This window comes from Actinomyces sp. S4-C9, assembly GCF_000758775.1.
Classification (GTDB): Bacteria; Actinomycetota; Actinomycetes; order Actinomycetales; family Actinomycetaceae; genus Gleimia; species Gleimia europaea.
Map to the genome: position 1 here is coordinate 1 of NZ_JRMU01000006.1, position 57,671 is coordinate 57,671.

Genomic DNA, 57,671 nt, shown 5'->3' on the forward strand with positions numbered 1-57,671 from the left:
TATCTACCGGGCACCCGATTCTTAATTGCAAAACCGCTGTTTGCACTGGTCTCCTGCAACAGTTAGGAGAGCCTACTCATGCTAGAAAACCAGATTTTCGTATATGACAATGTGGCTATGCGTTCTGTTTTTAAGTTCTTCAAGTCGTACCCGCAAGTTGGCGCAACACTGTTTGTTGGCGTAACGGCCGGCCTCCTTGAGCTTGGCAATGTGGGCTGGGTGTGCTGGTATGTATCCGCGTTCGCTCTTGTAATGGCCCTGATCCTCGCGTGGGACATGGTGAAGGAAATTGTGGGAGGCGCGTGGGGCGTGGACCTGTTGGCCATAACCGCGATAGTCTCCACCGTCCTGGTGGGCGAGTATTGGGCTGCCCTAATCGTTTGCCTCATGCTCTCGGGCGGCGAAGCGTTGGAAGACTTCGCTGGTAACAGAGCGAGGTCACAGCTAACGGGTCTCTTGGAGGGGGCGCCCACCGTCGCTCATGTCTTGGATGATGCTGGGGTGCCGAAGGACGCGGCGATCGAAGAGGTTGAACTTGGCGCTCGCCTGCTTGTGCGTCCAGGCGAAGTGGTGCCAGTGGACGGCGTATTGGAGTCCGATTTTGCTCTGACTGAGGAATCCTCGCTGACTGGAGAGCCGCTTCCTGTGGAACACCGCAAGGGAGATGAGCTACTTTCTGGCGGCGTTAATGGTGCGGACGCGATTATCATGACCGCTACAGCGGTTGCAGCGCAGTCGCAGTATCAAAAGATCATTGAGCTTGTTCGACAGGCGCAGGATTCTCAGGCGCCGGCGGTGCGCCTGGCGGATAAGGTCGCGGTTCCGTTCACTGTGTTTGCATTCATCATTGCGGGCATTGCCTACTGGATTTCGGGCGATGTGATTCGCATCGCCGAGGTGCTCGTTGTGGCAACGCCGTGCCCGCTGCTCATTGCGGCGCCGGTTGCATTCCTAGGCGGCATGAACCGTTCGGCGAAGGAAGGCATTATCATCAAAGATTCGGGTACGCTCGAGCGCCTTTCAAAAATCAACACGGTTGCGATGGATAAAACGGGTACGCTCACTTACGGTGATCCGCAGCTATCACATATTTACGTGGCTGAGGGTGTTGATGGCGCCGAGCTATTCGCCATGGTTGCTGCCGTTGAAAGCCACTCTGCGCACATCCTTGCCTCCGCGATTGTTGCGGCTGCAAACCAGCTGGACATTCAGGTGCCTTTGGCGCAAAACGTTACCGAGATAACCGGTAAGGGGGTTACCGGAGAGGTCCTTGATCACAGGGTAGAGGTTGGCTCTGGTTCATGGCTAAGTGATGGCGACAAACACGTGAAGCTCCATTCTGGGCAGATTCTGGTTCACGTGCGCCTTGACGGTAAGTGGGCGGGCGCGTTCAGCTTGGAAGATAAAGTGCGTCCGGACGCCGCCGCCACAGTTGCTGCTTTTAAAGACTTTGGTGTGGAGCACGTCATGATGATTACCGGTGACGGCGAGGAAACTGCCAAATCCATTGCCGGCATGGTTGGTATTGACGAGGTCCGGTATTCACTACTTCCCAACGAGAAAGTTGACGCCGTGAAATCAGCTAAACATCCGGTTGCGGCAGTAGGTGATGGCGTTAACGATGCTCCCGTCCTGGCAGTTGCAGATGTTGGCATCGCGATGGGGGCGCGAGGCTCGTCCGCAGCTTCTGAATCTGCCGATGTGGTTGTGATGCTCGATGACATCTACCGTGCCGCGAGGTCTGTCACCATCGGTAAACGGACGATGAGGATTGCAATGCAAGCTATTGGTATTGGCGTGGGCCTTTCAGTAATCCTCATGTTGATCGGTGCAACCGGCATAATGCCGGCTGTAATTGGTGCGTTCATGCAAGAAATCATCGACTTGGCATGCATTTTGTGGGCACTACTCGCAGCCCGCCCTGGTAAGGACGAGACACCAATCGATGAAGTGCTGAACAAGTTTGATGAAGAAGAAAGCAGCACAAAGCTGAATTCTCTGCAGGCATTGATCGTCGAGGCCTAGGCTTGTTGCGCGGATTTGTTCTACTGAAATAAATCGCGTAAAGTATCGCATGCACCAAACAGCAACGTGCTAAATGGTGCGTCCAGTACGCGGATGTGGCTCAGTTGGTAGAGCATCACCTTGCCAAGGTGAGGGTCGCGGGTTCGAGTCCCGTCATCCGCTCTGTTGGGGCCAGGTCGCTGGTAATCCAACTTTGGTGGGTTGGCCGAGTGGTTAGGCAGCGGCCTGCAAAGCCGTATACACCGGTTCGAATCCGGTACCCACCTCGGGCGATTGGCGCAGTGGTAGCGCGCTTCCTTCACACGGAAGAGGTCACTGGTTCGAACCCAGTATCGCCCACCAATACTTTTTCATCCTCGCCCTATTGCGACGGGCTATTCCAAACCGGTTTAACATGTAGCATTGTTAAAGCATTTGTAGACGGGGAGTTCCATGACTTTTGAGTTGATTCGCATCTCGGCTGAAGAAATGAGAGTTAAGGCAGCTGGCGTGAAGCCTCTTCCAGTCGAGCAATCTGGTGCATGGGACGATTTTGAAACGCGGGTTGGCCGCAGGGTTTTTGGTCGTTATGAGTTTGTAAAGTCCGGGCGCACTATCGCACTGATCGCCCTAACTGAACATGATATTCGCGGCGTGAAGTTCTTGTGGGCAAAGAAGGGGCCCGTCTGGTTGCGTTCGCAGTCGCCTGACAACGAGGCTGCGTTCCGCGAGGCACTTGTTTCTGAGGTGAGGAAACGCGACCCAAAGGTTGCGTTCGTGCGCCTGCACGCGAGGTATTCGGCTCCGGATCTGAAAGAGCTGATTAATACGATGTCCTATGACAGGACGGTCCTCATCGACACGTGCGGTGGCGATATGGACAAAATGCTTGCCGCAATGCCTAAGGAAGGGCGTCGCTCCATGCGTCGCTCGTTTAAGCGGGCGCAAGAGGGCGGGGCACAGGCAGTTGACCTTACCGACATTGATCGTGAAGCTTTTAACGAGATTTATGCGGTTATCGCGGAGACGGCGAATCGAAATGGTTTCTCGATTCACCCGATCAGCGTGTACTGGAACATGCTGGACGCGCTTCGCCCGAATCACGCGCGTCTGTACGGGGTTCGCTACGAGGGTGCCATAGTCGCTTGGGTAATGGTTGTTATGAATGACGGCGGGGCCGCAGCCTACTATGGCGCGCACACTAGCGCGGGTAGGGAAGTGCTGGCGAGCGAGTACCTGGATTGCTGGACAACTTTGGAGCTGGGCAAGCAGGGCATCGCAAGCCTTGATCTGATGGGCGTGGATTCAACACGGTTCCCTGAACTGTATGAGCTCGGCATATACAAGCGTCGCTTCGCCGCGGCTGCCACCGAGGTCGATGGCGCATGGGACCTTCCCGTGCACACTGTCCTCTACGATGGTTTGCGCATCGCGAAGCAGGGTAAACACGCCTACACGGGTGCGCGAGCCCTGGGTGAAAAGCTCCTCAACAAGGTTCGATAGCCGGCTACCTTTTACACTGGACGGTGCGAGCGCGGTACGATAACAACTAGTAATTTGTTTGGAAGATTATTAGGAGTTCTCGTGGCCGAAATCAGGGCGCAAATTGATGGTGAAGAAGTCACTTTTGAGGCGGGTACCACCGGTACGGAGTTCTTCAAGGATCAGCGCACGATTATCGCGATGCGAGTAAACGGCGAGGCTAAGGATCTGTACCTGGAGATCCCTGAGGGTGCTACCGTCGAAGGCATTGATATCAGCTCTGATGAAGGTTTGGCCATTTTGCGTCACTCGTGTACGCACGTAATGGCGCAGGCGGTGCAGGACATTAACCCGCAGGTGAACCTGGGCATCGGTCCACCGGTCAAGGATGGTTTCTACTACGATTTCGGCAACGTAGACCCATTTACCCCCGAGGATCTCAAAGAGATCGAGAAGCGCATGAAGCGCATCGTGAAGGAGGGCCAGGTTTTCCGCCGCCGCGTCGTGTCTGCCAAAGAGGCCGAGGCCGAGCTAGCCGATCAGCCGTATAAGCTTCACCTCATTTCTTCAAAGGGAAATACGGACACCGAGGGCGCTTCTGTTGAGGTCGGGGGCAGTGAGCTCACGATGTACGACAACCGCAATCGTAAAGATGAGACGGTTTGGACCGACCTTTGCCGCGGCCCGCACATTCCGAATACGAAGCTGATCGGAAACGGCTTTAAGCTTATGAAGACTTCCGCCGCGTACTGGCTGGGCAACCAAACCAACGACCAGTTGCAGCGTATTTACGGCACTGCATGGCCATCGAAGGATGAGCTGACGGCTTACATCACCCGTCTTGAGGAAGCTGAGAGGCGCGATCACCGCAAGCTGGGTAATGAACTTGACCTATTTTCGTTCCCGGACGAGGTCGGGTCCGGTTTGGCCGTATTCCACCCAAAGGGCGGCATTGTCCGCATGGAGATGGAGGAGTACTCGCGCAGGCGTCATATTGAGGCCGGCTATGACTTCGTGTACACGCCGCACATCACCAAGGGTGCGCTTTTTGAGAAGTCGGGCCACCTGAGCTGGTACAAGGACGGCATGTACCCGGCGATGCACCTGGATGAAGTTGTTGATGAAGAGACCGGAAAGGTTGTGAAGGAGGGGCAGGACTACTACCTGAAGCCGATGAACTGCCCCATGCACAATCTGATTTTCGCGTCAAAGGGGCGTTCTTACCGCGACCTTCCACTACGTCTGTTTGAGTTCGGCACGGTTTACCGATATGAGAAGTCGGGCGTGGTCCATGGCCTCGCGCGCGGGCGCGGGTTTACCCAGGATGATGCGCACATCTACTGCACGCGTGAACAGATGAAGGATGAGCTAACCGGTCTCCTTGAGTTCGTACTGGACTTGCTTCGCGATTACGGCCTCGATGATTTTTATCTGGAGCTGTCCACGAAGGATCCGAACAAGTTTGTAGGTGACGATGCGACGTGGGAGGAGGCAACTCGCACGCTCGAAGAGGTAGCGACGGCTTCGGGTTTGGATCTTGTTCCAGATCCGGGCGGTGCAGCATTCTATGGCCCGAAAATCTCGGTGCAGGCTAAGGACGCTATCGGTCGCACTTGGCAAATGTCGACGATCCAGTTGGACTTCAATTTGCCCGAGCGTTTTGAGCTGGAGTACACGGCGGCTGACGGTACGCGCAAACGTCCGGTGATGATTCACCGCGCTCTGTTTGGCTCCATCGAGCGCTTCTTTGCTGTCCTCACTGAACACTACGCGGGTGCTTTCCCGGCGTGGCTCGCTCCCGTACAGGTTCGGGCGATTCCGGTTGCCGACGTCTTCACGGACTACTTGGAGGAAGTCGCGGGCAAGCTCCGTGCGCAAGGCATTCGTGTAGAGGTGGACAAGTCGGATGACCGTTTTGGTAAGAAGATCCGCAACGCGTCGAAGGATAAGATTCCGTTCACTTTGATTGCGGGTGGCGAGGACGCAGAGGCCGGCGCGGTTTCATTCCGCTTCAGGGATGGTTCGCAAGACAACAACGTACCCGTTGACGAGGCAGTGGCACGGATCGTCACAGCGGTGAAGGAACGGCGAAATAACTGATGGAGGTAGAAAGCTCACTTCAGTTTGCGGGGGTCCCGGACGCATTCCAGCGTCTGTGGACGCCGCACCGCATGGCGTATGTTGAGGGCGAAGAAAAGCCGGCAACGACCAGTAGCTGCGACTGCCCCTTTTGTCGCGCGCCTTCGCTAAGCGATGAAGAGGGCCTGATTGTTCATCGAGGTGAGCACGCGTTCGTCCTCATGAATCTATTCCCATATAACTCCGGCCACCTACTGGTATGCCCCTATAGGCATATTTCGCTGTATCCGGACATAAGCGTGGAAGAGCGCAATGAGATTGCGGAGCTAACCGTGCGCGCGATGGAGGTACTCACCACGGCAGTGGGGGCGCAGGGCTTCAATCTGGGGATGAATCAGGGCGAGGTAGCGGGCGCAGGTATTGCGCCGCACCTGCATCAGCACGTTGTGCCCCGATATAAGGGGGATGCGAACTTCTTGCCCGTGATTGGGCAGACCAAGGCTGTGCCGCAGCTGATTGAGGATGCGAGGCAGATTCTGGTTGCAAACTGGGAGCGTGTGTAATGCTCGGAAATCACGGTAGGGGACTGGTAAAGCAGGTTTTCACCGGGCCAGCCAAGGTGCTCGCTCGCCTTGGCGTCACGCCGAACCAAGTGACGGTTGTGGGTACGGTCCTCTCTATCGCGGCCGCTGTAGGCCTTCTAGGAACTGGACAATGGATAATCGGGCCAATCGTGCTGGCAGTTATCCTATTAGCAGATTCGCTTGATGGAACTCTCGCGCGGCTGACCGGTAGCTCATCTACCTTTGGGGCCTTCCTCGATTCTACTCTTGACCGGCTCAGTGATGGTGCCGTGTTCGGCTCCCTCACTTTTGCGATCGCTATGCAGCATGCTCCTTCCTTGGAGAGAACTTGGGCGTTCATAGCTGGCCTCATTTCAATGATTGGTGCGGTGACGGTTTCATATGCTCGAGCCCGAGCTGAGGCTGTGGGCGCGCAGGCGAAGGTGGGTATTGCCGAGCGTACGGACAGGTTGATCGTTGGGCTTGTGGGAGCGTTCCTGGTTGGCTTGGGACTGCCACTTTGGGTCATGGCGATCGCCCTCACCTGGGTTGCTTTTGCTTCACTCTTTACGGTGGCCCAGCGCATTTTCGCTGTGAAGCGGGAGCTGAGCGGTAAGTGAGCCACGGCCTCGTTACAACTTTTAAGGCGCTCGGACACGTACCCCCACGGGTAGCGGCGGGCCTTGGTCGAGGTAGCGGCGTTGTAGCCTCGTTATTTGACTCCAAGTCCAAACGGCAACTGATTGCAAACCATCAGCGCCTTAGCGATAAACCGTTGGATAGTGCGCATATTCGCGAAGCGTTTGCATCCTATTTTGAAATGTTCGCCCAGTCTCCCTCGCTGCCCGGGTGGAGCAAAGCGCGGATTACACGAAACGTGTTCGTTGACGACGATCTCACTCAAGCGGTTGCTCAAGAGGACGGCCCCATCGTTATCGCGATGACCCACGGAGGAAATTGGGATTTAGCTGCGGCGTTCGCCTCGTTTCATCTTGCCCCGGTCGTTACGGTTGCAGAGGTCCTTGAGCCACCGGAGTTATTTAACTACTTTGTGGAAAGCCGCGCAGCGTTTGGCATGAAGGTGTTTCCCGCAAAAAAGGGTGTGTTCGCGCAGCTCCGCGAATACGTACGGGGCAAGCGTGTGATGGTTCCTCTGCTTGCAGATAGAGACATTTCTGGTAGCGGCATTGAAGTGGACTTTGGCGGCCACAGGGCGCTGGTTGCGGCTGGGCCGGCTGCCCTTGCGAGCCAGTTGGACGCTCCGCTATTTGCCCTGCACATGAGCCGCCTACCGGGTCGGGAAGCAACCTATCATCTGCATGCCAGACAGGTGCAGGTCACCGGCGACGTGTCGGCCGACACACAGCGTTGGGTGGACGCTATTGTGCCGCTCATTCGATCGAACCTTGCGGATTGGCACATGATGCAACCGCTGTTTGTAGAGGATTTGGATCCCGCGCGGCTCGCTCGCGCCAGGGAGCGTGCCAAGAGGGAGGACACGCAGTGAAGATCGGGATTGTTTGCCCGTACTCGTTTGATTCGCCTGGTGGCGTGCAATATCACGTGAATGATCTTGCAACCGAGCTTATTCGTCGCGGGCACGAGGTAAGTGTGCTCGCCCCGGTTGAAAAAGCTGAAGTTCCCGATTTTGTTTGTAAGGTGTCTGGGTCTTACTCGGTGCCTTACAACGGTTCGGTTGCCCAGTTGTCCCTTAGCCCCAAGGCGGTGAGTGAAACAAAAGCGTGGCTTGAAGAAGGCAAATTCGATGTTGTGCATATTCACGAGCCTCTGGCCCCCTCAATCTCGCTGATTGCCTTGGCGAACTCGAAAAGCCCTATCGTTGCCACGTTCCACACCTCAATGGTGAAATCGAGGTCGTTGAAGCTGGCCGTTCCCATTCTGCGGCCTCTACTCGATCGCATTAGCGGGCGGATCGCGGTGTCCAACGAGGCGCGTAGAACCCTCATTGAACACCAGGGCGGTGACGCGGTCATCATTCCCAACGGGGTTTACCGCGAGCCGTTTGCGAATGCTCCCGATATTGAAAAGTGGAAGGGCACGCGGGAGCGTCCGACCCTGTTTTGGATTGGACGCATCGATGAGCCGCGCAAGGGATTGCACGTGCTTGCCGGCGCAATAGACGAGGTTGTGGCCCGGCATCCGAATGTCCGCTTCATAATTGCCGGGCGCGGCGATGATGCGCCGGTGCGCGAGCTGATGGAGAGGTACCCGGACAACGTCGAGTTTGCAGGGGACGTGGATCCGCAGACTCGCAACTCGCTCTATCACGGGGCAACTGCTTATATAGCACCGCAAACTGGAGGAGAGTCGTTTGGGATCGTCCTGGTTGAAGCAATGTCGGCCGGGACGCTGGTGATTGCTTCTGATATTGAGGCTTTTCGCCTCGTGCTCAATGGGGGAGCTCTGGGGCGCCTATTCACTTCGGCTGACTCGGCCGATTTAGCGCGGGTTATTAACGACGTCCTCGCCCGCCCTGAAGAGGCTGCCCGGTTGGCCGAAACGGGGCACGAGGCGTCGAAGATGTACGACTGGGGTGTAGTGACGGACAAGATCCTCGCGGTATACGCCACCGTGGTTGGAACTGCCAGTGTGGAGGTGGAGAACACGGATACGCTGATAGATTCGTTGCGCCAGTATTTTGCTAACAGAAGGGATTAGCCGTGGGAGTAAAGGTTTTGGCTGTAACCCTGGTATTGCTTGTGCTGGTGGGACTGTGGCTGGTTTCGCGAGCGCGGCGAGTAGACCGCTTGCATAGGCAGGTGGAGCAGGCTCGAGTGGTCATGTTCAACCATTTGAAGACCCGCCGGCAAATCCTCAAAACCGCGTTGAACGATGGTTCTTTTGGGGCGGATTTCCCATCCGACGAGTTAGCACAGTTACTTGCAACTGCGCCGGCGGGGCAAAGCGGCCACACGGGAGCAAGCGAATCTGATATTTCAGCCTGGCTCGTGCGGGTTTGGGACCAGGTTGAGCGCGAGAATCCGCAGATTGCCCAAAAACTGCGCACCAATGGCTTCGAACTACGCGCGGCAAGACGTTTTTATAATCAGCAGGTAGCGCAGGTGGTAAGGCTGCGTTCGCAGCCGGACGTGCGGATGTTCCACCTTGCTGGGCGCGCGCCAATGCCTGAACCGTTTGACTTCGACGATGAGGCTCCGGGTGCTTGAAAAAGAGTACGAATGGCCTATTGGTGAAGATGGATTACCAACTCGCCATGCGGCTCGAGTCATTTTGATTGACGAGGCGGGCCGCGTGCTACTTGTGCGCGGCCATGACGCAAATGATTTGGATCACTCTTGGTGGTTCACGGTGGGCGGCGGCTTAGAAACGGGGGAGAGCCATCGCGAAGCGGCGGTGCGCGAGTGTTTTGAGGAAACGGGCATCAAGTTGGATGCGCGTGATCTGGAAGGCCCGGTCATCTGCAGGGATGCGAAAATGTTCTTCGCTGACCGCACGCGTAGGCAAATGGAACAGTTCTTTATAGCGCGCGTGGCCGCGGTGGAGTTGGACTTTTCGCATTGGAGTAACGATGAGCGCAACCTACTAGATGAAATGCGCTGGTTCCATGTGGACGAGGTAATGGAGCTGTGTGGGAAAGAGAATGTTTTCCCCAGCCAGTTGCCGCGCTTGCTGGTGAAATGGCGAGATAACGAAGGCGTGCGTTCTTGCGTTAAAATCGATGAGTACAATAAAACGTAACTAAGCGGTTAAAACAGTTTTGGGAGGTTCTTCATGTCAGGGCATTCAAAGTGGGCAACTACCAAGCACAAGAAGGCTGCAATTGACGCGAAGCGCGGCAAGCTTTTTGCTCGTCTTGTAAAGAACATTGAGGTAGCGGCTCGCACGGGTGGTGGCGATCCGGATGCTAACCCAACCCTTTACGATGCTATTCAAAAGGCAAAGAAGAACTCGGTTCCCAACGACAACATTGAACGCGCGCGCAAGCGCGGTTCGGGTGAAGAAAGCGGTGGCGCTGACTGGGAAACCATCATGTATGAAGGTTATGGTCCCAATGGCGTTGCAGTTCTAGTTGAGTGCTTGACCGATAACCGCAACCGCGCCGCGTCGGATGTGCGCGTTGCTTTCACGCGTTCGGGTGGCTCGCTTGCCGATCCGGGTTCGGTTTCGTACCTGTTTGCTCGTAAGGGCATTATTGAGGTGCCTAACCAGGGCGATACGGATGAAGACTCGATCCTCATGGCCGTGCTTGATGCAGGCGCTGAAGAGGTAGAGGTCCAGGGCGATGAATTCCGCATCTTGTGCCAGCCAAATGATTTGGTGGCCGTCCGCACCGCTTTGCAGGCCGAGGGCATCGACTACAACTCGGCTGAGGTTGGTTTTGTACCTTCCACCAAGGTGGAGCTGGAAGCTGAAGGCGTGCGCAAGATCATGAACATGATTGATGCTTTGGAAGAGTCTGACGACGTGCAGGATATCTACACCAACTTCACGGCTTCCGACGAAGTACTAAAGGAATTCCAAGAGGAAGAGTAGTGCGCGTACTCGGTATTGATCCGGGTTTGACCCGTTGCGGCATCGGCGTTGTTGACGTCGATGCCGCGCGTCGTACCAGCCTCGTTCACGTTGGGGTGGCCCGTAGCTCGCAGTCTCTGGCCACACATTTTCGGCTTGCAAAAATTGGGGATGAAATAGACCTCGCAATAAAAACCTACGAGCCCGAGGTAATGGCTATTGAACGCGTTTTCGCTCAGGATAACCTCCAGTCGGTAACTACAACGATGCAGGTTATGGGTGTGGCGATGCTGTGCGCGGGTAGGGCAGGGTTGCCACTCGCGATTCACACACCCTCGGAGGTGAAGGCGGCGGTCACAGGTTCGGGCACTGCCGGTAAGGCGCAGGTACAGCATATGGTTGCGCGCGTGCTTGGGTTGCAAAAGGTGCCTAAGCCGGCCGATGCGGCGGACGCACTCGCAATCGCTATCTGTCACGCGTGGCGCGGTACGGGGCTTCAGGGCGCCGGCCAGGATGGTGATATTAATGTGTCACTGTCTGGTGGTGTCTCCGCTCGAGGGAAGATGACTGCGGCTCAGCAGCAGTGGGCAAACGCGATCGCGACAACGCGTCGTAAGGGTGCGGTTGATCCCCGTGTCCAGGGTAAGCGTTAGGGTTGTTGCAGGACTAAAGGAGCACAATGATCTCTTCGCTAAGTGGGCAGGTGGCGTCGATCGACCCGGATTTTGCCGTGATTAAGGCAGGGGCGTTCGGTATGCGGGTGTACATGCCCGGCCGCTCGTTGCTTGAAATTCGCCGTGGCGAAGACGTGGATGTCTATACGAATCTGGTGGTCCGAGAGGATTCGCTTACCCTGTTTGGGTTCCTCCTTGAGGACGAGTCTGAGGCGTTCGATATTTTGCAAGGGGTTTCCGGTATTGGCCCGAAGACTGCGCTTGCTGCACTGAACGTGTATACGCCAGATGAGTTACGAGGCGCGTTGGCCGCGGCTGATGAGAAGATGCTGCAGAAGATTCCGGGCATCGGCAAGAAGTCGGCGCAACGCATGATTTTGGAGATTGGTGACAAGCTCGGGCCGGCGAAGGGTCTTAGTTTGGAGCCGCAACCAGTGGCTGATGAGGTTGCTGATGAAGTCATTGCCGCGCTACAGAGTTTGGGGTGGCAAAAACAGCAGGCTCAGGCTGCGGTTGATCAGTTTGCGGGCAGCGGTTTGAATGCCTCCGACATGTTACGCGCCGCGCTGGTAAACCTGGGAGGTAACCGTGGATGAGACTACTGATCGTATAGTGGGCGCGGACGCGGGCGATATCGAGCGCGCAGCAGAAGCGGCTCTGCGGCCAAAGCAGCTTGAAGACTTTATTGGCCAGCAAACGGTTCGCGCGCAGCTTGACCTGGTTCTTTCTGCTGCGCATCACCGCAACACGACGCCCGATCACATTTTGTTGGCGGGCCCTCCCGGGCTTGGTAAAACAACGCTCGCAATGATTGTGGCCAACGAGATGAACTCTTCGCTGCGGCTCACCTCTGGACCTGCGATTCAGCATGCTGGAGACTTAGCCTCGATCCTGTCCGGATTGCAGGAGGGCGATATCTTGTTCATCGACGAGATTCACCGGCTAGCCCGTACCGCAGAAGAGATGCTTTATCTGGCAATGGAAGATTTTCGCGTGGACATTATCGTGGGCAAGGGTCCTGGAGCCACGTCAATTCCGCTTACCCTCCCACCATTTACAGTTGTGGGAGCAACCACCAGGTCCGGATTGCTTCCCGCGCCACTGCGTGATCGGTTTGGTTTCACTGCGCACCTGGAGTACTACGAGGCAGATGAACTCGAACTTGTGGTAAAACGTTCGGCAAACCTGCTTGGTGCACGTTTGGATCAGCGAGCGGGCGCAGAGATCGCGCGTAGATCCAGGGGAACACCGCGTATTGCGAATAGGCTGCTCCGCCGCGTCCTCGATTATTCGCAGGTGCATGGCGACGGGCATATTGATCTTGAGTCGACGAGGGCGGCCCTGGAACTGTTCGAGGTGGATCCGCAGGGATTGGACAGGTTGGACCGCGCCGTGTTGGAGGCGTTAGTGCGCCGTTTTGGGGGCGGTCCGGTGGGGCTTGCGACGCTAGCTGTTACGGTTGGGGAAGAGCCGGAAACTGTTGAGACTGTGGCGGAACCTTACTTGGTGCGAGAAGGTTTCATGATTCGCACCCCGCGCGGCAGAGCGGCAACCGCTCAGGCATGGAATCATATGGGACTTACCCCGCCAGAGCCGGGAACGCTATTCGACGGTTAAAAATGCGAATGTGACCAAACGCGAACTTCTTATGGGTACTAGAAGGGTGCATTTGGGCGGCAATAACAATAGAATCACCTAGGATACAAACGATATTTAGGAGTCGACCCTTGGAATTCATGATCATCCTTCTCATCATGCTCGCTGTGATGATGTTTATGTCTTCGCGTGGAAGAAAGAAGCAGCAGGAGCAGCTTGAGAAGATGCACGACGAGATTGGCATTGGCTCTTGGGTTCGTACCGCTTCTGGGTACTACGGCATCGTGTCGGATATTGATGGTGACGTTTACATTCTGCAGTCGCCGAGCGGTGACGAAACATATTGGGACCGTCGCGCTATCGCGATGGCAGCTGAGCCTCCGTTTGAGTCCACTCTTGCCGGTGATGACGAGAACGTAGACGAGGTGGGCGAGATCACCGCACAGTCCGAAGAAGAGGCCGCTGTGGAGCCTGTGCAAGAGGATTTGCCAGAAGCGTCGGTGCAGGAGACGGACGGCGGCGAAGAGGACGCCGAGGACATTTGGGATGACTCCTTCACTAAGTCGGATAAGCCTCGCGAAGAGAACTAGGTGCCAGTTTTAGGCGCAAGAAAATAACAAGGAACCAAAGTGGCTAAGAAAGCGAGTAGACCCGGGCGTAAGTTGATGAGCCTTGGGATCCTCATAATAATTGCATTAATAACGCTCGGAATTGGGTCTGCACGCGGTAGTGCGAGCATGGTGCCCGGCCTTGCCCTCGATTTGCAAGGTGGTACGCAGCTGATCTTGACGCCTACTCCGCAAGAGGGTGAGGACGTTAAGGATGTCACCGTCGCTCAGGAGGACCTGGATCAGGCTATCGAGATCATCCGCAAACGTATTGACGCATCCGGCGTGGCTGAGGCTGAGATCACGAGCCAGGCGGGGCGCAACATTGTTGTGGCGCTGCCGGGTGAGCCTAGCGAGGAAACTTTGAACCTCGTGCGCTCGTCTGCAGTTATGAGGTTCCGCCCGGTACTTGCTGCGGGTGATCCCGCGGTTGTTGACCCGGAAAAGTACAAGAACGCTACATCGGGGGAGGGTGCGGATCAGAACGTGACCTATCCCAGCGCGCAGCCCTTAGAAACTGAGCCCGCGGAAGAACAGCCTGAGCCCACCGCTACTGAAGGCCCGGATTTGTCGCAGCTGACACCGGAGGAGCTTGCTAATACCCTTGCCGATACCAACAAAGACGGCGAGATTTCCGATAAGCCGGTAGCTGAACCGAAGGATAATTCGGATCCGAACTGGGTTACCGAACAGGTTCTGCATACTTTCTTTACCACGGACTGTAAGGCGCCCGAACAGCGCGCGAAGGGATCGGTTGACGATCCGGCGCTGCCACTGGTCGCCTGCGACACAGAGGGCAACGAGAAGTACATTCTAGGCCCGGTTGATCTTGAAGGTATTCACCTAACTTCTGCAACGGCGGGCATGAACCGAAATGAGCAGGGCCAATCTACAGGTAAGTGGATTGTTTCGCTTCAGTTCGACAAGGAAGGTACTGACATCTTCGCCGATGTCTCCAAGCGCCTGGTAGATCTACAGTCGGTTGATCCTACGCGTAACCGCTTTGCAGTGGTTTTGGACGGTAACGTAATTTCCGCTCCGCGCATGAACAGTGTTATTCCGAATGGTTCGGCCCTCATTGAAGGTAACTTCACTGCCGATTCGGCGCGCGCTTTGGCCAATCAGCTCCAGTTCGGTTCGCTCCCGCTTAACTTCACGGTTGAGTCCGAGCAGCGCATCTCCGCAACACTTGGCGCGGATCACCTGCGCACCGGCCTCCTAACCGGCATTATCGGCCTGGTTCTTGTGTTGCTGTACCTGATCTGGCAGTACCGCGGATTGTCGATACTTGCAGGCGGCTCGCTCATTGCAGCGGGTGTGATCGTCTATACGCTCATCACGCTCCTTTCATGGCTGATGGGATACAGACTCTCCCTGGCTGGCGTGGCCGGTCTGATCGTGTCGGTTGGTATTACCGCAGACTCATTCATCGTCTACTTTGAGCGTATTCGCGATGAGGTGCGGAGCGGACGCCCGCTGGTTTCGGCAGTGAGCGAAGGCTGGGATCGTGCAAGGCGCACGATTATCGTCTCTGACCTTGTAAACCTCCTGGCTGCTGCAGTCCTATACTTCTTGGCAGTTGGCGGCGTGCAGGGCTTTGCGTTCACCCTGGGCCTAACCACCCTCGTCGACCTTGCAATCATCCTGTGGTTCACCCACCCGCTTATGGAACTCCTGGTTCGCACCGAGTTCTTTGGTGGTGGCCATAAACTCTCCGGTCTTGATCCGGAGCACCTGGGCGCTAAGTCTGCCGCGATTTACGCTGGGCGAGGCCGCTTCCGTGAGCCGAAGCGCAATGAAAATCATGTAAAGGCCGCGGATCAGCCGGGGCGTAAGTCGATTGCACAGCAGCGTCGTGAGGCTGAAGAAGCGGCAAAAATGGAAGCCGAGGCGGCAGCGGTTGACACCGCCCAGGATGCCTCCAGTGAAGAGGAGGGGAAGTAACAATGAGTATGGCTTCATGGGGCAATGCCCTATATGCGGGAGAGAAATCCTACCCGTTCATTAAGAACCGTAAGGTTTGGTTCACCACGGGTGCAGTGGTGATCTTGATATCGATCCTTTTGATCACGGTTCGCGGGCTCAACCCGTCAATCGAGTTCCGCGGCGGATCTCAGTTTGCCCTCGCGCACGTACAAACCACCGAGCAGCAGCTCGCGTACGACGTGATGAAGGCCAACGGCGTAGGCGAAGGGGTTAAGGTCTCTCAGCTTGGCACCGACGGCCTGCGCGTGCAAAGCCAGGACATCGGTGCGGATAAGACCGCTACTGTTCGAGCAGCGTTGGCGCAGGCTTACGGCATTTCTGAAAGTGACGTTGATGCAACCAACATCGGCCCATCTTGGGGTGCAGATGTAACCAAGAAGGCATTGCAGTCGCTCGTGATCTTCCTGGTTCTCGTGGGGGCCATGATGGCGTTCTACTTCCGTTCTTGGACGATGTCGCTGTCCGCTCTGTGGGCGCTACTTCACGACGTTTTCCTAACGGTTGGATTCTTCAGCTTGATCCAGGTGGAAGTATCGCCGGCTACGGTAATTGGCTTCCTTACGATTCTTGCGTACTCCCTGTACGACACCGTGGTTGTGTTTGACCGCGTGCGTGAACTCACCCGCAACGTTACAAAGCAAACCCGCTACACGTTTGGTGAGCTCGTAAACCTGGCGGTTAACCAAACGCTCGTGCGTTCTATTAACACGTCTATCATCGCGCTCCTGCCAGTTGGGTCCATCCTGTTCCTCGGATCCTTCCTGCTTGGTGCGGGCACACTGACCGATATTTCACTCGCTCTGTTTGTGGGCATGACGGTTGGAACTTTTAGCTCCGTGTTCATCGCGCCGGCCGTGCTGGTAATGCTTGAAGGCAAGCGCGAACGCATCGGAGGTCACACCAAGAGCGTTCTAGAGGCGCGCGGGGATAAGCTAATGAAGGTCGGCGCGGATGCATCAGATAATGACTCGACGTTCGAGACCGTACATACGTCGAATCTCAAGCCCGGTCATCACCTGGGCCAAGCCGCACAGCCAAAGCGTAAGAAGAGGAAGTAAGGGCAATGAGTAAAGACCTACTGCGTAGTCGGATTGAACCGCTTATCAAAGACAATCTGCGTGAGATTCCTGACTTCCCGGATCCGGGTGTTCTCTTCCGCGACATTACGCCACTGCTCGCTAACGGTGAGGCTTTCAAGGCCCTTATCGATGCGCTTGCAGACCACTACCGTGGCCGCGTTGATGCGATTGCCGGTTTGGAATCGCGAGGCTTCATTCTGGCCGCTCCGCTTGCAACTGCGCTTGGCGTGGGCATGATTACGGTACGCAAGGCAGGGAAGCTTCCCGGACCTGTGATTGGCGTAAATTACACGCTCGAGTATGGCGAGGCTCGCATGGAGCTCCGTCCTGATTCCGTTAAGGAGGGCAGTCGCGTTCTCATCATCGATGACGTGCTCGCAACTGGCGGAACCTCCGCTGCAGCAGTTGAACTGATCAAGCAATGTGGGGCCGAGGTCGTTGAGGTGAACGTTCTACTGGAGCTTTCAGAGCTTGGAGGGCGCGCGAAGCTCGAGGGAATTCCCGTTGAAGCTGGCGTGATTTTCTAACTCTTCGCTAACCTAAAGCCAATACTGTATGCCCGTCCCGCATGGGACGGGCATACAGTAATTTCAAATATCATTTTGTGTTTGAGATAACATGAGGGAATGACGTCGAATACTGGTAACACAGACAGCGCTAATCCGGTAAGTGGTTCGCGCGTGCGCTCCAGCCTGCTGTGGTTCGGGTCGCGCAGACGCTCAACTGCACCCGAGATTGAGCCCCTTATCCGTGCTGTAAAGGCCTATCACCCGAGGGCTGAAACCGATGTCATTGAACGCGCGTACGTAACTGCAAAGAAGTATCACGAAGGACAGATGCGCAAGTCCGGCGAGCCGTATATTACGCACCCCGTCGCCGTTGCAACTATCCTCGCCGAGATCGGCATGACCCCTCCAACTCTCGTCGCCGCTTTGCTCCACGACACGGTTGAGGACACCGAGTACACACTTGAACAGCTCAGCGCTGATTTTGGTCAGGGCATAGCACTCCTCGTTGATGGCGTGACAAAGCTAGACAAAGTGAAGTACGGGGCGGCGGCGCAATCTGAGACGCTTCGCAAAATGATTGTGGCTATGTCTAAAGACATCCGTACGCTCTTGATTAAGCTGGGGGACCGCCTTCATAACGCCCGCACGTGGCAGTACGTGCCGCGCGAATCAGCGCAGAGGAAGGCGCGCGAGACGCTCGAGATTTATTCGCCGCTTGCACACCGGCTGGGCATGAACACGATCAAGTGGGAACTTGAAGAGCTTTCCTTCAAAACGCTTTATCCGGAGATTTATCAAGAGATTGACCGGTTGGTCACCGAGCGTGCACCAGAGCGTGACAAATTCCTGCGTGAAGTGGTTTTAACTATCGAGGACGATCTTCGGGAGAACGGCGTGCGCGGCACGGTTTCGGGGCGGCCGAAGAACCACTATTCGATCTATCAAAAGATGATTGTGCGCGGTAAAGCGTTTGACGATATTTACGACCTCGTGGGCGTGCGAGTGCTCGTCGAGTCGGTGCGCGACTGTTACGCGGTTATCGGCGCTATTCACGCGCGCTGGCAGCCAATGCCAGGACGTTTCAAAGACTACATTGCAACGCCGAAGTTTAATCTGTACCAGTCGCTCCACACCACGGTGATGGGGCCGGGTGGGCGGCCAGTTGAGATCCAGGTGCGTACCTATGAGATGCATGACCGCGCCGAGTACGGTGTGGCTGCGCACTGGCGGTACAAGCAGGATCCCAACGCGTCCCAGACCTTGAGCGCCGACTCGGACCGGATGAAGCCGGAAGAGCAGATGAACTGGTTGCGAGGCCTTATTCAAATGGAACGCGAAACCGGTGATCCGGAAGAGTTCCTGGATTCGCTCCGTTACGAAATTGCCGGCGACGAGGTGTACGTGTTCACTCCGAAGGGAGAGGTGCAGGTTCTACCTGCGGGCGCAACTCCCGTAGACTTCGCCTACGCTGTGCACACCGAGGTGGGACACACAACTGTAGGCGCACGCGTGAACGGCAAGCTTTCTAGCCTCGAATCGAAACTGGAGAGCGGCGATATCGTTGAGGTTTTCACTTCGAAGGCTCCGAACGCAGGCCCAAGCAGGGATTGGCTGAACTTCGTGGCGTCCTCGCGGGCGCGTTCAAAGATCAAAGCGTGGTTCTCGAAGGAGCGCAGAGAAGAGGCCATCGAGGCCGGCAAGGAAAAACTTGCCCGCACCATGCGCAAGCAACACCTGCCGCTACAACGCCTCATGAATCACGACACCATCGTAGGAATCACTGCATCCATGGGCTACCCCGATATCGGTTCGCTTTATGCTGCGATCGGGGAGGGCGGGATTTCTGCCCAGAGCGTGATGCAAAAGATCATGCAATCCCTCGGTGGGGATTTCGGAACCGAAGAAACTCTCTCCGAGGGAGTCACACCGGGCGCGCATCAAAACAGATGGGATCCCACCACAGCCGGCTCGGACGTCCTCGTTGAAGGCATGGGCGGCGGTGACGTGTGGGTCAAGATCGCGAAGTGTTGCACGCCGGTGCCGGGCGACCCGATCATTGGGTTCATTACCCGCGGGCAGGGGGTTTCCGTACACTCACCGGATTGTTCTAACGCTGTAGCGCTACAGCGCAACCATCCGGAGCGTTTCGTGAACGTCGAGTGGAGCACAAACGCATCCTCAAACTATCTGGTGAAGATTCAAATTAAGGCGCTGGATCGCGCTCGGCTGCTGGGGGATCTAACCCAGGTGCTCTCGGACTATCAGGTGAACATTCTCTCGGGCAATATGTCCACTTCGCCGGATCGAGTAGCAACAGTGCGCTTCACTGTTGAAATGGCTGAGCCTTCGCACATTAACGCCACGTTGAACGGTTTGCGCCGCGTGGACGGAGTGTTTGAGGCTGCGCGCGTTCATGGCGGACACTCTACGAAGGCGAAGAACAAGAAAAAGCAGAAGCAACCCCGCCCATAGCTGGGTAGCCATGTAGACATAAAAAGGAGGGGAGAGCGGTTGCTCTCCCCTCCAAAAGTGTGGTTAGCCGGGCTAGTCCACAGAACCTTGGATCTGCTCTTGCCAAGCGCGCTTAGTCGCAAGCGCGTCTCTGATCGAAGCCGCCTTCTTCTCGTTGCCATCAGCTTCAGCCTTCGCGAGGTCACCCTCGAGCTCAGCAATCGAGTCAGCAAGCTGGCCGAGCATGCCTTCCGCGCGAGCCTTCGTTTCTGGATCGGTGCGGCGCCACTGCTCTTCCTCTGCGTCACGAACTGCTTTTTCAACGGCGCGCATGCGGTTTTCAACGCGGTTCATGTCCGCGCGCGGAACGTGACCGGCCTCCTCCCAACGATCCTGGATGCCGCGTAGCTTCTCGATAGTGGCTTCAAGATCTTCAATGGGAAGGAGCGCCTCAGCCTCTTCGAGGAGTGCTTCCTTTACCTTTAGGTTCTCGCGGTAGGCCGAATCTACGGCCTCGGAGTTTGCGCGGCGAGCATCGAAGAATACCTGCTGTGCTTCGCGGAAACGCTTCCACAGTGCGTCATCTTCCTTGCGGGAGGCGCGGCCGGCTTGCTTCCAACGATCCATCAAATCGCGGTAAGCCGCGGAAGTGCGGCCCCATTCGGTGGAGTTCTGTAGCGCGGTGGCCTCCTCAATTAGAGCCTCCTTGACGCGCTTAACTTCGGCCTGACGCGCGTCCAGTGCCGAGAAGAACTGGCGGCGATGACGATCAAAACGTGTGCGGGCAGAAGAGAACCGCTTCCACAGGGCGTCCTCATCAGCGCGGTCAAGGCGCGGTCCTTTACGCTGCAGAGCCTTCCACTCGTCCAAGAGATCGCGCAGCCGCTGCCCGGAATTCTTCCACTGGGTGCGTTCGGGATCCTGTGCGGCAATAGACTCGGCCTCTGCAACGACGGCCTCGCGATCGGTCAGCGCCTGGGCCTTAGCAGCAGCCCGCTCAGCTAGGGCTTCTTCCTTACGTTCCTTCGCAGCCTCGTGGAGTTTCGCAACGCGCTCACGCAATGCGTCCAGATTACCTACGGCGGCGGGTTCCTTGATTTCCTCGTCCAGTGACTTCAGTGTCTGCTCAATCTCCCTTGCCGCGAGGGTAGGAAGACGCATCTCGAATAGGTTTACTTTTGCTTCAAGGTCTTCAAATCGGCGGGTGTACAAAGCGAGGGGCTCGTCCGGAACACCATCGGGGTACGAACCAACTTGGCGTTCGCCTCCATTTTCCTTGACCCAGACGTTGCCTTCATCATCCACCCGGCCAAAAGCGGTGGGGTCTTCGCTTGAAGAAGCAGGCACAACCACCATGGGAACTTTGGTTTCTTCGGTTGCTGAAATCTCTGGATCGCCAGCCTTAGCGCTAATAGATTCTTTTTGATCGCTCACGATATTCCTAACGAGGACGGGGTTGGCATTCGCCTGACCGTTCGACAATGTGCACAGCGGATGGTTCCGCAATGCTCATCCTACGTCGATTTAGTGTCATTTCACACTTTTGCCCAACATTCATCTGCTTGGTGAGCCAAAGCAGTTGCGGTGAGCCTACGCGGTTTCCGCTAAAGTTAGAGCTATGAGGATTGAACGGATCGAATCTGTAGCTCTGGGGGAGAACTGCTACGTAGTGGTGCCAGATGAAGCCGCTAACGCGCTAGTGGTGGATCCCGGCGTAGGAACAAGCGAACCCGTGAAAGCATTTTTAGAAAGCGCAGGCTTATCTGCCGGTGCTGTTTTGCTAACGCACGGGCATTTCGACCACGTTTGGGAATGCGCGCAGTTTGACACCACCGTGTACGTGCCGGGCCCGGACATGTACCGAATGGAAGATCCGCTGTCACACTCGATTGGTTTTGGAAATTTCGGAACGTGGAACAAGCCCGCACACTTGCAGGAGGTTCCAAGCCAGGTGTTCCAGCCGATCGATGGCCTTAATATGCTGATGTTGCCCGCGCCCGGACATACGGAAGGCTCGGCTCTTTTCCTAATGGAGATTTCTGCCGGCGAGACCTTTGAGACCAATGCTGCTCTACCGTCTATCCGCACTGGGTTGGGGCCGTTGCAGATGTCGCAACCGGTTGCGTTTGTGGGCGACGTGATTTTCGCCGGATCGGTTGGACGTACCGACTTGCCCGGCGGCGATGAGACACAAATGCGTCACTCGCTACGCACCCTGGCTAATGCTTTGGATCCGGATACGTGGATGCTTCCCGGCCACGGTCCCGCAACGAACTGGCGCAATGAACAGGCCACGAATCCTTACGTTAAACGAGCAAAAGAACTCGGCTAATAATCAGTTACTACTAGGAAGAAAATAATGCCAGCACGTACCTCACTGTCCGGTTTCCCCGAATGGCTTCCCGCGGAGCGGATTGTGGAACAGCACATCCTTGACCAACTGCGTGAGACGTTTGAACTCCATGGCTTTGCCTCCATTGAAACTCGCGTTGTCGAGACCTTGGATGACCTGCTGCGCAAGGGGGAAACTTCCAAGGAGGTTTACCTACTAGAACGTTTGCAAGACAAGTTGCAAGAGCGTTCTGATTCCAAGAAAGACCGCACACTCGGCCTGCATTTCGACCTCACGGTGCCGTTTGCGCGTTACGTCCTGGACAATGCTGGTGAACTTCAGTTCCCGTTCCGCCGCTACCAGATCCAGAAGGTGTGGCGTGGTGAACGCCCGCAAGATGGCCGTTTCCGCGAGTTCACACAGGCTGATATCGACATCGTGGGTAACGGCATGCTCGCGTTCCACCACGAGGTGGAGATTCCCCTGGTGATTTTAGAGGCGTTTTCTATGCTCCCAATCCCTCCCGTAACTGTTTTGGTCAATAACCGTAAGATCGTGCAGGGTTTTTGCGAGGGAATCGGTGTTGAAAACGTGGAACAGGCGCTGCGTTCTATCGACAAGCTCGACAAGATCGGGCCTGAGGGAGTGTGCGCGGAAATGGAAGAGTTTGACTTCCAATCCGAGCAGATTGATCAGCTTTTGAAGCTTGCCCAAATCTCTGGCGATGATCAAAAGGTGCTGGATGAGGTTCGCGCGCTTGGCGTGTCCAATGAGATTCTGGATGAAGGTTTAGAGGAACTTGGTGCGCTGTTGGCCGCCGGAGAGAAGCGGGCGCCGCACCGTTTGCGCGCTGAGCTTAAGATTACGCGCGGCTTGGACTATTACACGGGCACGGTTTACGAAACCGAACTCGAGGGGCACAAGGATCTTGGTTCTATCTGCTCCGGTGGCCGCTACGATTCACTCGCATCGGATGGCAAGCGTTCCTATCCGGGCGTGGGCATCTCTATCGGTGTATCTCGCCTTGTTTCGCGTATCTTGGCCGAGGGGCTTGCAACTGCCTCGCGCTCGGTTCCAACCGCTGTTTTCGTCGCCGTAATGAACGAAGAGTCGCGGGAGACCTCGGAAGATGTCGCTGCAGCGCTACGCGCACGCGGGATCGCAACTGAGGTTTCGCCGAACTCACAGAAGTTTGGAAAGCAGATCCGTTACGCGGATAGGCGTGGCATTCCGTTCGTGTGGTTCATTGGCGAGGATGGTGCGCACGAGGTAAAGGACATTCGCTCGGGCGAGCAGCAAAGTGCTGATCCGCAGACGTGGACGCCACCGGCTGAAGATTTGAAGCCCGCAGTCATACTGGGGGAGTAGCAGATGGAAGAGTATGAATCTCTAAGCGCGCTTGAGGGTGTGCTTACCGACGTTGCGCTACCGCTGGATCTACCTGAAGCAGCTAATGCGCGGGAAGTGGCGAAGCGGTCCGCGCGGCGCCTGGGGGATCATATCTTGCCGCGGTTGCAAAGTCTGGATGCGCCGTTGGTATGCGTGGTGGGCGGCTCCACGGGAGCGGGTAAATCAACGATCGTGAACTCGCTAGTGGGCCAGCACGTGTCTGCCTCGTCCGCTAAACGGCCAACTACCAGGAGCCCGCTTTTGCTTCATCGCGCAGAAGACGCGCGCTGGTTTGAAAATGAGAGGATACTTCCCACCCTGCCTCGTCGCCGGGTAACTACGGATGCGCCGCCCTCTGCTCCGAGTGCGGACGTGGGGAATGAGCTGGAGCTTCGCGCAAATGAGCAGGTCCCAAGCGGCCTTGCAATCATTGACGCTCCCGACCTGGATTCGGTGGTTGCGGATAATCGGGCGCTTGCACGGCAGTTGCTGGACGCGGCTGACCTATGGGTTTTTGTGACCACAGCAGCCCGATATGCAGATGCGGTTCCATGGCGAATGCTCCAGGATGCGGCGGCGAGGAACATCGCGATAGCAGTGGTTTTGAATCGGGTGCCGCATGGAGCTGTGGAAGAGGTCCGCGCAGATCTTTCGAGCATGCTGGCACAGGCGGGGCTGGCAAGCGCACCCCTAATCGCGATCGAGGAATCTGCCCTCACAGATGGAATGATTTCGCAGGAGAATCTGCGTCCTCTATTGAACTGGTTGACCTCCCTAACCGATACGGCAGCAGCTCGCGCTGAGACCGCGAGGAGGACGCTGCGCGGATCTGTTGCAGAACTACTTGACGGCCTCTCACTGGTTGAATCTGCTTTGGTGGAGCAGGCGGTTGTGGCGACGGATGGTCTTGCCGTGCTCGATGCCCGAGTTGACGGTGCGGTGCGCAGGGTAGCTACCCAAACTGGAGATGGAACTCTGCTGCGGGGCGAGGTGCTCGCCAGGTGGCAAGAGGTGGTGGGAACTGCTGAGCTTTCGCGTCGAATCGATGAGGGCGTGTCTTGGTTGAAAGCCCGCGTAACCGGCTTTTTGACGGGTAAACCCGTGAGCGCGCAGCCGGTTGAAGCTGCGCTCGGTGACGGATTACGTGCGTTGCTGGCGGATGAGATTGCTCGTACTCACGACGAAGTTAGGCGAACTTGGGCGCAAAGCAGGGCAATGCGAGATGTTGAGGCCGAGGTAGAGCCGGTACCTACCACGCGTTTTGATGAGATGGCCAAGGAACTGACCCGCGAGTGGCAGCGTAGTCTGTTGCAAATGGTGTCGGACCAGGCGGGATCTAAGAAGCTTTCGGCTAGGTTCCTGGCGATCGGCGTGAACGTCCTCGGTGTTGCACTGATGATCGTTATATTCGCTTCTACAGGTGGTTTGACGGGGGCTGAGGTTGGGGTTGCGGGAGCAACTTCGGTGGTGGCTCAGCGCCTGCTCGAATCTGTGTTTGGAGACCAGGCGGTCTCGTCGATGACGAAGCAGGCGCACAGTGATTTGCAGGAGCGCTTCCGCGCAGTGGTAAGTGAATCGCTTGCACCGTTTACGCGCAGCATGCCCAAGGTGTCGGACCCTGAAGAACTTAGTAGAGCTGTTCAGCGTGCACGGCAAACATGGGAGCGAGGCGACCATGCGAATCTTTAACCGAATTGATGACGCGCCGATTGACGCGCGCGTTCGCGACCTCGCCACGGTGCTGGAGCTACTCGGCGATGACCTGCCGGCCGACAAACGCGGCGAGTATACGCGGGTGGCTGATATTGCAGCGGATCGCCTTGCCCTCGATCCCGACATGACCGTGGTGGCACTGATCGGAGCTACGGGATCAGGTAAGTCAAGCCTGTTTAACGCACTACTTGAGGTGGATTTGGCGCCCGTTGGTGTGCGCCGGCCGACCACGACTTCGATAATGGCTGCCAGCGCTCCGGGAACGCAGTCGAATGCGATTTTGGATTGGCTACAGATTAAGAATCGCGTGTACATTCCGGCGGGGCTTGGGCTATCTCGTGATGTAACGATTTTGGACATGCCCGACGTTGACTCGGTGAACGCCCAGAATCGCGAGGGCGCCCAGCGTCTTGCGCAGCGAGCAGACATCCTGGTTTGGGTGGTCGATCCGCAAAAGTATGCTGATGATGTTTTGCACTCGCAGTTTATTAAGCCGTATGCGAAGCATTCGCGCGTCACCATCGTGGCGCTCACGCAGGTCGATCTGCTTTCGCCCGGTGACCAGATGGTGATTGTGGATGATTTGCGAGGTCTGCTTGCCGCTGACGGCCTGCAAAATGCTCGCATTGTGCCTACTTCTGCAAAGACGGGGGAGGGCATTGCCGAGCTACGCATGCACATTAACGATACCGCGCAGGTCCAACGCATTGAGTCGGCGCGGTTGAAGGCTGACGTGAGTGACGTGGCCAGTCGCATCCGCTCTGACTTGGAGCAGACGTGTAGCGTACTTCCAGCTGTGAAGGAACGCGATGTGGTTAGGGATCTAACCGAGGTTAGTGCACGAGCCGCTGGAGCGCCGCAGGTTGCTGACGCGGTGCGCCGAGCCTACATTCATCGCGCGAAGAAGCATGTCGGTTGGCTTCCTACCCGCTACTGGCGTAACTTGCGACCCGATCCGCTGAAGCGCTGGCATTTAGGAGAAGGCAAAGGCGAACTGCACTCTATGCAGGTAAGTGAGGTATCTAGCTCTTCGCTACAGGTGAGTTTGAGGTCTCTTACCGAACGCGTTGCGCAAGGCCGACCACGCGTGTGGGCTAACGACCTGCGGGAGGTTGCAAGTGAAGCTGGCAGTGGCATAAGCGATGACTTGAATGAGGCGGTGGCCAGTACAGACCTCGCTATTCGCGATGAGACATCGGGGTGGTGGCGTTTTTCGAATGCGTTGCAGTGGCTCGGCTGGCTGGTTGCACTTATTGGAGCTTTATGGCTTGCAGCCGTGTGGGCTTCGCGAGAGTTCCTGTTGATCAATTGGGATCTTCCGCGTTTCCACGAGGTGCCCTATCCTACCTGGATGCTTCTAGGGGGCCTAGCCTGGACGCTGCTGGTGGTTCTCATCTCGCACTTTGCAACGCGGATGGTTGCAAGAAGACTTGGGGGCCGCGCTGCACAGTCACTGCGAACCAGTATTGAGACAACGGTACGGGCAAAACTCTGGGCTCCGCTGCATGCCGAGGATCAGCGGCAACGTCAGATCGTGGATCTGCTCTCGCGCCTGTAGCACGGCCAGCTCGCATGAGTTGTCATAAAACGCCTGTGGTAAACACTAGGGCAGTACTATCTCGCACTGATAACGAGGAGTTCGCGCGCAGGTTTTGCCTGAAAACCAGTTTGGGTGCGTAGACGCCTACCTGCCGTGTACGTGACATCAAAGTAGTGAAACCGCCAATTCGTTGAGAGGATCTCTTCGAAAAAGTTGTCGTCATCCACGGTGCGGTTACTCATGGCTACCCCGCAGTTTTTGTCATGAACGAGCATTTCCATCCACTCGCAAAGCTGCTTTTGGTGCTCGTCATCAAAATCTGTGCCGTAGGAAGTGAAACTTCCGCGATAGGGCGGATCGCAGTACACAAAGCTACCGTCTGGAACCAGGACTTGCTTGTAATCAGTGCTGTTAATCTCTGTGCGTTGCAAGGCATCTGCCCAAGCTAGCAGCAGGGGTTCTTGAAAGACCTGTTCTTTGGCCTTGTGGTTCAGCAGGCCCGCAGGGGTGGCAAAAAGGCCTCCACCCTCTTTATTCGTCTGCCAGATTCCATTGAATCCGGTGCGCATTAGAAAATAGAGCAGTGCAGAATCCTGGGTTTTCCAATACTCGCGACGCTTGTCATAGTAGAAGGATTTGCGTCGTTCTTTGCCTTCGATCGTAAGGTATTCGTCTGTTAAGGCATCAACGGCTTCGATGAAGCAAGCCGCATCGGTTTTTAGTGCCCGGAGGATGCCTGCGAGTTCACTGTTGACGTCGTTGATTATGAAGCCAAGTTCGGGGTTTGCCTCAGCGTATTGGTTGTAGAGGTTGCAAAATACTGCGCCGCCTCCAAAAAACGGCTCTACGTAATTGCTGTAATGCGAGAGGCTTGGGAACTTGTCCTCGTAGTGCTTGAGCAATCTGCTCTTGCCCCCGGCCCACATGTAAAACGGTTTTAACTGCTCCATGTAGCTAAATCTTCACTACCACCAAGGTTGTTCTCGTTGATTCTTAACGTTTGTTTGCCTTTAAGTCTTGCAAATCCCCAACCAGCGAGTGCGAAGTTGGGGATTCACAGCATACCTTGTACAACAAGCCAAGCGGTTTAATGGAAGCGTTTCCTCTTGAAACCGCTGCGTCCGCGCGAATGCGAGGCGAAGTCGCGGCCTCGTTTACCTAGGCGGCGCTTCTTGTCACGAAAGCTGCCACCGTCGCGCCGGTTTTCAAACGGTTCTTCCTCCCCGGCGCGCCTATCGCGGTGGCGGGATTCGCGCCTGTCTGCGCTCTCATGGTTGCGCCTAGATGGGCCGCGATCCTTTTTGATGCGAAGCTGCCTGCCGGAAATGGTCGCACGCCCGATTTTGCGTTCCGCGTCATCGGTTAACGGCAGTGCCATATCAACGAGGGAGAAGGTGGGGAAGATGTCGATGCGGCCTAGATCCTTGCCGTCAACGCCGCCCTCGTTCGTGATCGCACCAACGATCGCTCCTGGCTTCACGTTGTCCTTATGACCAACCTCCACCCGATAACGGTGCCTAAACCCGGATTCGGGTATGCGGCCAGCTCCGCGATTCTTAGCTTTCTTAGGTTTGTCACGTCCCTCTTCGAACGATGCGACAACGAAATTGCCGTCTTCATCCAGCACTTCTTCGCGTCGAATACGGCCGCTGCCGCGGCGCTCAGGATCCTCCACGCGCCCAAGGTCACCAATAGCCTGCGCGAGAAGCGCCGCAGCAAGGTCATCTAGGTCAAGCTCACCGGTGTCAGTGATTTCATTGATGAGGTCGTAGTACAGCTCCAGCCGCCCGGCCTCGAGCCGGCCAGGAAGCTTGTCGAGAAGGCGGCGCGCGCGCACGGCCGAGACTTCGCGCGGGGTGGGGATCGCGACCTCGGTCATGGGGGTGCCGGTCAGCTTCTCAATCTTGCGTAGGCGTCCGCGCTCGCGCGGCGTGAAGAAGGTGAGCGAACGGCCAGATCGTCCCGCGCGGCCGGTGCGACCAACGCGGTGAACGTAGGCTTCGGCTTCACGCGGTACATCGAAGTTCACCACGAGGCCAATGCGATCCACATCAAGGCCACGCGCTGCCACGTCGGTGGCAACCAGCACGTCGAGCGATCCGTCACGCAAACGACGCATAATTCGCTCGCGCTCGTTTTGCGAAACATCGCCGGAGATACCTGCTGTTTTGAAACCGCGCCGGGTCATGTCAGCCGAGACCTCGTCCACATCGGATCGGGTGCGAACGAACACTATTGCAGCGTCTTCATCCCGGGTAGCCAGGACGCGGCCGAGAGCGCCAAGTTTATGTTTGAACGGCACCACGGCATACGTTTGCTCTAGATTGTCAGCTGTAGAGGCTTGCGGGGCTACCTCTACGCGCACAGGGTCGGTAAGGTAGGCATCCGCGACTTTTTGGATGGCGGGCGGCATGGTTGCAGAGAATAAAGCGTTCACTCGCTCCTGCGATTCAGGCATAGAAGCAGCGATGGTTTCCACGTCTTCGGCAAAGCCCATGCGCAGCATCTCGTCGGCCTCATCAAGCACAAGGATGCGCACGTTTTGGAGCTTCAAATAGTCTTTGTTGATGAGGTCGATAATGCGGCCAGGCGTGCCCACAACGATCTGTGCGCCTGCCTTCAGCGCCCGGATCTGCGGCGTGTAGGAGGAACCGCCGTACACGGTGACGACGGAGACCGGCAGGTACTTCGCAAAGGACTCGAGGGCAGTTGCACTTTGCATTGCCAGTTCACGCGTAGGGGCAAGCACCACGGCTTGAACGTGTTTTTGCTCAGCGTCGATCAGGCTAAGAAGGGGAAGACCAAACGCAGCGGTTTTGCCGGTTCCCGTTTGGGCGATGCCCACAATATCGCGGCCCTGCAGAAGAGGCGGGATTGAGCCTGCTTGGATAGGAGTGGGCGTTTCGAAGCCCATCTCGTTAATCGCATCCAAAATTGGCGCAGAAAGAGAAAGGTCAGAAAATTTGGGGGATTCCATGGCATCCATTCACTAGAAAAAGAAATGCCGCATCCCCCCCCCGTCACACATACTCTTGCACCATCATTGGAGGCTAGCGGCTACTGAAACTCTACCGAAAATGTCTTGCCGGTCGATAAACCTCGGTGGTGAGGTTCCTTACAGCCCCTGTTTACCTGGCTGCTTTAGATGCTGGCTACTCGCTTAACTCCAATGATGCGTGTGGAGGCAAAGATAGCGAGGATGGCGAAGCTGATTGACACGAACGAGGTAGGGAGGTACGGAGATACGCCGCCGCTTAGGTGCGCCCATCCCGATAGAGCCACCGATGACAATCCCATTGCGAGGGCGGGACCGAGTGCGTCAGCCAACTGCAAGGAAGCAGAGACGTCGCCGTGGCGCGATTTTGCTGCCACTCCAAGTGCAAGATCAGAGGAAGTTGAATGAGCTAAGCCTTGGCCCAACCCCATGATGGCAAACCCTGTAATAGAGACGGCTGGGGAAATGGACTGCATGGGCATGGTTACTACCAGTAGCGCGCCCAGCAGAATGAGGCTTGATCCAACTCCAGGAATCTTAGTGCGGCTCTCCCATAGGGCCACACGCGCTTGCGCCCACGATCCGATGGTCCAAGCAACAGAACCGATCGCGATTGCCCAGCCCGTGGAGGCAGGACTCCAACCGTGTACGCGGTCTAGAACGAGGGGTAGGAAGAACTCTGCACCAATGAGGGCGGCCATGATTGCCATGCGCATGGCCACGATGGAGGGCACACCCGTGGAGGCTTTGAAAGTGCCTTTAGGAAGTAGACGAGGCATACCGATTACAAGTAGCGCGGCTCCGATGATCACGCCTATCCACATGGATACTTCGCTGAGGCCACCGGCAATCTGCAGGGCAACGATACCGGCGCTCGTAAGTAGAGCGGCTACGAATGCCGGTGGTGGGGTAGCCTCACCGGGCTCTTTGGCTGGCATGCGACGCAGAATTGGAATGAGGGGAAGCAGAGCGGCCAGCGCGATGGGGATGATAAGCCAAAACACGGGCCTCCAGCTCCAGTGCTGGACGATGTAGCCGGCAATGGAAGGGCCGATCATTGAGGGTAATACCCAAGCGAACGAGAAGACCGCGAAGAAGAATGGGCGGCGTTCGTTTGATACCACGTCACCGACCATGACGTATAGCGGCACCATGATCATGCCTGAGCCAAGGCCTTGGATCGCGCGGCCAACAATGAAGACCGCGAGGTTTGGCGCCACGCCCGCGGCGAGTGCGCCAAGCGAGAACATGGTCATGCCGAACACAAGGGGCCTTCTAACTCCCATCTTGTCGGCCCACCAGCCAGCGATCGTGGTAGAGAGAATCTGACCGGCCAAAACCATTCCCGCGGCAAGCGAATACCAGCGGTCTCCGCCCAGGTCTGCAACAACCGTAGGCATCGCATTAGTGGTTGCAAGCGCTTCAAAAGCCAGGCAGGTAATAAGTACTACCGAGCCGATTAGAAGGAGTTTTTCAATCGGAGTAGAGGTGGTTTTGTTCCGCGCTTGCTTCATACAGTCCAAGGTAGAGACCAGCCAAAAAAATAGCAAAATCTCCGCGCCTTGTCGTTTAGCCACGACCTCACGCCCCATTTATGAGGCCGTGGACAACGCCAACACGTAGCAAACATTTTTTAGGAGTGGGGCAAAGGGTTTAGGATTGTGTCGCGCCCGCCCGTCTCGCGGTGCCGCTAAATCTGAAAGGAACGCCGAATGCTGCGTACACACAATATTGGATCTTTGAACGCGTCACTGGCTGGCCAAGTTGTTACCTTGGCAGGTTGGGTTGACCGCCGCCGCGACCACGGTGGGGTTGTATTTATTGATTTGCGAGATGCGTCCGGCGTGGCGCAGGTGGTTGTGCGAGATGAGGTAGTCGCGCACCAGCTTCGCTCCGAATTTGTCCTGCAGGTGACAGGCGAGGTGTCGCTCCGTCCCGAGGGTAACGAGAACTTAAACATCCCTACGGGTGAGATCGAGGTGCTCGGTGACGACGTCAAGATCTTGAACACTGCGGCCGCACTGCCGTTCCAGGTGTCTGATCATGCTGATGACTCGGGCAAGGTAGGAGAAGAAACGCGTCTGCGTTACCGTTACCTAGACCTGCGTCGCTCAAGGCTGCAGCATGCAATTCGTTTGCGTTCGCAAGTGTCGAAAGCAGCACGCGCTGTCCTCGATAATCATGACTTCGTTGAGATCGAAACCCCAACGCTGACCCGTTCCACGCCGGAGGGGGCGCGTGACTTCCTTGTTCCTGCCCGCCTCGCGCCGGGTTCTTGGTACGCGCTCCCGCAGTCCCCGCAGCTGTTCAAGCAGCTCCTCATGGTCGGTGGCATGGAACGCTACTACCAGATCGCGCGCTGCTACCGCGACGAGGATTTCCGCGCGGACCGGCAGCCGGAGTTCACCCAGCTCGATATTGAAATGTCATTTGTGGACCAGGAAGACGTAATCGCAGTTGCCGAGGACGTCCTCAAAGCTGTGTGGAAGACCATCGATTACGACCTTGAGACGCCGATTGCGCGCATGACGTTCAAGGATGCGATGGAAAAGTACGGTACGGACAAGCCGGATCTACGTTTTGGTCTAGAAATCGTTGACCTGACGGAGTACTTCAAAGACACCCCCTTCCGCGTGTTCCAAAACGAATACGTTGGCGGGGTCGTCATGCCCGGCGGCGGTTCACAGGCGCGCCGTACGTTCGATAAGTGGCAGGAATGGGCGCGTTCGCGCGGTGCACGCGGCCTCGCATACGTGACGATTAGCGACGAGGGTGAGCTTGGCGGCCCCGTTGCGAAGAACATTTCCGAGGCGGAGCGGGCTGGCCTTATGGAGGCTACGGGCGCGAAGCCAGGGGACTGTATCTTCTTTGGTGCAGGTAAACCGTCGGAGGCCCGGGCCCTGCTCGGTGCAACCCGTCTTGAGGTGGGCAAGCGCGCCGGCCTCATCGACGAAGATGCATGGTCTTTCGTATGGGTTGTTGATGCTCCACTGTTCAAGGAAGCCGGACAGGATGACGACGTGGACCTCGGCTCTTCGAAGTGGACCGCCGTACACCACGCGTTCACGTCTCCAAACCCGGACTGGATCGACAACTTCGAGGAAGATCCGGGTAACGCCCTCGCCTACGCTTACGATATTGTCTGCAACGGCAATGAGATCGGTGGCGGCTCCATTCGTATTCACCGCCGCGACGTGCAAGAGCGCGTATTCAAGGTGATGGGTATTGGTGAGGAAGAGGCCCAGGAGAAGTTCGGCTTCCTTCTTGACGCATTCAAGTTTGGCGCTCCACCGCACGGTGGTATCGCATTTGGTTGGGACCGTATTGTTTCGCTCCTTACCAAGTCGGAGTCGATCCGCGATGTGATTGCGTTCCCGAAGTCGGGCGGCGGCTACGACCCGCTCACCCAGGCTCCGGCGCCGATTCCAGATGAGCAACGCGCGGAGACGGGCGTGGACTGGAAGCCAGAGGTCGAAGAGGACTAGCCCTAAGCGCTCCTGCGCGCCGGCTGGCCGAAAATGCTCCCCACTGGGTGGACGGGAAACCGTTCCGAGCCGTGGGGAGCATTCATATGCGTCTGCCCGCGAAGCGCTCTGGCAAATCCACTCGATCGCGCGCGTTATAGGTGACGGGGTGACTACAATGAGTTATGGCATACATTGAGATTCACCCGGAAAATCCGCAAGTTAGGTTCGTTAATCAAGCTGTTCAGCTGTTGCAGGATGGGGGAGTTATCGCGCTCCCAACCGACTCTGGTTACGCGGTTGCGACCACAATGGGTAACAAGGACGGGCTGGAGCGGATTCGCCAGATCCGCCACCTTGACGAAAAACACAATTTCTCCCTCCTGTGCCATAACTTTTCGCAACTTGGCCACATCGTGATTGTGGACAATAAAGCATTCCGCACCATCAAGGCGTTAACTCCAGGCCCTTACACGTTCATTTTGCGTGGCACCAAGGAGGTGCCGCGTCAGACGTTGAACAAGAAGAAGCAGACCGTGGGAGTGCGTATCCCCGACCACAAGATCACGCAGGCGATAGTGGAGGCTCTGGGTGAGCCCATGCTTTGTTCCACTCTGATCATGCCGGGTGAGGACGAGGCGCTTTGGGATCCCCAGGCGGTGAATGATCGCGTTGGCCACCTCGTTGACATGGTTCTTGGAGGCCCGGTTGGCAACGCGGGAGCAACAACGGTTATTGATTTCACCAGCGGTAGTCCTGAAGTTGTGCGCCAGGGCGCAGGATCAACAGATCTGTTCGACTAATCAATCATGGAGGAGGGCGCGGATAGCGCCCTCCTTTTATTTGCCCAACATCGGTAGGCGGGCAGGGGATACAACTTCGCGCGGACATTGCTGAACAACTAGGGTTGGGGTTATGGACATTTTTGAGGCGGCGAATATGGATCCGATTGGGATCCCAAAGGCCGGTGAGGCCGCTCCGCTGGCGGTGCGTATGCGGCCAAGTTCGGTTGAGGAGGTGCTCGGTCAAGACCACCTATTGAAGGATGGCTCTCCGTTGCGGCGTCTCCTTGCGCCGGCGGATTCCTCGCGCGCCGTGTCCTCTTTGATTTTATGGGGCCCGCCGGGGGTGGGGAAGACAACGCTCGCATATTTGATTGCGCGCTTGTCGGGACGTCATTTTGAGGAAATCTCGGCGGTGAATGCCGGCGTTAAGGAAGTGCGCGCCGTAATCGCATCGGCTAAGCGCCGCCTGGGCGCAACCGGTGAAGAAACTGTTTTATTTATTGACGAGGTCCATCGCTTCTCTCGCTCCCAGCAAGACGCCCTGCTCCCTGCGGTTGAAAATCGCTGGGTTACCCTGGTGGCTGCAACCACGGAAAACCCGTCATTTTCAGTTGTCAGTCCACTGCTTTCCCGCTCGATTTTGCTTACGCTGGAGCCGCTACAAGATAGTGATATTGAAGCTCTCGTGCGCCGGGCCTTGAACGATAAGCGCGGTCTGGACGGGCGCGTCGGAATAGACGATGAGGCGCTTGAACTACTGGTGCGCCTGGCCGGTGCGGATGCTCGCCGCTCGCTTACGATATTGGAGGCCGCGGCTGCGAACGCTATCGATAGTGAAAGCCGGGCGATTGAGCTCGATCACGTATCGCGTGCCGCTGACGCCGCCCTCGTACGCTACGGGGAAGACGAGCACTACGATGTGACATCCGCCTTCATTAAATCTATGCGAGGTTCTGACGTCGATGCAGCTATTCATTACCTGGCGCGCATGCTCGAGGCGGGTGAGGATCCGCGATTTATTGCCCGGCGAATCATGATTTGTGCATCTGAAGATGTTGGCATGGCTGATCCAACGGCACTACAAACCGCTGTTTCGGCCGCTCAGGCGGTGCAAATGATTGGCATGCCGGAGGCGCGAATACTGCTATCGCAGGCGGTTATTGCAATCGCTACAGCGCCGAAGTCAAACGCCTCATATCTTGCTGTTGATCGTGCTATTGCTGATATTCGCGCGGGTAAGAGTGGGCCGGTGCCAAAACATCTGCGGGACGCGCATTACGCCGGTGCGAAGAAGCTCGGTCATGGAAATGGGTACGTGTACGCGCACGACGAGCCCTACGCGATCGCGGCTCAACAATACTTGCCGGATCAACTGGAAGGCACGCAGTACTACGAGCCCACGTCCAATGGCTTTGAGGCAAGCATCACTAAACGGCTTGAGAACGTGCGTAAACGCTTAAAAATGCGGTAGACTGCGAAGGTTGCAAAAAGCAACACCCTGGGGTCTTAGCCCACGCATTGCGCAGAGGTGGCCCCGCGTAGGTGACTACGCGATTCGTTTTGAAGAAACAGGAAGGAATTCCACATGGCACAGAGCTCACGCCGCCAGGTGCGTCTATCGCGCTCCCTTGGCGTTGCACTAACTCCGAAGGCAGCCCGCTACTTCGAAAAGCGTCCGTACGGCCCCGGCCAGCACGGTCGCGCCCGCCGTCGTCAAGATTCTGACTACGCGGTTCGTCTGAAGGAAAAGCAGCGTCTACGCGCACAGTACGGTCTGCGTGAGGCGCAGATGCGTCGCGCATTCGAAGAGGCCCTCCGTATGGAAGGCATCACCGGTTCGAACCTGGTGCAGCACCTCGAGCAGCGCCTCGATGCGCTCGTACTACGTTCCGGTTTTGCTCGTACCATTGCGCAGGCCCGCCAGTTCGTGGTGCACCGCCACATCCTCGTTGATGGAAAGATCGTTGACCGCCCGTCGTTCCGCGTGAAGCCGGGGCAGACCATCCAGGTTAAGCCAAAGTCGCAGACCACCACGCCGTTTGAGATTGCTGCGCAGGGTATTCACCGCGACGTGCTTCCGGCAGTACCGGGCTACCTTGAGGTTGACCTTGAGCGTCTGCGTTCAACTCTTGTTCGTCTGCCGCAGCGCGAAGAGATTCCGGTAGTTTGTGAAGACCAGCTGGTCGTTGAATACTACTCGCGTTAATCTTTAACTTTTCAAGTGCCCCGGTTTTGCCGGGGCACTTGCAGTACGTACGCACCAGTTAGCGCCCCGCGATTTCAGTTTCCGACCGCGCTTCAAAACTGCGTATTATTGGCATTGATTTAAACTTCGAGCCCCACGAGGATCAGAATGCAAACTTCTGAGATTGCGAAGCGTTGGCTTCAGTATTTTGAGAAGAACGACCATGTTATCCGCCCGTCGGTTCCACTGGTATCTCCAGACCCGTCGATCCTGTTCACGATCGCGGGCATGGTGCCGTTTATTCCGTACATTATTGGTACCGAGAAAGCCCCGTGGCCGCGAGCTGCGTCCGTGCAAAAGTGTATTCGCACCAATGACATTGAGAACGTTGGTCGTACCACTCGTCACGGCACGTTCTTCCAGATGAATGGCAACTTCTCGTTCGGTGACTACTTCAAAGAGGGCGCCATTGACTTCGCGTGGGAGCTTCTAACCGGCCGTGTCGAAGATGGTCTGTATGGTCTCGATGGTGACCGCATGTGGGTGACGATATGGGATCAGGATGACGTGTCTTACGATCACCTAACCAAGCACATTGGGATGGACCCAAAGCATATTGTCCAGCTACCTCGTGAAGATATTTTCTGGCACACCGGTCAGCCCGGCCCGGCCGGACCTTGCGCGGAGTTCCACTACGATCGCGGCCCAGCCTATGGACCTGAGGCCGTTGGCGGAACTGTAGACCCGGGTGGTGATCGCTACCTGGAGGTTTGGAACCTCGTGTTTGACCAGTACTTGCGCGGTGAAGGCACTGGGTCTGATTTCCCACTCCTTGGTGAGCTGGATGAGAAGGCTATCGATACCGGTGCTGGTTTGGAACGCCTCGCGTTCGTGCTTCAGGACAAGCCAAATATGTTCGAGATTGACCAGGTACGCCCGGTCATTACTGCAACTGAGGAGATGTCTGGCCACAAGTACGATGCTGGAGGTAATCCAGAACACGACGTGCATATGCGCATCGTGGCGGACCACGTGCGTTCGGCAATGATGCTTATCAACGATGGTGTTATTCCCGGAAATGATGGCCGCGGGTACGTGCTTCGTCGTATCATGCGCCGCGCAATTCGCTCGATGCGCCTGCTGGGCGTGGACGAGGCGACCATGCCGACCCTCATGCCGGTTTCTCGCGACGTTATGAAGAGCTCGTATCCAGAGCTAGAGACAAACTGGAGCCGGATCGCCGACGTTGCTTACAGCGAGGAAGAGTCGTTTAGGCGCACGCTGTCTTCGGGTACCACCATTCTAGACACAGCTGTGGACAAGGCTAAGAAGGGCGCCTCGAAGCTTTCTGGTGAGGACGCATTCCGTTTGCACGACACCTACGGCTTCCCGATCGACCTCACCCTCGAGATGGCGCGTGAACAGGGCGTCGATGTTGATGAGGTGCGTTTCCACGAGCTAATGGAGGAGCAGAAGACCCGTGCCCGCGCCGATGCACTGGCGAAGAAGAGCGGGCATGTGGATTCGCGTATTTACCACGACATTCAGCACAACCTCGGTGGCAACTCTCGTTTTGTGGGGTACACGGACTCCAAGATCGAGTCGAAGATCGCGGGCATCGTTGTGGACGGCAATGGCGTTCCGGCTGCGTCAGCTCCTGCCGACGTTGAGATCGTTTTGGATACCACTCCGTTCTATGCCGAGAAGGGTGGTCAGCTGGCCGACCACGGCACGATTCGTACGGCCTCTGGCGCTCTGATTGACGTACACGACGTGCAGGAGCCAGTGAAGGGACTTGCGGTTCACCGCGGTCGACTGCTGGAGGGAACGGTTGCGCTTGACGAACTCGCAATTGCGGAGATTGACGCTGCGCGTCGTCTGGCAATTGCACGGGCACACACCGCAACGCACATGGTGCACAAGGGCCTGCATGAGTTCCTCGGGGAACAGGCCACGCAGGCCGGTTCTGAGAACTCTCCTTCGCGAATGAGGTTTGACTTCCACCACCCGTCGCAGGTTCCCAGCGACGTTATGGATGGCATTGAGGAACGCGTCAACCAGCGCCTAGCTGAAGACCTAACCGTTACTGACACCATAATGTCGCTAGATGAGGCTCGCGGCCTCGGCGCTATGGCATTGTTTGGTGAGAAGTACGGCAACGAAGTGCGCGTGGTGGACATTGGTGACGGCTGGTCTCTGGAGCTGTGTGCGGGTACGCACGTGCCGAGTACGGGCCACATCGGTCGTATCGCGGTGCTTGGAGAGTCGTCCATCGGTTCGGGCGTGCGTCGTATTGACGCTCTCGTAGGTGATGGAGCGTATGGTTTCCAAGCCAAGGAACACGCGATTGTTTCACAACTGTCAGCAATGATGGGGGCAAACGTCGACGAACTCCCCGGCCGCATCGAGTCGCTAATGAAGAGGCTGAAGGAGGCTGAGAAAACCGCCGCAAAGCTCGGTGAGCAGCAACTTCTGGCTCGCGCGGGCGAAATTGCAGCCCGTGTCCATGAGCGCGGTTCGGTTCAGGCAGTGGTTGAGGACCTGGGCGAACTGCCATCTACGGATGCTCTACGCTCCCTCGTAACTGACATCCGCGCTCGCCTTGGTGAATCTAAACCAGCTGTGGTCGCGGGTATCGGCGTGGTGAATGGCCGGCCTCAGGTGGTTGTTGCAACTAATGATTCAGCGAGGACTTTGGGAGTCAAGGCTGGCAACCTCGTGCGCATTGGTGCGAAGGCTCTAAAGGGCGGCGGCGGAGGCCGTGATGATCTGGCTCAGGGCGGGGGCCAAGATCCGGAGGCAACTGGGCTTGCCAAGGAAGCCATCGAGTCGGAACTGCGTTAACTTTGGTGAAACGACCTGGCCCGAGGATGGGCATCGACTACGGCTCCGTTCGAATCGGAGTCGCAGTCACCGATCCTTCGGGCCAGATTGTTTTCCCCAAAACTAATGTGCAGGTCGATAAGTACGGTGGGCACATCATCGAGCTAATTGAGATAGCCGAAGAGCTTGATCCGATTGAGATTGTTATCGGTTACCCCAAGCATCTCAAAGGAAAATCTGGAGCGTCGGCCAAAGCGGCCCGCGCATTAGCACATGAGCTAAAGGCAGATTTGGACCGCCCTCGCATTTGTCTTTTTGACGAGCGGCTAACAACAAACTTGGCTCACGCTGACCTTGCAGCGCAAGGAATTGAAAATCGGCTGCGGGGTGACAAGGTAGATCAGCTCGCAGCGGCTATTATTTTAGAAACGTCCATAGACTTTGAAGAAAATACGGGAAAGCTTCCCGGTGAGACTGTAAGTCGCGGAAAGTTCTAGGAGAAGCAAGGCAGTGAGTGATCAAATTCCCCAACCGCACGGCGATGGTGAAGCCCAAAAGTTCCCTAGTCGTCGTGACATTCTTCGAGAACGTCAGCTGCGGGCAGCAGAAGAAGCGCGTAAAGAAGAACGCCGGTGGGCTCGTGAAAAGCGCCGTCTGGCCGAGGAGGGTGCGGCGTCCCCTCAGTCTCTCAATGCGCCCGGACCAAGATCCACAAGGGGAGCGCAACGCACTCACGACGAGCAGATGCTCCATGATCCGCTAACAACTGGCACGAGGTCACGCCGCGTTGCTGCTGAACGCGCTCGCGTTTTGAAGCGCAGACGTAACGCTAAAATCCGCACAGCGCTAGTCATCACCGCTGTGCTAGCTCTTATCGCGCTGTGTGTTTACATTGCGGTAGGTGCAATCTCGAGTTCTCGTTCTCAGACCGGCGCATTGGACTATCCGGGTCCTGGCACTGGTGAGGTTGAAGTGGTTGTGAACCCGGGTGATTCGGGCGGCGCTATCGGCGCAAACCTTGTCAAGCTTGGAGTTGTAAAGTCTGAGGACGCTTTCTTGCAGGCGTGGGTGGACAATGCGGCCGCGAACTCTTTACAGCCCGGCACCTATACGCTCAAGAAGGAAATGCGCGCAGTGGATGCGTTGGCTGCGCTACTCGACCCATCTAACAGATCTTCAAATGCAGTCACTGTTCCTCCAGGTTTTACCAAGGCGCAGGTTGTAGAACGTCTCTCAAGTTTCGGTAACTTCAGTGCGGATGAGGTCGAGGCCGCAATGTCGGACGCTGCGGGCATAGGCTTGCCAGCAGAGGCAAATGGTGACGCGGAAGGTTGGCTGGCGCCCGGTAGCTACGAGGTGCACAGTGACGATAAGCCGCAGGACGTAATCGCCGCGATGGTTACAGCGATGAAGGCGAAACTCGACGGTTTGGGTGTGCCGGAGGATCAGCGTCAAGAGCTGCTCATTAAAGCTTCTATCCTTGAGCGCGAGGTGAACATCGAGCAGTACTACCCGATGGTCGCGCGCGTAATTGAGAACCGGCTTACCCAGCCTCAGGCTGAAACTGTTGGTTATTTGAACATGGATTCGACGGTGCTCTACGGCGTTGGCAAGGTGGGCGGTGTTCCCACTGCCAATGAAGTTGCCGATGAGTCGAACCCATACAACACATACAAGCACAAGGGGTTGCCACCTGGCCCGATCTCGAGCCCATCGGACTTGGCGCTCGAATCGATGCTGAATCCCGCAGATGGTGACTGGCTGTACTTTGTAACAGTCAACTTGGATACGGGTGAGACGAAGTTCGCCGCAACTCTTGAAGAGCAGGAGAAGAACCGGGCCCTCTTTGACCAGTGGTGCACGGACAATCCGGGGAAGTGCTAACGTGCGTGCTTTTGTAATTGGACAGCCGATCCAGCATAGCTTGTCTCCCGTCCTGCACCGTGCGGCATACGAAGCACTCGAACTGCCGTGGACGTTCGAGCGCCGCGAAGTTGGATCTGATGATCTACCTGCCTTCCTGGGTTCGATTGGCGAGGACGTTGCTGGCTTGGCGGTTACGATGCCGCTGAAACAAGCAGTGATGCAGCATTTGGACGCTATTGAGCCTCTTGCTGCGGCCGTTGGCGCCGTGAACACGGTAGTGCCCGCGGCGCGTGTACTGTCGGGTTTTAACACCGACGTGTATGGGATTGTGCAGGCGATTTCGCGGGCTAGACGGGTAGAAAAGGGCGCTAAGGCGGTGATCTTGGGTGCGCGCGCCACAGCCTCGTCGGCGTTGGCCGCACTGGGTCAACTAGGAGCTAGCCAAGTCCAGACAGTCGCCCGTTCCTTTAGCTGGCCAGGGTCTATCAGCTTGGCTGAAACTCGGATGGGTGTATCTACGCAGCATATTCCATGGCGCGATAGTGAGAGCGCACAGGCCGCACTATCGGGAGCAGATATCGTGGTATCGACCTTACCGGCCGGAGTAGGTGACTATTGGGCTGGGCAGTTCCGTCCTAAGCCGGGTAGCGTCCTCCTCGATGTCGCCTACAATCCTTGGCCTTCAAAACTTGCGCAGGCGGGTGAGGCCGGGGGAGCGGTGGTAGTGTCCGGCTATTCGATGTTGCTTTACCAGGCATGCCAGCAGGTTGAGCTCATGACCGGACGCGGCGCGCCTGTGGAAGAAATGCGTGATGCGCTTCAGGAAGCGACTAAGCTATTTAACCTATGACAACGCAAATTATTACCTGGGTTCTTGCTGCTGCTATGGGTGTGGCGGTTGTATTGTGGGCGGCATTCAGCGGCCCTACCTATCTTGACTCGTATTTCCAAAAAGCTAATAAGCGCCCGCTTACGCGCACCGAACTGGTGCTCTACTCGGCTGTTCCTCAGGTTGTTGTCGCACTGGTTGGCACAAAAGATCCGTTCTTGATGGCTACGGTTCCGTTAGTGGGACTCTTTGGCCTTATAGCGGTCGTTGATGGAAGGACGAAGAAGATACCGAACGTGCTGACCTTCCTCACGATGATTTCATTAGTTGTTGGCGGCGTGGTTGGTATTCTCATTAGATTCTTCGCGTTGCATGAAACAACCTCGATTGTGGGCATAGTGGCGGGCGCATTGATCTGGCTGGGGCCATTTTGGCTGCTTTATATGTTCGGAGGCGGGATCGGCCGCGCAGATGTGAAACTGGCACCAATAATCGGCGCCTGGCTTGGCCTGTATGGAGCTGGCGTGGCGTTTGGAGGACTGCTCACTGCAGTTATTGTTGGCGGCGTCTACGCTTTTGCACTGCTGCTGATTCGTAAGGTCTCGTGGAGTGCAACTGTTCCGTTCGGACCAGCACTGGTTGTTGGAGGTCTGATCGCTTGGTTTGTGACGGGTGGTGCCGTCTCACCCTGGTAGTTTTAACCGCCGGTATTTTCGCCGGTGTGTAACACTGGAACCATGATTAGGTGGATGAGTGCGGGCGAATCGCATGGCGAAGCCCTGGTGGGCATTATTGATGGCGTACCCAAGGGCGTTGTACTAAGCACCCAAAAGCTGGCCGACGAGCTCGCGCGCAGGCGGTCGGGGCATGGTCGCGGCGCTAGGCAGAAGTTCGAACAGGATCGCGTACGCATTCTTGGGGGAGTTCGGCATGGCGTCACCATTGGATCTCCAGTAGCTATCGAAATCGCGAACTCGGAATGGCCTAAATGGCGGGTTGTGATGAGCTCAGACCCGGTCGATCCGAAGGATCTTCTTATCGACGCCGGCACTGGCGACGAGCGCGAGGTGGCTCGCAACCGCCCGCTTACTAGGCCGCGCCCGGGTCATGCGGATCTCGCGGGCATGATGAAGTTTGACCACGAGGATGCGCGCCCCGTGTTAGAGAGAGCTTCAGCGCGCGAGACCGCAACGCGAGTTGCACTCGGCTTGGTAGCGCGCCAGTTTTTGCGTCAGGTAGCGGGCATTGAGATCGTCTCGCACGTGGTGGCGGCAGGCTCACAAACAGCGGATATTCCCGTTCCGCTCCCACAGGACGCAGATCGTTTGCATGCCAGCCCGGTAAGAACCTTGGATGAGGACGCACAGGCACGGTTCATTGCCGCGATAGACCATGCGAAGAAGAGCGGGGACACAATCGGCGGCGTTGTGGAGGTAGCCGCTTACGGCGTGCCTGTGGGGCTGGGAAGCTACACGCAGTGGGATGAGCGGCTCGACGCCGCCCTTGCCGCTGCTCTCATGTCTATCCAATCGGCGAAGTCAGTGGAGATTGGGCACGACCAGGTGGACCAGCCCGGCTCGACGGCGCACGACGAAATCGTTGTAGAAGACGAACCGCGCCGGCTTTCTAACCGAGCCGGGGGTATCGAGGGCGGCATGTCTAATGGCGAGCCAATCTTAGCTCGCGTGGGTTTCAAACCAATTTCTACTGTGCCGCGTGCGCGTTCCACGATTGATCTGGCTACCGGCCAGCAGGCTCCGGCGCTGCACCAGCGTTCTGATGCGAGCCAGATTGTTCCGGCTGCAGTGATCTGCGAGTCCATGGTGGCTCTAACGCTCGCAAACGAGATCCTAAAAATGTTCGGCACCGGTTCCGTTGAGCGTATTCGCGCCGCGATTGAGGCCTACAACGGTAGGGTTAGTGAGCGTCTGAATCCATGAGCATAGTTTTGGTTGGTCTTCCCGGAAGTGGAAAATCTCGGCTGGGAAGGCTCGCGGCCAAGCATTTGAGTCTGCCGTTTATTGACTTGGACGAGGCGGTCGAGGCTGCGAGCGGTCGAACAATTCCGGACCTGTTTCGCGAGGGTGAGGACGTGTTCCGTTCCTTGGAAACACAAGCGTTGAAGGATGCGTTGGCAGGTCCTGAAGCTCTCATTGCAACGGGTGGGGGAATCGTGGAGCGCGAAGACAACCGCGCCCTCTTGAAGAACCGGCATGTTGTGTTTCTCGATATTGATCTAGATGAGGCGATTGCACGTGCAAGCAGGAGCGAATCGCGCCCCCTGTTGCAAGGCAATGTGAAGCAAAGAATGCGGGCGCTATCTAATCGGCGACGTCCGCTTTATGAGCAGGTGGCCTCCGTGTCGGTAAAGCTTGGGCAAGCGTCGAAAGAAGAAAATACGCGAGTATTGTTGCGCGCTATTGACGAGTTGGTGAAGTAATGCGAGTGGTTGAAGTTCGCGGTGAGCACAAATATCCCGTAGTTGTTGGTTCCGGTGCCATTAACCAGGTGGCTGGCAGTCTTGATCGCGATTATGCGCGGGCGCTGGTCATCCATCCGGTGGCGGTTGGCCAGATCGCGCGCGAGGTAGGTGCACAACTGGAAAAGGCCGGTATTACGACTTCTTATTTTGTGCATGAAGATGGGGAGTTAGGCAAGACGGTTGAGCAGCTGTCTGCCGCGTGGGAAGCTGCGGGAGATAGCCACATCGGTAGGCGCGACCTCATCGTTGGGGTGGGTGGTGGCGCCACAACGGATCTAGCAGGATTCGTTGCGGCCACTTGGTTGCGCGGTGTTTCAGTGCTCCAGGTGCCCACGTCCCTCCTCGCCATGGTTGACGCTGCGGTAGGGGGTAAAACGGGAATCAATACGCGGCATGGCAAAAACCTGGCGGGCGCGTTCCACTCGCCGATTGCGGTCATCGCTGATACGGACTGTCTGGCAACGCTGCCCCAAGCGGAGTTTCGAGCGGGTTTAGGCGAAATCATCAAGTGCGGGTTCATTCGCGATGAATCCATCCTCGACCTGGCATCGAAGCCGGTCACAAAGTCTTCCGCTCAAGTTGTTGATCTGGTTGAAAAGTCGGTGCGGGTTAAAGCTGACGTGGTGGGGGTTGACCTGAAGGAATCTGGTGAGCGGGAGATCTTGAACTACGGTCACACGCTTGCGCACGTGATTGAAAAGGTTTCTGGCTATCAGATTCGGCATGGCGAGGCAGTGTCGATTGGCATTATGTTTGCCGCCCACGTGGCGGTGGAGCTGGGGCTAGCCGATGAGGATTGGCTATGTAAGCAGCGTCGATTACTGGCCACGCAGGGGCTTCCCACGAGTTGGCACTGCGACAGGATGGACACGATATTGGATGTGATGAGCTCGGATAAGAAAGTGCGTTCCAGGCAGGTCCGCATGGTGCTTACTACGCAAAGTGGTCATACGCTGGTGCGGGTAGTTGAGCCTGCAACGCTACATGCGGCAGCACTGACAATGGGAGTTGTTGATGACTAGCACGATTATTCTGATTGGCGTTTCGGGTGCAGGCAAAAGCGATATCGCCCGGGCCATCGCTGCGCAGTCGGGTCTTGAGCTCCACGAATTTGAGGAGTCTTTTGAAAACGTGATGGGAGAGGACGACTCGCAGTTCTTGGTTCGCCGTGGTGAAGCACAGTATGAGGAGGCGGCTTTGCGCGTGGCGATGGATCTGCTCGATCGCGAGGGCGTCATAACTTTGGCTCCGGGTGTGGCGTGTACGCAGAAGGTGGGGGAGAAGCTGCGCGTGCTTCGCGCGGAGGGGGCGCTTGTAGTTGAGGTATTCGCTGATATCTCTACGCTGATGCGACGGACGGGGCTGAACGCTCCACGATCGGTCGCGCTGGGGCCAACACGCAAGATTTTTACGGACATGGTGGCAGCCTACCGAGCTGATTTTGCGGGGCTCGCTGACCTCGTGATCGATACCTCATTGTCTAAACCAGAGCATGTGGCCGCGCGGGTACTCGCATTTAACGGCTAAAACGGGTTATCCTATATCGGAACTTAAACTAGACGTAAGGAACAGTTGTGGCAACGACTAATGACTTGAAGAACGGCATGGTTCTTAAACTCGACAACCAGCTATGGTCGGTTGTTGAATTCCAGCACGTGAAGCCGGGTAAGGGCCCCGCGTTTGTGCGCACGAAGATCAAGAACGTTCTGTCGGGCAAGATCGTTGACAAGACGTTCAATGCTGGCGTGAAGGTTGATACCGCCACAGTGGATCGCCGCGATATGACCTACCTGTACCAGGACGGCAACGACTACGTGTTCATGGATGCCGCGACTTACGATCAGATTCTCGTAACCGGCGAGGTTGTTGGCGACGCCAAGAACTACATGATTGAGAATCAGCCGGCCATTGTGTCGATGTATGAGGGCCAGGTTCTTTCGGTTGAGCTTCCTCCGAACGTGGTGCTGGAGATTACTTACACCGAGCCGGGTGTTCAGGGCGATCGTTCGAATGCTGGCACGAAGCCGGCAACGGTGGAGACGGGTTACGAGGTGCAGGTGCCGCTGTTCATCGATCAGGGCACTCGCATTAAGATTGATACCCGCACCGGCGAGTACGCAGGGCGCGTCAACGACTAATGTCTCGTAGGATCACGTCACGTACGCGCGCTCGTAAGCGTGCGGTGGACACAATTTTTGAAGCCGACCAAAAGGGCGAGCTAACGCCGGAGGGCCTGCGCCAGATTCTTTCTGAGCGCCTGCAGGTAACGGCGGCGCAAACGCCACTTCCGGAATACGCTATTGAGGTCGTTGAGGGCGTAGCTGATCGTCTTTACGAACTTGATGAACTTTTGGTTCTGCACACCACTACGCGTGACTTTGATCGTTTGCCTTCCACGGATCGTGCGATCCTGCGGGTGGGCGCATGGGAAATCGTGTGGAATGAAGACGTGCCTTCCGTTACGGCTATTGATGAGGCCGTAACGCTGGCAAAGGACATTTCTACGGACGAATCTCCAGCCGTGGTTAACGCAATCTTGGATGCCGTATTGAAAGACGCTGCCAGGGTTCGAGAAACGGATGATGCTCTTGCGGCGGCTTTGGCGCCACGTGAGGACATCGACCTTGAAGACTTTGGTGCGGGGGAAGAACCCGTTGCCAATCCGCTCGATGAAGCGAGTGAACAACTAAATAATCCGTAAAAATGATGCTCGGGCCGGTAACGGTTCGGGCATTGTTTTTATAGTTCATCCTTTAAAGCCGTCCAGTGAGGCGGGAAAGGTGGGGCACATGCCACAGGTGAAAACTGTCCTGGATGAGGGGCAGATTTCGCGCGCTGTTTCGCGCATTTGTTACGAGATCCTTGAGCGTACAGATGGCGCTGAAGATCTCGTTATTCTCGGAATCCCAACCAGGGGAGTTCCCCTGGCAAATCGGTTAGCGAAAAGGCTAAGAGAGGTTAGCAACGCGCCGGTTGAAGTGGGCTCGCTCGATATCACGATGTATCGGGATGATTTGGCGGGTAATCCGATTAGAACGCCCCACCCGATGTCTATTCCCGAATCGGGCATTGACGGCAAGATCGTCATCTTGGTTGATGATGTTTTGTACACGGGACGCACGGTAAAAGCCGCCCTTGATGCGCTGTTTGATTTGGGTCGCCCAAATGCGGTGAAGCTGGCCACGCTGGTTGACCGCGGCCACCGCGAGCTTCCTATCCGCCCTGATTTTGTGGGCAAGAATCTGCCGACCTCGCGAAAAGAATCCGTCGATATTGAACTTGTTGAGATCGATGGCATTGACCGTGTAGTAATCCGGGAGGCGTGATGAAACATCTCATTTCTATATCTGATCTGAGCCTGGATGAAGCGATCCGCATTCTAGATGTTGCCGAGGCCATGGCGGCTACCCAGTCGCGAGCGATTAAGAAGCTCCCAACGTTGCGCGGCAAGACGGTTATCAACCTGTTTTTCGAGGACTCAACGCGCACTAGGCTGTCGTTTGAGGCTGCGGCGAAGCGCTTATCCGCTGATGTGATCAGTTTTTCCGCAAAAGGTTCTTCGGTTTCTAAAGGTGAGTCGCTCAAAGATACTGCGTTGACACTGCAGGCGATGGGCGCGGATGCGGTTGTGGTACGTCACCGATCGTCTGGGGCCGCTCACCGTCTGGCCCATGCCGGTTGGATTGACCTGCCGGTACTCAACGCGGGCGATGGTACCCACCAGCACCCAACGCAGGCGCTGCTTGACGCAATGACGCTACGCCGTCACTTCACTAACGACGGCCGCCCCGCCGCGCCCGGAACCACTTTGGAAGGAGCGCATGTGGCAATCGTGGGTGACATCCTGCACTCGCGAGTGGCGCGCTCCAACGTGGGCCTCATATCAATGCTCGGGGCGCGTGTAACCCTGGTTGCTCCACCTACCCTCCTTCCGGTTGGCGTTGAAAACTGGCCGTGCGAGGTCACCTATGATTTTGACGAGGCCCTTGCTACTCATCCCGACGCGGTAATCATGCTGCGAATCCAGCACGAGAGGATGAGCGCCGCGGGCGGAGGGTTCTTCCCCTCGGCGGAGGAATACCACCACTCGTATGGTTTGGACAGCGAACGGTTTGAAAGGCTTGGCAAGCACACTGCGATCATGCACCCGGGCCCGCTGAATCGGGGTTTGGAGATTTGTGCGCAAGCGGCAGATTCGGCCCAGTCGGTAATCGTGGAACAGGTAAGTAACGGGGTGAGCGTTCGAATGGCGGCGCTGTACCTGCTTCTGGCAGCTAAGGAGAGTTTGAATGTCTAAAGAGATTCTGTTTGTGGGTGCGCGCCCGTACGGGGAAAAGAGCGCGGACATTGCCGTTCGTGGAAACAAGATAGTAGCTGTTGGGAAGGATGCGCGCAGTGCGGTTCCCGAGGCTGAAGTAGTTGATGTGACAGGACTTGTGGCACTGCCGGGCCTAGTCGATCTACATACGCATCTTCGCGAGCCCGGTCAGGAGGACGCCGAAACGGTATTCACGGGCACGAGGGCCGCCGCAGTAGGTGGGTACACCTGCGTGTTTGCAATGGCGAACACGAATCCGGTTGCTGATACCGCCTCGGTAGTAGAACAGGTGAAGATGCTTGGCGACAAGGCCGGTTGGGTAGAGGTTCACCCGATTGGTGCGGTCACCGTTGGCTTGGAGGGCAAGACGCTGTCCTCGATGAGTGCTATGGCTAAGTCCGAGGCTGCAGTGCGAGTATTCTCCGATGATGGCAAGTGCGTTGCCGACCCCGTGCTAATGCGCCGCGCCCTCGAATATGTAAAGACTTTTGGCGGAGTGATTGCCCAGCACGCGCAGGATCCAGCGCTCACCGAGGGTGCACAAATGAACGAATCGCCGCTTTCCGCTGAGCTTGGTCTGGCCGGTTGGCCCGCCGTTGCTGAAGAGGCGATTATTGCCCGCGACGTTGCCCTAACGAATCACGTTGGTTCGCGCTACCACGTGCTGCACGCGTCTACAAAGGGCTCGGTGGAACAAATCCGCGAGGCCAAGCGCCGCGGAATCAACGTGACGGCCGAAGCCACGCCGCACCACATTTTCCTCACCGAAGAAGAAGCGCGCTCGTACGATCCGCGCTTTAAGGTAAACCCGCCCCTGCGCACGCAGGAGGACGTAGAGGCGCTACGCGACGCTCTTGAAGATGGCACGATCGACACGATCGGTACCGATCACGCGCCGCATCCTTTGGAGATGAAGGACTGCGAGTGGCAGGCCGGAGCGTTCGGCATGATCGGAATTGAGACCGCGCTACCCGTCCTCATCACCACAATGGTGGACACAGGGCGGATGAACTGGCGCGATATTGCGCGCGTCATGTCTGAAAAGCCCGCGCAGATTGGTCTTGCAACCGAGCAGGGCCAGCCGATCGAGGCCGGTTCGTTCGCGAACCTTGCATTCGTGGACCCAAGTGTGGAGCGCGTGGTAGAACACGGCTGGTCGCGCTCAACCAATAACCCCTACCTTGGCCACACGCTGAAAGGTCAGGTTAAGTACACGGTTTACCGCGGCAAGATCACGGTGCGTGAAGGCATGCCGGTAGAGGAGGAACGATGAGCATTGCGGTTCTGGTTACATCAGATGGTCACGTGTTTAGTGGCCGCGCATTCGGCGCGATTGGCGAGGTCGTTGCTCCGGCTGTGATCGATGCTTCCGTTGCGGATTATCCACGTGTGCTCGCCAGCGCCGATAATGGGGGGAAGATCGTTTTGTTTGCCTCCCCGCATATCGGGAATGTTGGGATACCCGCCCCATTTGAACCGAAAGCAGTGGGGGTTGTGGTTCGCGAGGTTTCGAAGGTCGCGTCGAACTGGCAGTCAAAGGCTGAGCTGGAACCGTCATTGCGGGCTGCAGGTGTGGTTGGTATCGAGGGGATCGATACGCGGGCCCTCGTCAAGCTTTTGGTGAAAAGTCCAGATCTGCGCGTGGGGATTTTCTCTGGCACGGTGATTGATTCCCATGATTTAGAAGAGGGCGCGCGCATCCCGCGCGACCTCGTGAACTGTTTGCAAAGCCGCGTCAAGGGGGCCAACTAATGCCACGCAGAAATGATTTGAAGTCCGTTCTAGTAATTGGTTCTGGCCCGATCGTTATTGGCCAGGCATGCGAGTTTGACTACTCGGGTTCGCAGGCTTGCCGCGTGCTTCGTGAAGAGGGCGTGCGCGTGATCCTCGTGAATTCGAATCCCGCTACGATCATGACGGATCCAAACATGGCTGATGCCACCTACGTGGAGCCGATCACTACCAGCTCTATTGAGCGAATCATTGCGAAGGAACGCCCCGATGCCCTTCTACCCACCCTGGGCGGACAGACGGCTCTAAACGCAGCGATGAACCTTGCCGAGGCGGGGATCTTGGAAAAGTATGGCGTTGAAATCATCGGGTCCAGTGTGGAAACGATTCGCGCGGGTGAGGACCGCGACGAGTTCAAAGAAATCGTGGAGCGTTGCGGCGCAGAGGTGGCAAGGTCGCGTATTGCCCATTCGCTACAGGACGCTCTTGATGCGGCCGAGGAGCTTGGATACCCGTTGGTGGTTCGCCCGTCGTTCACGATGGGCGGCCTCGGTTCTGGGTTTGCGCACACCCAAGAGGAGCTGACGCGTTTCGTTGAGCACGGCTTGCGCGATTCGCTCACTAACGAGGTTTTGCTCGAAGAATCGATCCTGGGCTGGAAAGAGCTCGAACTTGAGATGATTCGCGATCGTACCGGCGAGACGATGCTGGTTACAACCATCGAGAACGTGGATCCCGTGGGCGTACACACAGGTGACTCCATTACGGTGGCTCCCGCTCTCACCCTCACGCAGAGCGAAATCGATGAGCTTGTGCGTATCGGCGCCGACATCATTGAGGGGGTGGGCGTGAACCAGGGTGGTTGTAACATCCAGTTTGCGATTAACCCTGCAGATGGCCGCATCGTTGTGATTGAGATGAATCCGCGTGTTTCGCGCTCATCGGCCCTCGCGTCGAAGGTAACGGGGATTCCGATCGCAAAGATCGCAGCGCGTCTAGCGATTGGTTACGACCTCGCGGAAATTCAGTCAGATATTGCTCCTGAGCGCACGGCAGCGCAGGCGCCTTTGATTGATTATGTGGTGGTGAAGGTGCCGCGCTTCGCGTTTGAGAAGTTCCCGGCATCCGACAAGACGCTGACCACCTCCATGAAGTCGGTGGGTGAGGCCATGGCGATTGGTCGCACTTTCACGGAGGCTCTTCTTAAGGCGCAGCGTTCCATCGACAAAGCCGGGGTTTCGTTCCACTGGGACGGACCGGCCCCGGATGAGACCGAGGTGGAGGCGCTGCTGGAGCAGATCACAACGCCTACGGAGGCCCGCCTGGTTCAGCTACAGCAGGCGATTCGCGGCGGCGCCACATTGGAACAGATTAATCGCGCAACGGCTATTGACCCGTGGTTTATTGCTCAAATCCAGCAGGTAGAAGAGGTGGCGCGCCAGATCATGGACGCCGAGGCTCTTTCTGCAGGCGTGCTACGCGTTGCAAAGCGTCACGGTTTTTCCGATGCGCAGATCGCGTCCTTGCGGTCAATGCCAGAAGAAGTGGTGCGCGAAATCCGCCGCGCTTACAACATTCACCCGGTGTACAAGGCAGTGGACACGTGCGCGGGCCTGTATGACGCGGCAACCCCGTACTATTACTCAACGTACGAGGAAGTCTCGGAGATCGAGCAGCGTGAGCGGCCCGCAGTGATGATCCTGGGTTCGGGCCCGAACCGTATTGGTCAGGGCATTGAGTTTGACTACTCCTGTGTGCATGCCACGATGGCGTTGCGCGAGGACTTTGACACCATCATGGTGAACTGCAATCCCGAAACGGTATCCACGGACTATGACATCTCGGATCGTCTCTACTTTGAGCCGCTGACGCTTGAAGACGTGCTCGAAATATTCGAAACCGAGCAGGCGGCCGGGCCCATTGCGGGCGTGTTGGTACAGCTGGGTGGGCAAACCCCACTGTCACTTGCAGACGCGCTTGAGCGGGCAGGCATGCCGATTGTGGGTACCACTCCGGCCTCGATCAACCTGGCTGAGGATCGCGAAGCATTTGGCCGTGTTCTAGATGAGGCGGGGCTGCCTGCTCCCGCGCATAAGACGGCTACCACGGCCAGCGCGGCGCTGGCGGCGGCACGCGAGGTGGGGTATCCCGTACTCGTACGCCCCTCGTTCGTTTTAGGGGGGCGCGGAATGGCCATCATTTACGAAGAGGAAGGTCTGGCAGAGTACCTGCGCAACGCGGGTGCCGCAGTATTTTCTACCGGCCCGTTGCTAATCGATAAGTTCCTCGATGATGCCGTTGAAATCGACGTGGATGCGCTCTACGACGGTAACGAGCTGTTCATGGGCGGCATTATGGAACACATTGAAGAGGCCGGTATTCACTCGGGTGATTCTGCGTGCGTTATGCCCCCGATGTCGCTGTCTGAACGGCAGATCGATCGTATTGTGAAATCGACCGAGGCTATCGCGAAGGGCGTTGGCGTACGCGGCCTGTTGAACATCCAGTTCGCACTGGCCTCCGATGTGCTCTACGTGATCGAGGCAAATCCGCGTGCTTCGAGGACAGTGCCGTTTGCTTCGAAGGCGTCCGGTGTGGCACTTGCGCGGGCTGCTGCGAAGATCCAGATGGGGCAAACCATCTCGCAGCTGCGCGAGGCAGGTGACCTACCTCACTGCGATCAATCGGTTCAAGACCTTGATGAGCCAATTTCCGTTAAGGAGGCTGTCCTCCCGTTCGACCGCTTCCGCGATTGCAACGGCGAGGTTGTTGACACCCTGCTGGGACCGGAGATGCGCTCAACCGGCGAGGTCATGGGTCTTGATGAGTCTTTCCCCGCCTCGTACGCGAAATCGCAGATTTCTGCCTATGGTGGTCTGCCTGCTTCCGGTACGGTGTTTATTTCGATTGCGGATGCGGATAAGCGCGGTATCGTTCTACCGGCTTCAAAGCTGGTTGAGCTGGGCTTCAAGATCATGGCTACCACGGGTACGGCATCGGTTTTGCGTCGAAATGGAATTGATGTGGAAGTCGTGGCCAAGGAGTCTGAACGCGGCGAGGGAGGCGTTGCAATCACTGACCTCATTCATTCGGGCAAGGTTGACATGATCGTGAACACGCCGCAGGGCGAGTCTGAACGCCGCGACGGCTACAAGATTCGCGCGGCTGCAACGTCGGCTGGGAAAGCGATCATTACGACGCTGCAGGCGTTTAACTCGGCTGTGCGCGCTATCAAGGCGGCTCAGACGGAAGAACTACACGTAAAGTCTCTTCAAGAATGGGACCGCGAACGCGAGCAACGGAGGCAGGTAAATGCCTGAGAGTTTTGGTACGCGGCTAGGCAGGGCGCTGGCTACGCGCGGGCCGGTTTGTGCGGGGATCGATCCGCACGCTGGTTTGCTTGAAGCTTGGGGATTACCGGTAAACGTGCATGGCTTGTCAGAGTTTTCGAAGCGCGCCCTTGACGGGTTGAGCGAGGCGGCGGCTATCAAACCGCAATCGGCCTTCTTTGAACGCTTTGGCGCGGCGGGAGTAGCGGTTTTAGAGGAGCTATTGCAAAGCGCTCGTGAACGCGACGTAATCACGATTTTGGACGTGAAGCGCGGAGACATCGGTTCGACGATGGCTGGTTACGCAGCCGCATACCTACCGCAGGGCGCTCCACTGGAGGCCGACGCGATTACGGTTGCGCCCTACATGGGGCCAGCAGCTTTCGATGAAACCGCGCAACTGGCGGCCGAGCACGGCAAGGGCCTGTTCGCGCTCGCACTGACGTCGAACCCGCAGGGCGCTACTCTGCAGCGTTCGGTAGGGCAGGGAAAGACGGTCGCTCGGCAAGTGATCGAGTGGACGCGAGCAAAGAACGAGCAGTTTGATGCGGGTCAAAAGGTCGGTTCTTTTGGCGTGGTGATTGGGGCAACCATCGCGGACCGAGCACAGGTGGTAGGTGAGGCACTAGCCGGTTATACCGGGCCGATTCTGATGCCTGGATTTGGTGCGCAAGGCGGTAGCGTTAACCCTGAAGACGCCGGTTTGAACATTGTGGTGTCTTCTTCGCGTGCGGTCCTAAAGGCCGGTCCTAACCCGGTGGATCTGGCCGCCGCATTGAAGGCTACGAATGCCGAGATTATGAACGCGCTCGAAGGCGTCTCATAATGGATGCCATGAATCACCAGCATCTTACGGTTTTATTAGGTCCTAGCGCGGTTGGCAAGGGGACAGTGGTGGCTCGCTTAATGGAGTTGCACCCGCAGATTTTCTTGTCAATCTCGGCAACAACTCGAGATCCGCGCCCCGGTGAGGTTGATGGACAGCACTATCGCTTCCTCTCTCGCGAGCGCTTCCTCGAGCTTGTTGCAGAAGATGCTTTCTTGGAGTGGGCCGAGGTTCACGGCATGAACTATTACGGGACTTTAAAGGCTCCGATTGAAGAGGCTATTGCTGCGGGACGCCCGGCGCTATTAGAGATCGACCTTGCAGGGGCAAGGCAGGTGCGCGAGCAGATGCCCGATGCCCAGTTCATTTTCCTCGCCCCTCCTTCGTGGGAGGAATTGGAGGCACGGTTACGTGGCCGCGGCTCTGAGACGGAAGAGCAGATGGCGCGTCGCCTTGAAACTGCTCGCGTGGAAATGGCTGCCGCGAGCGAATTTGACCATATTGTGGTTAATGACGAGGTGGATCACACAGCGCGGAAACTGGCTAGTCTTATGGGCTTAGCGTAGGATTGTTGCGTTACGAAGCTAGGAGGATTCATGACGGGAATCGTTGCCCATCCTGAAGGTATTACGTACCCACCGATCGACGATCTGATGGAGAAGGTCGATTCGAAGTACGCGCTGGTTGTATTTGCTGCCCGCCGCGCAAGGCAGATTAACTCTTACAACCTGCAACTTGAGTCGAACATGGTTCAGTTTGTGGGCCCGGTTGTCCCGGTTGAGGCTGATGACAAGCCGCTTAGCACCGCGCTTCGCGAGATCAACGAGGGCCTGTTGATTATGGAAGAGGCCCCGGACGCCGAGTAACAGATTGACAGCTCTTAACAATGCCGGCACGCCGCCCCGGCGGATCATCGTTGGGGTGGGGGCCGGCATTGCCGCGTATAAGGTGGCTGGCGTCGTACGTCATTTCGCGAAGGCGGGTGACGACGTGCGGGTTATTCCCACTGCGGCTAGCCTACACTTCGTTGGGAAAACCACGTGGCAGGCACTTTCTGGTTCTCCCGCCCACACCGATGTTTTCGATGGCGAAGCCGGGGTAGACCACGTGGAGGGCGCCCGAGGTGCAGACCTGATTGTGATTGCGCCAGCAACGGCTGATCTGATCGCGAAGATTCGCGCCGGTATAGCCAGCGACTTGCTCACCACTACGGTGCTTGCCGCTACATGTCCGATAGTTGTAGTTCCGGCGATGCATACCGCCATGTGGGAAAACGCTGCAACGCAGGACAACATTTGTGCTCTGAAGGAACGCGGGTTGCATGTAATGGCACCTGCGGTTGGTGATCTGTCCTCGGGAGACGAAGGAGCGGGCCGCATGCCCGAACCAGAAGCTATTTGCAAGTTTGCTGAAGCCGTATTAGCAGAAGAAACCCCCCTTCAAGAAAAGGACTTAGCCGGGGTGCGGGCCTTCGTGACTGCCGGAGGCACGCGCGAGGCCATTGACCCCGTGCGTTTTATTGGTAACCACTCCAGTGGTAAACAAGGTGCCGCGATTGCGCGTGCTCTTGTGGAACGCGGCGCTGACGTCACCGTGTTCGCCGCAAATATTGCTCCCGGTGTGATACCTGACGGCGTGACGGTTGTAGATACTCCCTCGGCAAGTGAAATGTATGAGGCTGTCCAAGGCGCTGCCGCAAACTTCGACATCGGGTTTTTTGTGGCTGCGGTTGCTGATTTCCGCCCGCAACAAAGCTGGGAACAAAAGGTTAAGAAGACCAGTGATAATGAGGACGGATGGTCCTTGCAGCTGGTTAAAAATCCAGATATTTTGCGCGAAACTGCAAGCAAGTATCCGCATCTGCTGTGCTTCGGTTTTGCCGCAGAGACCGGTGATGAGGCGCAAGTTTTAGAGTTTGGCCGTGCTAAAGCCGGGCGTAAGGGCGCCCGTTTTATCGCGATCAACCAGGTAGGCAATGGGCAAGGATTTGGCACCGAAAACAATCGTGTGACCGTGGTGGATGCTGCGGGGACAAAAGTTTTGTCCGTGGCTGGAACTAAGCTTCAAGTGGCTCGAGAACTGGTAGAACTTGCAGCCACGCAGCTAGTTAAGAACAACTGAGGTACAAATGAAAGCCGCTCCACTATTTTCTTCTGAGTCCGTCACTAGCGGACACCCGGATAAGGTTTGCGATCAGATTGCCGATGGCATCTTGGATGCCGCTTTGGAGTATGATCCCAAAACGCGCTCAGCCGTTGAGGTAATGGCAACCACTAACCGCGTGATTGTTGCGGGAGAACTTTCAACAACTACCGAGCTGGATGTCGAGCAGATCGTGCGCAGAACGGTTGAACGGATCGGGTACACGCAAGAAGGCATGGGTTTTGATGCACGCACCTTGCAGGTGATGGATATTCTCGATCAGCAGTCTCCCGACATCGCGCAGTCGGTGGATCGCTCAATAGAAGCTCGAGAAGAGTCCTCCGGTGATCTGCTCTCTCTCCAGGGAGCGGGAGACCAGGGCCTCATGTTTGGCTATGCCTGCGACGACACGCCAGTGCTCATGCCATTGCCGATTTACGCGGCCCACCGGCTCGCTAGTCAACTTGAACAGGTTCGCCGCACTGAGATGAGCGGGCTGCGCCCGGACGGTAAAACTCAAGTTACGGTCCGCATGGAAAACGAGCGTCCCGTCAGCCTAGACACGATTGTTGTATCTACTCAGCATGATGACGCTTTGTCTCTTGAGGACATCCGAGAAGGCGTGAAAACCCTCGTTGTGGATCCGGTGCTGGAACAGGTTGGCCAGCGCTTTGACACTTCGGAAGCGAAGCTGCTGATTAACCCATCAGGCCGCTTTGTGGTTGGAGGCCCCGCGGGTGACACGGGAGTTACAGGACGCAAGCTCATCGTTGATACGTACGGTGGATTTGCGCGCCACGGAGGCGGCGCGTTCTCGGGCAAAGATGCTTCTAAGGTGGATAGGTCTGGCGCATACGCAACGCGTTGGATTGCGAAGAACATTGTTGCAGCCGGCTTGGCTCGCCGCTGTGAGGTGCAAGTTTCCTACGCGATTGGCCGTGCGGAACCAGTTGGGCTACACATCAACACGTTCGGTACGGGCTGCGTTTCTGATGACCAGTTGCTGAGCGCAGTAGGTCGAGTTTTTGATTTGCGCCCTGCGGCAATCATCGAGACGCTACGACTAAACGAGCCGGGCTTTACGGCCGTATCGGCGTACGGTCACTTCGGGCGCGAGGGCGTTACTTGGGAGGACACTTCTAAGGCAGACGAACTACGCGGCGTTCTCGGCTGATTAATTCTCAAGCCAGGTAATAGGACCCCTTGAATGGGGTCCTATTACTTTGAGCAAAATAAATGTCTGCGGTGCACGATACGATTAAGCCATGTCGAATCAGCCTGAAGCACTACTGGGAAGACGAGTGGCCCGTGTGCTCGTCGATACCGCGGTGCCTCACCTAGACAGGCTCTTCGACTACGAGGCTACAGGCCAGCCGGTCCAGGTAGGCTCACTCGTG

The 57,671-nt window shown here is 56.9% G+C and carries 52 protein-coding genes and 3 tRNA genes (1 of these 55 running past the window's edge); 51 read left to right on the plus strand and 4 right to left on the minus strand.

Annotated elements, in window-relative coordinates; all coding sequences use genetic code 11:
• The first annotated feature begins 78 nt into the window (after positions 1–78).
• From HMPREF1628_RS02720 to HMPREF1628_RS02820, 21 genes are all read left to right on the plus strand, one after another.
• Entirely contained in the window at positions 79–2,025 is a 1,947-nt protein-coding gene (locus HMPREF1628_RS02720) for a heavy metal translocating P-type ATPase (RefSeq protein WP_034507586.1), read from the plus strand.
• Positions 2,026–2,114: 89 nt separating this feature from the next.
• Positions 2,115–2,187 (plus strand) — tRNA-Gly (locus HMPREF1628_RS02725).
• A gap of 33 nt (positions 2,188–2,220) precedes the next feature.
• Positions 2,221–2,291, plus strand: a tRNA-Cys gene (locus tag HMPREF1628_RS02730).
• A gap of 1 nt (position 2,292) precedes the next feature.
• Positions 2,293–2,367: transfer RNA gene (locus tag HMPREF1628_RS02735), tRNA-Val, on the plus strand.
• Positions 2,368–2,457: 90 nt separating this feature from the next.
• Positions 2,458–3,507: a lipid II:glycine glycyltransferase FemX gene (locus HMPREF1628_RS02740; protein ID WP_034507590.1), complete on the plus strand. Its 1,050-nt coding sequence runs from the start codon at positions 2,458–2,460 to the stop codon at positions 3,505–3,507.
• A gap of 81 nt (positions 3,508–3,588) precedes the next feature.
• Positions 3,589–5,586 carry a threonine--tRNA ligase gene (gene thrS, locus HMPREF1628_RS02745; RefSeq protein WP_034507592.1) on the plus strand — a complete coding sequence of 666 codons (1,998 nt, stop codon included), beginning with the start codon at positions 3,589–3,591 and terminating at the stop codon, positions 5,584–5,586.
• A complete protein-coding gene (locus HMPREF1628_RS02750) occupies positions 5,586–6,128 on the plus strand; it encodes an HIT family protein (RefSeq protein ID WP_034507594.1) in 543 nt (180 codons plus the stop codon). Before thrS ends, HMPREF1628_RS02750 begins: the two co-directional genes overlap by 1 nt.
• The gene (gene pgsA / locus HMPREF1628_RS02755; protein WP_034507596.1) at positions 6,128–6,748 is read left to right on the plus strand and encodes a phosphatidylinositol phosphate synthase; all 621 of its coding nucleotides are present in this window, start codon (positions 6,128–6,130) and stop codon (positions 6,746–6,748) included. Before HMPREF1628_RS02750 ends, pgsA begins: the two co-directional genes overlap by 1 nt.
• Positions 6,745–7,635: a phosphatidylinositol mannoside acyltransferase gene (locus HMPREF1628_RS02760; RefSeq protein WP_052038811.1), complete on the plus strand. Its 891-nt coding sequence runs from the start codon at positions 6,745–6,747 to the stop codon at positions 7,633–7,635. The genes pgsA and HMPREF1628_RS02760 overlap by 4 nt, the downstream gene beginning before the upstream one ends.
• Positions 7,632–8,807: a glycosyltransferase family 4 protein gene (locus tag HMPREF1628_RS02765; protein ID WP_034507599.1), complete on the plus strand. Its 1,176-nt coding sequence runs from the start codon at positions 7,632–7,634 to the stop codon at positions 8,805–8,807. Before HMPREF1628_RS02760 ends, HMPREF1628_RS02765 begins: the two co-directional genes overlap by 4 nt.
• Before the next feature lie 2 nt (positions 8,808–8,809).
• Entirely contained in the window at positions 8,810–9,316 is a 507-nt protein-coding gene (locus HMPREF1628_RS02770; RefSeq protein ID WP_034507602.1) for a hypothetical protein, read from the plus strand.
• Positions 9,309–9,848 carry an NUDIX hydrolase gene (locus tag HMPREF1628_RS02775; protein WP_052038812.1) on the plus strand — a complete coding sequence of 180 codons (540 nt, stop codon included), beginning with the start codon at positions 9,309–9,311 and terminating at the stop codon, positions 9,846–9,848. The genes HMPREF1628_RS02770 and HMPREF1628_RS02775 overlap by 8 nt, the downstream gene beginning before the upstream one ends.
• Positions 9,849–9,881: 33 nt before the next feature.
• Positions 9,882–10,643, plus strand: a complete 762-nt coding sequence (locus tag HMPREF1628_RS02780; protein WP_034507607.1) for a YebC/PmpR family DNA-binding transcriptional regulator — start codon at positions 9,882–9,884, stop codon at positions 10,641–10,643.
• On the plus strand, positions 10,643–11,275 hold the full coding sequence (gene ruvC, locus HMPREF1628_RS02785) for a crossover junction endodeoxyribonuclease RuvC (RefSeq protein ID WP_034507610.1): 633 nt from the start codon (positions 10,643–10,645) through the stop codon (positions 11,273–11,275). Before HMPREF1628_RS02780 ends, ruvC begins: the two co-directional genes overlap by 1 nt.
• A gap of 26 nt (positions 11,276–11,301) precedes the next feature.
• Complete coding sequence (ruvA, locus tag HMPREF1628_RS02790) at positions 11,302–11,892, plus strand: Holliday junction branch migration protein RuvA (protein ID WP_034507613.1); 591 nt, start codon at positions 11,302–11,304, stop codon at positions 11,890–11,892.
• Positions 11,885–12,913 (plus strand): Holliday junction branch migration DNA helicase RuvB, encoded by a 1,029-nt coding sequence (gene ruvB, locus HMPREF1628_RS02795; RefSeq protein ID WP_034507616.1) that lies wholly within the window; start codon positions 11,885–11,887, stop codon positions 12,911–12,913. The genes ruvA and ruvB overlap by 8 nt, the downstream gene beginning before the upstream one ends.
• A 119-nt stretch (positions 12,914–13,032) precedes the next feature.
• Positions 13,033–13,482, plus strand: a complete 450-nt coding sequence (locus HMPREF1628_RS02800; RefSeq protein WP_232219369.1) for a preprotein translocase subunit YajC — start codon at positions 13,033–13,035, stop codon at positions 13,480–13,482.
• Between the two features lie 39 nt (positions 13,483–13,521).
• Positions 13,522–15,444 (plus strand): protein translocase subunit SecD, encoded by a 1,923-nt coding sequence (secD, locus tag HMPREF1628_RS02805; protein WP_034507618.1) that lies wholly within the window; start codon positions 13,522–13,524, stop codon positions 15,442–15,444.
• Positions 15,445–15,446: 2 nt separating this feature from the next.
• Positions 15,447–16,544: a protein translocase subunit SecF gene (gene secF / locus HMPREF1628_RS02810; RefSeq protein WP_034507622.1), complete on the plus strand. Its 1,098-nt coding sequence runs from the start codon at positions 15,447–15,449 to the stop codon at positions 16,542–16,544.
• 5 nt (positions 16,545–16,549) lie between these two features.
• The gene (locus HMPREF1628_RS02815; RefSeq protein ID WP_034507624.1) at positions 16,550–17,092 is read left to right on the plus strand and encodes an adenine phosphoribosyltransferase; all 543 of its coding nucleotides are present in this window, start codon (positions 16,550–16,552) and stop codon (positions 17,090–17,092) included.
• 99 nt (positions 17,093–17,191) lie between these two features.
• On the plus strand, positions 17,192–19,546 hold the full coding sequence (locus HMPREF1628_RS02820) for a RelA/SpoT family protein (RefSeq protein ID WP_034507626.1): 2,355 nt from the start codon (positions 17,192–17,194) through the stop codon (positions 19,544–19,546).
• Between the two features lie 72 nt (positions 19,547–19,618).
• Here HMPREF1628_RS02820 and HMPREF1628_RS02825 read toward each other — a convergent pair whose 3' ends face one another.
• Positions 19,619–20,959: a DUF349 domain-containing protein gene (locus HMPREF1628_RS02825; RefSeq protein ID WP_084703173.1), complete on the minus strand. Its 1,341-nt coding sequence runs from the start codon at positions 20,957–20,959 to the stop codon at positions 19,619–19,621.
• Positions 20,960–21,143: 184 nt separating this feature from the next.
• Here HMPREF1628_RS02825 and HMPREF1628_RS02830 point away from each other — a divergent pair, with 184 nt between their 5' ends.
• From HMPREF1628_RS02830 to HMPREF1628_RS02845, 4 genes are read left to right on the plus strand one after another with little or no spacing between them, the layout of a single operon-like run.
• Positions 21,144–21,857, plus strand: a complete 714-nt coding sequence (locus HMPREF1628_RS02830) for an MBL fold metallo-hydrolase (protein WP_034507629.1) — start codon at positions 21,144–21,146, stop codon at positions 21,855–21,857.
• Between the two features lie 27 nt (positions 21,858–21,884).
• Entirely contained in the window at positions 21,885–23,225 is a 1,341-nt protein-coding gene (gene hisS, locus HMPREF1628_RS02835) for a histidine--tRNA ligase (RefSeq protein WP_034507631.1), read from the plus strand.
• A 3-nt stretch (positions 23,226–23,228) separates the two neighbouring features.
• Positions 23,229–24,935, plus strand: a complete 1,707-nt coding sequence (locus HMPREF1628_RS02840) for a GTPase domain-containing protein (RefSeq protein WP_052038814.1) — start codon at positions 23,229–23,231, stop codon at positions 24,933–24,935.
• Positions 24,922–26,517 (plus strand): GTPase family protein, encoded by a 1,596-nt coding sequence (locus HMPREF1628_RS02845; protein ID WP_034507633.1) that lies wholly within the window; start codon positions 24,922–24,924, stop codon positions 26,515–26,517. Before HMPREF1628_RS02840 ends, HMPREF1628_RS02845 begins: the two co-directional genes overlap by 14 nt.
• Positions 26,518–26,573: 56 nt before the next feature.
• On the opposite strand, the gene HMPREF1628_RS02850 is transcribed toward HMPREF1628_RS02845, so the two are convergent.
• From HMPREF1628_RS02850 to HMPREF1628_RS02860, 3 genes are all read right to left on the minus strand, one after another.
• The gene (locus HMPREF1628_RS02850; RefSeq protein ID WP_034507635.1) at positions 26,574–27,449 is read right to left on the minus strand and encodes a DNA adenine methylase; all 876 of its coding nucleotides are present in this window, start codon (positions 27,447–27,449) and stop codon (positions 26,574–26,576) included.
• A gap of 137 nt (positions 27,450–27,586) precedes the next feature.
• Positions 27,587–29,476, minus strand: coding sequence for a DEAD/DEAH box helicase (locus HMPREF1628_RS02855; RefSeq protein ID WP_034507887.1), 1,890 nt, complete (start codon positions 29,474–29,476; stop codon positions 27,587–27,589).
• A gap of 164 nt (positions 29,477–29,640) precedes the next feature.
• Positions 29,641–31,008, minus strand: coding sequence for an MFS transporter (locus HMPREF1628_RS02860; protein WP_052038835.1), 1,368 nt, complete (start codon positions 31,006–31,008; stop codon positions 29,641–29,643).
• Positions 31,009–31,206: 198 nt separating this feature from the next.
• Here HMPREF1628_RS02860 and aspS point away from each other — a divergent pair, with 198 nt between their 5' ends.
• The 26 genes from aspS to HMPREF1628_RS02990 form a co-directional block, all read left to right on the plus strand.
• Complete coding sequence (aspS, locus tag HMPREF1628_RS02865) at positions 31,207–32,979, plus strand: aspartate--tRNA ligase (RefSeq protein WP_034507637.1); 1,773 nt, start codon at positions 31,207–31,209, stop codon at positions 32,977–32,979.
• 164 nt (positions 32,980–33,143) lie between these two features.
• Positions 33,144–33,761, plus strand: coding sequence for an L-threonylcarbamoyladenylate synthase (locus HMPREF1628_RS02870; protein ID WP_034507640.1), 618 nt, complete (start codon positions 33,144–33,146; stop codon positions 33,759–33,761).
• 112 nt (positions 33,762–33,873) lie between these two features.
• Positions 33,874–35,214, plus strand: a complete 1,341-nt coding sequence (locus HMPREF1628_RS02875; RefSeq protein ID WP_034507643.1) for a replication-associated recombination protein A — start codon at positions 33,874–33,876, stop codon at positions 35,212–35,214.
• Positions 35,215–35,328: 114 nt separating this feature from the next.
• Positions 35,329–35,949 carry a 30S ribosomal protein S4 gene (gene rpsD / locus HMPREF1628_RS02880; RefSeq protein ID WP_034507645.1) on the plus strand — a complete coding sequence of 207 codons (621 nt, stop codon included), beginning with the start codon at positions 35,329–35,331 and terminating at the stop codon, positions 35,947–35,949.
• Positions 35,950–36,096: 147 nt separating this feature from the next.
• Positions 36,097–38,772 (plus strand): alanine--tRNA ligase, encoded by a 2,676-nt coding sequence (alaS, locus tag HMPREF1628_RS02885; protein WP_034507649.1) that lies wholly within the window; start codon positions 36,097–36,099, stop codon positions 38,770–38,772.
• A 5-nt stretch (positions 38,773–38,777) separates the two neighbouring features.
• Positions 38,778–39,248 (plus strand): Holliday junction resolvase RuvX, encoded by a 471-nt coding sequence (gene ruvX / locus HMPREF1628_RS02890; protein WP_232219363.1) that lies wholly within the window; start codon positions 38,778–38,780, stop codon positions 39,246–39,248.
• 13 nt (positions 39,249–39,261) lie between these two features.
• On the plus strand, positions 39,262–40,635 hold the full coding sequence (mltG, locus tag HMPREF1628_RS02895) for an endolytic transglycosylase MltG (RefSeq protein ID WP_084703177.1): 1,374 nt from the start codon (positions 39,262–39,264) through the stop codon (positions 40,633–40,635).
• A 1-nt stretch (position 40,636) separates the two neighbouring features.
• Positions 40,637–41,467, plus strand: a complete 831-nt coding sequence (locus HMPREF1628_RS02900; RefSeq protein ID WP_034507654.1) for a shikimate dehydrogenase — start codon at positions 40,637–40,639, stop codon at positions 41,465–41,467.
• The gene (locus HMPREF1628_RS02905; protein ID WP_034507657.1) at positions 41,464–42,141 is read left to right on the plus strand and encodes a prepilin peptidase; all 678 of its coding nucleotides are present in this window, start codon (positions 41,464–41,466) and stop codon (positions 42,139–42,141) included. Before HMPREF1628_RS02900 ends, HMPREF1628_RS02905 begins: the two co-directional genes overlap by 4 nt.
• A gap of 42 nt (positions 42,142–42,183) precedes the next feature.
• Positions 42,184–43,386 carry a chorismate synthase gene (gene aroC / locus HMPREF1628_RS02910; RefSeq protein ID WP_034507660.1) on the plus strand — a complete coding sequence of 401 codons (1,203 nt, stop codon included), beginning with the start codon at positions 42,184–42,186 and terminating at the stop codon, positions 43,384–43,386.
• On the plus strand, positions 43,383–43,886 hold the full coding sequence (locus tag HMPREF1628_RS02915; RefSeq protein WP_034507663.1) for a shikimate kinase: 504 nt from the start codon (positions 43,383–43,385) through the stop codon (positions 43,884–43,886). The genes aroC and HMPREF1628_RS02915 overlap by 4 nt, the downstream gene beginning before the upstream one ends.
• Positions 43,886–44,950: a 3-dehydroquinate synthase gene (gene aroB, locus HMPREF1628_RS02920; protein ID WP_034507666.1), complete on the plus strand. Its 1,065-nt coding sequence runs from the start codon at positions 43,886–43,888 to the stop codon at positions 44,948–44,950. The genes HMPREF1628_RS02915 and aroB overlap by 1 nt, the downstream gene beginning before the upstream one ends.
• On the plus strand, positions 44,943–45,455 hold the full coding sequence (locus HMPREF1628_RS02925; RefSeq protein ID WP_034507668.1) for a shikimate kinase: 513 nt from the start codon (positions 44,943–44,945) through the stop codon (positions 45,453–45,455). The genes aroB and HMPREF1628_RS02925 overlap by 8 nt, the downstream gene beginning before the upstream one ends.
• A 47-nt stretch (positions 45,456–45,502) precedes the next feature.
• Positions 45,503–46,066, plus strand: coding sequence for an elongation factor P (gene efp, locus HMPREF1628_RS02930; protein WP_034507670.1), 564 nt, complete (start codon positions 45,503–45,505; stop codon positions 46,064–46,066).
• Positions 46,066–46,629: a transcription antitermination factor NusB gene (nusB, locus tag HMPREF1628_RS02935; RefSeq protein WP_034507673.1), complete on the plus strand. Its 564-nt coding sequence runs from the start codon at positions 46,066–46,068 to the stop codon at positions 46,627–46,629. The genes efp and nusB overlap by 1 nt, the downstream gene beginning before the upstream one ends.
• Before the next feature lie 88 nt (positions 46,630–46,717).
• A complete protein-coding gene (gene pyrR, locus HMPREF1628_RS02940; protein ID WP_034507675.1) occupies positions 46,718–47,254 on the plus strand; it encodes a bifunctional pyr operon transcriptional regulator/uracil phosphoribosyltransferase PyrR in 537 nt (178 codons plus the stop codon).
• Positions 47,254–48,225, plus strand: coding sequence for an aspartate carbamoyltransferase catalytic subunit (locus tag HMPREF1628_RS02945; protein WP_034507678.1), 972 nt, complete (start codon positions 47,254–47,256; stop codon positions 48,223–48,225). Before pyrR ends, HMPREF1628_RS02945 begins: the two co-directional genes overlap by 1 nt.
• Positions 48,218–49,519 (plus strand): dihydroorotase, encoded by a 1,302-nt coding sequence (locus tag HMPREF1628_RS02950; protein WP_034507681.1) that lies wholly within the window; start codon positions 48,218–48,220, stop codon positions 49,517–49,519. Before HMPREF1628_RS02945 ends, HMPREF1628_RS02950 begins: the two co-directional genes overlap by 8 nt.
• Positions 49,516–49,998, plus strand: coding sequence for a carbamoyl-phosphate synthase domain-containing protein (locus HMPREF1628_RS02955; RefSeq protein WP_052038816.1), 483 nt, complete (start codon positions 49,516–49,518; stop codon positions 49,996–49,998). Before HMPREF1628_RS02950 ends, HMPREF1628_RS02955 begins: the two co-directional genes overlap by 4 nt.
• Positions 49,998–53,297, plus strand: coding sequence for a carbamoyl-phosphate synthase large subunit (gene carB / locus HMPREF1628_RS02960; protein WP_034507683.1), 3,300 nt, complete (start codon positions 49,998–50,000; stop codon positions 53,295–53,297). The genes HMPREF1628_RS02955 and carB overlap by 1 nt, the downstream gene beginning before the upstream one ends.
• Positions 53,290–54,132, plus strand: a complete 843-nt coding sequence (gene pyrF / locus HMPREF1628_RS02965; RefSeq protein WP_034507686.1) for an orotidine-5'-phosphate decarboxylase — start codon at positions 53,290–53,292, stop codon at positions 54,130–54,132. Before carB ends, pyrF begins: the two co-directional genes overlap by 8 nt.
• A gap of 8 nt (positions 54,133–54,140) precedes the next feature.
• On the plus strand, positions 54,141–54,698 hold the full coding sequence (gene gmk, locus HMPREF1628_RS02970; RefSeq protein ID WP_034507895.1) for a guanylate kinase: 558 nt from the start codon (positions 54,141–54,143) through the stop codon (positions 54,696–54,698).
• Positions 54,699–54,728: 30 nt separating this feature from the next.
• On the plus strand, positions 54,729–54,998 hold the full coding sequence (rpoZ, locus tag HMPREF1628_RS02975) for a DNA-directed RNA polymerase subunit omega (protein ID WP_016443576.1): 270 nt from the start codon (positions 54,729–54,731) through the stop codon (positions 54,996–54,998).
• A 4-nt stretch (positions 54,999–55,002) separates the two neighbouring features.
• On the plus strand, positions 55,003–56,253 hold the full coding sequence (coaBC, locus tag HMPREF1628_RS02980; RefSeq protein ID WP_052038817.1) for a bifunctional phosphopantothenoylcysteine decarboxylase/phosphopantothenate--cysteine ligase CoaBC: 1,251 nt from the start codon (positions 55,003–55,005) through the stop codon (positions 56,251–56,253).
• A 7-nt stretch (positions 56,254–56,260) separates the two neighbouring features.
• Positions 56,261–57,448: a methionine adenosyltransferase gene (gene metK / locus HMPREF1628_RS02985; RefSeq protein WP_034507688.1), complete on the plus strand. Its 1,188-nt coding sequence runs from the start codon at positions 56,261–56,263 to the stop codon at positions 57,446–57,448.
• Between the two features lie 91 nt (positions 57,449–57,539).
• A protein-coding gene (locus HMPREF1628_RS02990) for a primosomal protein N' (protein ID WP_156956853.1) crosses the window boundary here: on the plus strand, positions 57,540–57,671 show its 5' end (the start). It continues 1,848 nt past the right edge of the window; only the first 132 of its 1,980 coding nucleotides appear in the window; the start codon lies at positions 57,540–57,542; the stop codon falls past the right edge of the window.

Coding starts and splice junctions, on each gene's coding strand:
- HMPREF1628_RS02720 (WP_034507586.1), top strand. CDS start 79: ATGCTAGAAAACCAGATTTTCGTATATGACAATGTGGCTATGCGTTCT.
- HMPREF1628_RS02740 (WP_034507590.1), top strand. CDS start 2,458: ATGACTTTTGAGTTGATTCGCATCTCGGCTGAAGAAATGAGAGTTAAG.
- HMPREF1628_RS02750 (WP_034507594.1), top strand. CDS start 5,586: ATGGAGGTAGAAAGCTCACTTCAGTTTGCGGGGGTCCCGGACGCATTC.
- pgsA (WP_034507596.1), top strand. CDS start 6,128: ATGCTCGGAAATCACGGTAGGGGACTGGTAAAGCAGGTTTTCACCGGG.
- HMPREF1628_RS02780 (WP_034507607.1), top strand. CDS start 9,882: ATGTCAGGGCATTCAAAGTGGGCAACTACCAAGCACAAGAAGGCTGCA.
- ruvA (WP_034507613.1), top strand. CDS start 11,302: ATGATCTCTTCGCTAAGTGGGCAGGTGGCGTCGATCGACCCGGATTTT.
- HMPREF1628_RS02800 (WP_232219369.1), top strand. CDS start 13,033: ATGATCATCCTTCTCATCATGCTCGCTGTGATGATGTTTATGTCTTCG.
- secF (WP_034507622.1), top strand. CDS start 15,447: ATGAGTATGGCTTCATGGGGCAATGCCCTATATGCGGGAGAGAAATCC.
- HMPREF1628_RS02815 (WP_034507624.1), top strand. CDS start 16,550: ATGAGTAAAGACCTACTGCGTAGTCGGATTGAACCGCTTATCAAAGAC.
- HMPREF1628_RS02820 (WP_034507626.1), top strand. CDS start 17,192: ATGACGTCGAATACTGGTAACACAGACAGCGCTAATCCGGTAAGTGGT.
- HMPREF1628_RS02830 (WP_034507629.1), top strand. CDS start 21,144: ATGAGGATTGAACGGATCGAATCTGTAGCTCTGGGGGAGAACTGCTAC.
- hisS (WP_034507631.1), top strand. CDS start 21,885: ATGCCAGCACGTACCTCACTGTCCGGTTTCCCCGAATGGCTTCCCGCG.
- HMPREF1628_RS02840 (WP_052038814.1), top strand. CDS start 23,229: ATGGAAGAGTATGAATCTCTAAGCGCGCTTGAGGGTGTGCTTACCGAC.
- HMPREF1628_RS02845 (WP_034507633.1), top strand. CDS start 24,922: ATGCGAATCTTTAACCGAATTGATGACGCGCCGATTGACGCGCGCGTT.
- HMPREF1628_RS02850 (WP_034507635.1), bottom strand. CDS start 27,449: ATGGAGCAGTTAAAACCGTTTTACATGTGGGCCGGGGGCAAGAGCAGA.
- HMPREF1628_RS02855 (WP_034507887.1), bottom strand. CDS start 29,476: ATGGAATCCCCCAAATTTTCTGACCTTTCTCTTTCTGCGCCAATTTTG.
- HMPREF1628_RS02860 (WP_052038835.1), bottom strand. CDS start 31,008: ATGAAGCAAGCGCGGAACAAAACCACCTCTACTCCGATTGAAAAACTC.
- aspS (WP_034507637.1), top strand. CDS start 31,207: ATGCTGCGTACACACAATATTGGATCTTTGAACGCGTCACTGGCTGGC.
- HMPREF1628_RS02870 (WP_034507640.1), top strand. CDS start 33,144: ATGGCATACATTGAGATTCACCCGGAAAATCCGCAAGTTAGGTTCGTT.
- HMPREF1628_RS02875 (WP_034507643.1), top strand. CDS start 33,874: ATGGACATTTTTGAGGCGGCGAATATGGATCCGATTGGGATCCCAAAG.
- rpsD (WP_034507645.1), top strand. CDS start 35,329: ATGGCACAGAGCTCACGCCGCCAGGTGCGTCTATCGCGCTCCCTTGGC.
- alaS (WP_034507649.1), top strand. CDS start 36,097: ATGCAAACTTCTGAGATTGCGAAGCGTTGGCTTCAGTATTTTGAGAAG.
- HMPREF1628_RS02905 (WP_034507657.1), top strand. CDS start 41,464: ATGACAACGCAAATTATTACCTGGGTTCTTGCTGCTGCTATGGGTGTG.
- aroC (WP_034507660.1), top strand. CDS start 42,184: ATGATTAGGTGGATGAGTGCGGGCGAATCGCATGGCGAAGCCCTGGTG.
- HMPREF1628_RS02915 (WP_034507663.1), top strand. CDS start 43,383: ATGAGCATAGTTTTGGTTGGTCTTCCCGGAAGTGGAAAATCTCGGCTG.
- aroB (WP_034507666.1), top strand. CDS start 43,886: ATGCGAGTGGTTGAAGTTCGCGGTGAGCACAAATATCCCGTAGTTGTT.
- HMPREF1628_RS02925 (WP_034507668.1), top strand. CDS start 44,943: ATGACTAGCACGATTATTCTGATTGGCGTTTCGGGTGCAGGCAAAAGC.
- nusB (WP_034507673.1), top strand. CDS start 46,066: ATGTCTCGTAGGATCACGTCACGTACGCGCGCTCGTAAGCGTGCGGTG.
- pyrR (WP_034507675.1), top strand. CDS start 46,718: ATGCCACAGGTGAAAACTGTCCTGGATGAGGGGCAGATTTCGCGCGCT.
- HMPREF1628_RS02945 (WP_034507678.1), top strand. CDS start 47,254: ATGAAACATCTCATTTCTATATCTGATCTGAGCCTGGATGAAGCGATC.
- HMPREF1628_RS02950 (WP_034507681.1), top strand. CDS start 48,218: ATGTCTAAAGAGATTCTGTTTGTGGGTGCGCGCCCGTACGGGGAAAAG.
- HMPREF1628_RS02955 (WP_052038816.1), top strand. CDS start 49,516: ATGAGCATTGCGGTTCTGGTTACATCAGATGGTCACGTGTTTAGTGGC.
- carB (WP_034507683.1), top strand. CDS start 49,998: ATGCCACGCAGAAATGATTTGAAGTCCGTTCTAGTAATTGGTTCTGGC.
- pyrF (WP_034507686.1), top strand. CDS start 53,290: ATGCCTGAGAGTTTTGGTACGCGGCTAGGCAGGGCGCTGGCTACGCGC.
- gmk (WP_034507895.1), top strand. CDS start 54,141: ATGAATCACCAGCATCTTACGGTTTTATTAGGTCCTAGCGCGGTTGGC.
- rpoZ (WP_016443576.1), top strand. CDS start 54,729: ATGACGGGAATCGTTGCCCATCCTGAAGGTATTACGTACCCACCGATC.
- metK (WP_034507688.1), top strand. CDS start 56,261: ATGAAAGCCGCTCCACTATTTTCTTCTGAGTCCGTCACTAGCGGACAC.